This window comes from Synechococcus sp. CS-197, from assembly GCF_025128215.1.
Classification (GTDB): Bacteria; Cyanobacteriota; Cyanobacteriia; order PCC-6307; family Cyanobiaceae; genus Synechococcus_C.
Genome location: NZ_JAHLZC010000004.1, coordinates 1 through 54,697 on the forward strand (window position 1 = coordinate 1; position 54,697 = coordinate 54,697).

At 63.0% G+C, this 54,697-nt stretch carries 53 protein-coding genes, 4 tRNA genes, 1 other RNA gene and 1 pseudogene; 30 read left to right on the forward strand and 29 right to left on the reverse strand.

Annotated features, from left to right (window positions below; translation table 11 throughout):
- On the reverse strand, positions 1-231 hold a 231-nt coding region (locus KQ296_RS00095), incomplete at its 3' end, for an S-layer homology domain-containing protein (RefSeq protein WP_259726285.1).
- A gap of 103 nt (positions 232-334) precedes the next feature.
- Here KQ296_RS00095 and KQ296_RS00100 point away from each other — a divergent pair.
- Positions 335-1,678: a 16S rRNA (cytosine(967)-C(5))-methyltransferase gene (locus KQ296_RS00100; RefSeq protein WP_011933676.1), complete on the forward strand. Its 1,344-nt coding sequence runs from the start codon at positions 335-337 to the stop codon at positions 1,676-1,678.
- Here KQ296_RS00100 and KQ296_RS00105 read toward each other — a convergent pair.
- From KQ296_RS00105 to KQ296_RS00115, 3 genes are read right to left on the reverse strand one after another with little or no spacing between them, the layout of a single operon-like run.
- A complete protein-coding gene (locus tag KQ296_RS00105; protein WP_259726273.1) occupies positions 1,656-3,695 on the reverse strand; it encodes a transglycosylase domain-containing protein in 2,040 nt (679 codons plus the stop codon). The genes KQ296_RS00100 and KQ296_RS00105 overlap by 23 nt on opposite strands.
- Positions 3,692-4,645, reverse strand: a complete 954-nt coding sequence (gene chlG, locus KQ296_RS00110) for a chlorophyll synthase ChlG (RefSeq protein WP_011933674.1) — start codon at positions 4,643-4,645, stop codon at positions 3,692-3,694. Before chlG ends, KQ296_RS00105 begins: the two co-directional genes overlap by 4 nt.
- Positions 4,646-4,656: 11 nt before the next feature.
- Positions 4,657-4,875: a DUF2862 domain-containing protein gene (locus KQ296_RS00115; protein ID WP_011933673.1), complete on the reverse strand. Its 219-nt coding sequence runs from the start codon at positions 4,873-4,875 to the stop codon at positions 4,657-4,659.
- A gap of 54 nt (positions 4,876-4,929) precedes the next feature.
- On the opposite strand from KQ296_RS00115, the gene hisF reads away from it, so the two are divergent.
- The 7 genes from hisF (at position 4,930) to KQ296_RS00150 (ending at position 10,205) form a co-directional block, all read left to right on the forward strand.
- Complete coding sequence (gene hisF / locus KQ296_RS00120; protein WP_011933672.1) at positions 4,930-5,721, forward strand: imidazole glycerol phosphate synthase subunit HisF; 792 nt, start codon at positions 4,930-4,932, stop codon at positions 5,719-5,721.
- A gap of 138 nt (positions 5,722-5,859) precedes the next feature.
- On the forward strand, positions 5,860-6,012 hold the full coding sequence (locus KQ296_RS00125) for a hypothetical protein (RefSeq protein ID WP_259726274.1): 153 nt from the start codon (positions 5,860-5,862) through the stop codon (positions 6,010-6,012).
- On the forward strand, positions 6,009-6,710 hold the full coding sequence (gene ubiE, locus KQ296_RS00130) for a bifunctional demethylmenaquinone methyltransferase/2-methoxy-6-polyprenyl-1,4-benzoquinol methylase UbiE (RefSeq protein ID WP_011933670.1): 702 nt from the start codon (positions 6,009-6,011) through the stop codon (positions 6,708-6,710). Before KQ296_RS00125 ends, ubiE begins: the two co-directional genes overlap by 4 nt.
- 86 nt (positions 6,711-6,796) lie before the next feature.
- Positions 6,797-7,144 carry a hypothetical protein gene (locus tag KQ296_RS00135; protein WP_011933669.1) on the forward strand — a complete coding sequence of 116 codons (348 nt, stop codon included), beginning with the start codon at positions 6,797-6,799 and terminating at the stop codon, positions 7,142-7,144.
- Positions 7,145-7,193: 49 nt separating this feature from the next.
- The gene (gene glyQ / locus KQ296_RS00140) at positions 7,194-8,084 is read left to right on the forward strand and encodes a glycine--tRNA ligase subunit alpha (protein ID WP_011933668.1); all 891 of its coding nucleotides are present in this window, start codon (positions 7,194-7,196) and stop codon (positions 8,082-8,084) included.
- Between the two features lie 53 nt (positions 8,085-8,137).
- The gene (locus KQ296_RS00145; RefSeq protein WP_011933667.1) at positions 8,138-10,093 is read left to right on the forward strand and encodes a ComEC/Rec2 family competence protein; all 1,956 of its coding nucleotides are present in this window, start codon (positions 8,138-8,140) and stop codon (positions 10,091-10,093) included.
- Positions 10,094-10,118: 25 nt separating this feature from the next.
- A tRNA-Ser gene (locus KQ296_RS00150) sits at positions 10,119-10,205 on the forward strand.
- A gap of 27 nt (positions 10,206-10,232) precedes the next feature.
- Here KQ296_RS00150 and KQ296_RS00155 read toward each other — a convergent pair.
- Complete coding sequence (locus tag KQ296_RS00155) at positions 10,233-10,490, reverse strand: hypothetical protein (RefSeq protein ID WP_011933666.1); 258 nt, start codon at positions 10,488-10,490, stop codon at positions 10,233-10,235.
- A 196-nt stretch (positions 10,491-10,686) separates the two neighbouring features.
- On the opposite strand from KQ296_RS00155, the gene KQ296_RS00160 reads away from it, so the two are divergent.
- Positions 10,687-11,445: a sugar transferase gene (locus tag KQ296_RS00160; RefSeq protein ID WP_041428893.1), complete on the forward strand. Its 759-nt coding sequence runs from the start codon at positions 10,687-10,689 to the stop codon at positions 11,443-11,445.
- A 15-nt stretch (positions 11,446-11,460) separates the two neighbouring features.
- On the opposite strand, the gene cbiB is transcribed toward KQ296_RS00160, so the two are convergent.
- The 5 genes from cbiB to KQ296_RS00185 are packed head-to-tail and all read right to left on the reverse strand — an operon-like array spanning position 11,461 to position 16,041.
- A complete protein-coding gene (gene cbiB, locus KQ296_RS00165) occupies positions 11,461-12,456 on the reverse strand; it encodes an adenosylcobinamide-phosphate synthase CbiB (RefSeq protein WP_011933664.1) in 996 nt (331 codons plus the stop codon).
- A gap of 28 nt (positions 12,457-12,484) precedes the next feature.
- Positions 12,485-13,480 (reverse strand): ketol-acid reductoisomerase, encoded by a 996-nt coding sequence (gene ilvC, locus KQ296_RS00170; protein ID WP_011933663.1) that lies wholly within the window; start codon positions 13,478-13,480, stop codon positions 12,485-12,487.
- Positions 13,481-13,536: 56 nt separating this feature from the next.
- The gene (locus KQ296_RS00175; RefSeq protein WP_011933662.1) at positions 13,537-14,139 is read right to left on the reverse strand and encodes an ATP-dependent Clp protease proteolytic subunit; all 603 of its coding nucleotides are present in this window, start codon (positions 14,137-14,139) and stop codon (positions 13,537-13,539) included.
- Between the two features lie 45 nt (positions 14,140-14,184).
- Positions 14,185-14,856, reverse strand: a complete 672-nt coding sequence (locus KQ296_RS00180; protein WP_011933661.1) for an ATP-dependent Clp protease proteolytic subunit — start codon at positions 14,854-14,856, stop codon at positions 14,185-14,187.
- A gap of 30 nt (positions 14,857-14,886) precedes the next feature.
- Positions 14,887-16,041 (reverse strand): PIN/TRAM domain-containing protein, encoded by a 1,155-nt coding sequence (locus KQ296_RS00185; protein WP_041428892.1) that lies wholly within the window; start codon positions 16,039-16,041, stop codon positions 14,887-14,889.
- A 71-nt stretch (positions 16,042-16,112) separates the two neighbouring features.
- Between KQ296_RS00185 and KQ296_RS00190 the strand changes: the two are divergent.
- A pseudogene (locus KQ296_RS00190) lies at positions 16,113-17,405 on the forward strand (coproporphyrinogen-III oxidase family protein); the annotation flags it as partial.
- On the opposite strand, the gene panB reads toward KQ296_RS00190, so the two are convergent.
- A complete protein-coding gene (gene panB, locus KQ296_RS00195; protein ID WP_011933658.1) occupies positions 17,287-18,105 on the reverse strand; it encodes a 3-methyl-2-oxobutanoate hydroxymethyltransferase in 819 nt (272 codons plus the stop codon). The pseudogene KQ296_RS00190 and the gene panB overlap by 119 nt on opposite strands.
- A 44-nt stretch (positions 18,106-18,149) precedes the next feature.
- Between panB and ffs the strand changes: the two genes are divergently transcribed.
- Positions 18,150-18,246, forward strand: an RNA gene (gene ffs / locus KQ296_RS00200) — signal recognition particle sRNA small type.
- Positions 18,247-18,296: 50 nt separating this feature from the next.
- Here the strand turns inward: ffs and ftsZ are convergent.
- The 5 genes from ftsZ to miaB form a co-directional block, all read right to left on the reverse strand.
- Positions 18,297-19,451: a cell division protein FtsZ gene (gene ftsZ / locus KQ296_RS00205; RefSeq protein ID WP_041428635.1), complete on the reverse strand. Its 1,155-nt coding sequence runs from the start codon at positions 19,449-19,451 to the stop codon at positions 18,297-18,299.
- Between the two features lie 73 nt (positions 19,452-19,524).
- Complete coding sequence (locus KQ296_RS00210) at positions 19,525-20,376, reverse strand: cell division protein FtsQ/DivIB (RefSeq protein WP_011933656.1); 852 nt, start codon at positions 20,374-20,376, stop codon at positions 19,525-19,527.
- Positions 20,376-20,786 carry a hypothetical protein gene (locus KQ296_RS00215; RefSeq protein ID WP_041428633.1) on the reverse strand — a complete coding sequence of 137 codons (411 nt, stop codon included), beginning with the start codon at positions 20,784-20,786 and terminating at the stop codon, positions 20,376-20,378. The genes KQ296_RS00210 and KQ296_RS00215 overlap by 1 nt, the downstream gene beginning before the upstream one ends.
- A gap of 25 nt (positions 20,787-20,811) precedes the next feature.
- Positions 20,812-21,873, reverse strand: a complete 1,062-nt coding sequence (locus KQ296_RS00220; RefSeq protein WP_011933654.1) for a D-alanine--D-alanine ligase family protein — start codon at positions 21,871-21,873, stop codon at positions 20,812-20,814.
- Between the two features lie 38 nt (positions 21,874-21,911).
- On the reverse strand, positions 21,912-23,276 hold the full coding sequence (gene miaB, locus KQ296_RS00225; protein ID WP_011933653.1) for a tRNA (N6-isopentenyl adenosine(37)-C2)-methylthiotransferase MiaB: 1,365 nt from the start codon (positions 23,274-23,276) through the stop codon (positions 21,912-21,914).
- Positions 23,277-23,403: 127 nt separating this feature from the next.
- Between miaB and KQ296_RS00230 the strand changes: the two genes are divergently transcribed.
- On the forward strand, positions 23,404-24,486 hold the full coding sequence (locus tag KQ296_RS00230; RefSeq protein WP_011933652.1) for a dipeptide epimerase: 1,083 nt from the start codon (positions 23,404-23,406) through the stop codon (positions 24,484-24,486).
- Entirely contained in the window at positions 24,486-25,547 is a 1,062-nt protein-coding gene (locus KQ296_RS00235) for a DUF1611 domain-containing protein (protein WP_011933651.1), read from the forward strand. Before KQ296_RS00230 ends, KQ296_RS00235 begins: the two co-directional genes overlap by 1 nt.
- Positions 25,548-25,562: 15 nt before the next feature.
- Here the strand turns inward: KQ296_RS00235 and KQ296_RS00240 are convergent.
- Positions 25,563-25,635 (reverse strand) — tRNA-His (locus tag KQ296_RS00240).
- 88 nt (positions 25,636-25,723) lie between these two features.
- On the opposite strand from KQ296_RS00240, the gene KQ296_RS00245 reads away from it, so the two are divergent.
- Genes KQ296_RS00245 through KQ296_RS00255 form a run of 3 tightly spaced genes read left to right on the forward strand, consistent with a single transcriptional unit; the run spans position 25,724 to position 28,692 of the window.
- Entirely contained in the window at positions 25,724-26,107 is a 384-nt protein-coding gene (locus tag KQ296_RS00245; protein WP_041428631.1) for a DUF4359 domain-containing protein, read from the forward strand.
- A complete protein-coding gene (locus KQ296_RS00250) occupies positions 26,104-27,333 on the forward strand; it encodes an amidohydrolase family protein (protein ID WP_011933649.1) in 1,230 nt (409 codons plus the stop codon). Before KQ296_RS00245 ends, KQ296_RS00250 begins: the two co-directional genes overlap by 4 nt.
- Positions 27,334-27,360: 27 nt before the next feature.
- Positions 27,361-28,692 carry an FAD-binding oxidoreductase gene (locus KQ296_RS00255; protein WP_011933648.1) on the forward strand — a complete coding sequence of 444 codons (1,332 nt, stop codon included), beginning with the start codon at positions 27,361-27,363 and terminating at the stop codon, positions 28,690-28,692.
- Here KQ296_RS00255 and KQ296_RS00260 read toward each other — a convergent pair.
- The 5 genes from KQ296_RS00260 to murA form a co-directional block, all read right to left on the reverse strand.
- Positions 28,682-29,206: a pentapeptide repeat-containing protein gene (locus tag KQ296_RS00260; RefSeq protein ID WP_011933647.1), complete on the reverse strand. Its 525-nt coding sequence runs from the start codon at positions 29,204-29,206 to the stop codon at positions 28,682-28,684. The two genes, KQ296_RS00255 and KQ296_RS00260, sit on opposite strands and share 11 nt — an antisense overlap.
- 22 nt (positions 29,207-29,228) lie before the next feature.
- Complete coding sequence (locus KQ296_RS00265; RefSeq protein WP_011933646.1) at positions 29,229-30,473, reverse strand: folylpolyglutamate synthase/dihydrofolate synthase family protein; 1,245 nt, start codon at positions 30,471-30,473, stop codon at positions 29,229-29,231.
- Positions 30,470-31,690 (reverse strand): aspartate aminotransferase family protein, encoded by a 1,221-nt coding sequence (locus tag KQ296_RS00270; RefSeq protein WP_011933645.1) that lies wholly within the window; start codon positions 31,688-31,690, stop codon positions 30,470-30,472. Before KQ296_RS00270 ends, KQ296_RS00265 begins: the two co-directional genes overlap by 4 nt.
- 81 nt (positions 31,691-31,771) lie before the next feature.
- Positions 31,772-31,853, reverse strand: a tRNA-Leu gene (locus KQ296_RS00275).
- Positions 31,854-31,891: 38 nt separating this feature from the next.
- Positions 31,892-33,190, reverse strand: a complete 1,299-nt coding sequence (gene murA / locus KQ296_RS00280) for a UDP-N-acetylglucosamine 1-carboxyvinyltransferase (RefSeq protein WP_259726276.1) — start codon at positions 33,188-33,190, stop codon at positions 31,892-31,894.
- A 147-nt stretch (positions 33,191-33,337) separates the two neighbouring features.
- Between murA and KQ296_RS00285 the strand changes: the two genes are divergently transcribed.
- From KQ296_RS00285 to trpC, 5 genes are all read left to right on the forward strand, one after another.
- A tRNA-Leu gene (locus KQ296_RS00285) sits at positions 33,338-33,421 on the forward strand.
- A 36-nt stretch (positions 33,422-33,457) separates the two neighbouring features.
- Positions 33,458-33,706 (forward strand): hypothetical protein, encoded by a 249-nt coding sequence (locus KQ296_RS00290; RefSeq protein ID WP_186471558.1) that lies wholly within the window; start codon positions 33,458-33,460, stop codon positions 33,704-33,706.
- A gap of 1 nt (position 33,707) precedes the next feature.
- Positions 33,708-34,583: an RNA methyltransferase gene (locus KQ296_RS00295; RefSeq protein WP_259726277.1), complete on the forward strand. Its 876-nt coding sequence runs from the start codon at positions 33,708-33,710 to the stop codon at positions 34,581-34,583.
- Complete coding sequence (lpdA, locus tag KQ296_RS00300; protein WP_011933642.1) at positions 34,580-36,028, forward strand: dihydrolipoyl dehydrogenase; 1,449 nt, start codon at positions 34,580-34,582, stop codon at positions 36,026-36,028. Before KQ296_RS00295 ends, lpdA begins: the two co-directional genes overlap by 4 nt.
- A gap of 22 nt (positions 36,029-36,050) precedes the next feature.
- On the forward strand, positions 36,051-36,935 hold the full coding sequence (gene trpC, locus KQ296_RS00305; RefSeq protein ID WP_011933641.1) for an indole-3-glycerol phosphate synthase TrpC: 885 nt from the start codon (positions 36,051-36,053) through the stop codon (positions 36,933-36,935).
- A 45-nt stretch (positions 36,936-36,980) separates the two neighbouring features.
- Here trpC and KQ296_RS00310 read toward each other — a convergent pair whose 3' ends face one another.
- The 3 genes from KQ296_RS00310 to KQ296_RS00320 all read right to left on the reverse strand — a co-directional run bounded on the left by KQ296_RS00310 (position 36,981) and on the right by KQ296_RS00320 (position 38,621).
- A complete protein-coding gene (locus KQ296_RS00310) occupies positions 36,981-37,580 on the reverse strand; it encodes a superoxide dismutase (RefSeq protein WP_011933640.1) in 600 nt (199 codons plus the stop codon).
- A 70-nt stretch (positions 37,581-37,650) separates the two neighbouring features.
- Positions 37,651-38,256 carry an FKBP-type peptidyl-prolyl cis-trans isomerase gene (locus KQ296_RS00315; protein ID WP_011933639.1) on the reverse strand — a complete coding sequence of 202 codons (606 nt, stop codon included), beginning with the start codon at positions 38,254-38,256 and terminating at the stop codon, positions 37,651-37,653.
- A 35-nt stretch (positions 38,257-38,291) separates the two neighbouring features.
- A complete protein-coding gene (locus KQ296_RS00320; RefSeq protein WP_011933638.1) occupies positions 38,292-38,621 on the reverse strand; it encodes a phasin family protein in 330 nt (109 codons plus the stop codon).
- 53 nt (positions 38,622-38,674) lie between these two features.
- On the opposite strand from KQ296_RS00320, the gene KQ296_RS00325 reads away from it, so the two are divergent.
- On the forward strand, positions 38,675-40,186 hold the full coding sequence (locus KQ296_RS00325; RefSeq protein ID WP_011933637.1) for an apolipoprotein N-acyltransferase: 1,512 nt from the start codon (positions 38,675-38,677) through the stop codon (positions 40,184-40,186).
- Here the strand turns inward: KQ296_RS00325 and mnmA are convergent.
- Positions 40,110-41,279 carry a tRNA 2-thiouridine(34) synthase MnmA gene (gene mnmA / locus KQ296_RS00330; protein WP_011933636.1) on the reverse strand — a complete coding sequence of 390 codons (1,170 nt, stop codon included), beginning with the start codon at positions 41,277-41,279 and terminating at the stop codon, positions 40,110-40,112. The genes KQ296_RS00325 and mnmA overlap by 77 nt on opposite strands.
- 59 nt (positions 41,280-41,338) lie before the next feature.
- Between mnmA and KQ296_RS00335 the strand changes: the two genes are divergently transcribed.
- From KQ296_RS00335 to KQ296_RS00345, 3 genes are all read left to right on the forward strand, one after another.
- Positions 41,339-42,889: a bifunctional ADP-dependent NAD(P)H-hydrate dehydratase/NAD(P)H-hydrate epimerase gene (locus KQ296_RS00335; protein ID WP_011933635.1), complete on the forward strand. Its 1,551-nt coding sequence runs from the start codon at positions 41,339-41,341 to the stop codon at positions 42,887-42,889.
- A gap of 157 nt (positions 42,890-43,046) precedes the next feature.
- Positions 43,047-43,988 carry an RpoD/SigA family RNA polymerase sigma factor gene (locus tag KQ296_RS00340; protein ID WP_011933634.1) on the forward strand — a complete coding sequence of 314 codons (942 nt, stop codon included), beginning with the start codon at positions 43,047-43,049 and terminating at the stop codon, positions 43,986-43,988.
- A 37-nt stretch (positions 43,989-44,025) separates the two neighbouring features.
- Complete coding sequence (locus KQ296_RS00345) at positions 44,026-44,940, forward strand: histone deacetylase (RefSeq protein WP_011933633.1); 915 nt, start codon at positions 44,026-44,028, stop codon at positions 44,938-44,940.
- Between the two features lies 1 nt (position 44,941).
- On the opposite strand, the gene pdhA is transcribed toward KQ296_RS00345, so the two are convergent.
- Positions 44,942-46,036, reverse strand: a complete 1,095-nt coding sequence (pdhA, locus tag KQ296_RS00350) for a pyruvate dehydrogenase (acetyl-transferring) E1 component subunit alpha (RefSeq protein WP_011933632.1) — start codon at positions 46,034-46,036, stop codon at positions 44,942-44,944.
- Between the two features lie 85 nt (positions 46,037-46,121).
- On the opposite strand from pdhA, the gene KQ296_RS00355 reads away from it, so the two are divergent.
- Positions 46,122-48,218: an ARC6/PARC6 family protein gene (locus KQ296_RS00355; RefSeq protein WP_259726278.1), complete on the forward strand. Its 2,097-nt coding sequence runs from the start codon at positions 46,122-46,124 to the stop codon at positions 48,216-48,218.
- On the opposite strand, the gene KQ296_RS00360 is transcribed toward KQ296_RS00355, so the two are convergent.
- Positions 48,203-49,894 carry a SulP family inorganic anion transporter gene (locus tag KQ296_RS00360; protein ID WP_011933630.1) on the reverse strand — a complete coding sequence of 564 codons (1,692 nt, stop codon included), beginning with the start codon at positions 49,892-49,894 and terminating at the stop codon, positions 48,203-48,205. The genes KQ296_RS00355 and KQ296_RS00360 overlap by 16 nt on opposite strands.
- An 85-nt stretch (positions 49,895-49,979) precedes the next feature.
- Here KQ296_RS00360 and ffh point away from each other — a divergent pair, with 85 nt between their 5' ends.
- From ffh to KQ296_RS00380, 4 genes are all read left to right on the forward strand, one after another.
- Positions 49,980-51,464, forward strand: coding sequence for a signal recognition particle protein (gene ffh / locus KQ296_RS00365; RefSeq protein WP_041428626.1), 1,485 nt, complete (start codon positions 49,980-49,982; stop codon positions 51,462-51,464).
- Positions 51,465-51,539: 75 nt separating this feature from the next.
- Positions 51,540-51,956, forward strand: coding sequence for a 30S ribosomal protein S16 (gene rpsP, locus KQ296_RS00370; RefSeq protein WP_011933628.1), 417 nt, complete (start codon positions 51,540-51,542; stop codon positions 51,954-51,956).
- 8 nt (positions 51,957-51,964) lie between these two features.
- Positions 51,965-52,996: a PhoH family protein gene (locus KQ296_RS00375; protein ID WP_011933627.1), complete on the forward strand. Its 1,032-nt coding sequence runs from the start codon at positions 51,965-51,967 to the stop codon at positions 52,994-52,996.
- 52 nt (positions 52,997-53,048) lie between these two features.
- Positions 53,049-53,783 carry a Bax inhibitor-1 family protein gene (locus KQ296_RS00380; RefSeq protein WP_011933626.1) on the forward strand — a complete coding sequence of 245 codons (735 nt, stop codon included), beginning with the start codon at positions 53,049-53,051 and terminating at the stop codon, positions 53,781-53,783.
- Between the two features lie 385 nt (positions 53,784-54,168).
- Here KQ296_RS00380 and KQ296_RS00385 read toward each other — a convergent pair whose 3' ends face one another.
- Positions 54,169-54,690 (reverse strand): hypothetical protein, encoded by a 522-nt coding sequence (locus KQ296_RS00385; protein WP_011933625.1) that lies wholly within the window; start codon positions 54,688-54,690, stop codon positions 54,169-54,171.
- Positions 54,691-54,697: the final 7 nt, after the last annotated feature.

Consider the following 54,697-nt stretch of genomic DNA (forward strand, 5'->3'; position numbering starts at 1 on the left):
GCGGGTCATGGCCCGGTTGCCGCGGTAGGTGCCGTTGGGGTAGCCAGCGACGCAGCCGTAGCGCTCGATCAGGTTGCTCAGTGCCTGGTAAGCCCAGTCGGTGGGATACACATCAGAGAACTGAGTGATGCTGGTGACCTGTTCCAAGCTGTCGCCTATCACGTCCGTGGCTTCAACCGACACAGGAGCGAAAACCACGAGAGCCGTACTAGCCAAGATCATTCTCTGCATGGCAAACGCTGGCACGTTTGTATTCCAAAAAAACAGCTGCAACTTTGGAGTGGTTCCGTCAAGGGTGTGGCGCTAGCTCTTGAGAAGGTGTTGTTTGTCACGCGTGAGTGAGTCGCCGTCTCGATCCGAAACGCCCGGGCTGGCGTCGCGCCGTGTGGCCTTGGAGGTGCTGGAAGCTGTGGCGGCTGGGGCTTACGCCGATGTCGCCCTCGAGCGAGCGCTGCGTCAGCACCCCTTGCAGGCCGCGGACCGCGGCCTGGCCACCGAATTGGCCTATGGCGCCATTCGCTGGCGTCAGTGGCTGGATGCCTGGCTCGACAAGCTCGGCAAAGTGCCGGCACGCAAGCAGCCTCCACGCCTGCGCTGGTTGCTGCATCTCGGTTTGTACCAGGTGCTGCGCATGGAGCGGATCCCTGCCGCCGCTGCCGTGAATACGACGGTGGAACTGGCCAAACGGGGCAAGCTGGCGCGCCTGGCGCCTGTGGTGAATGGCCTGCTGCGCGCAGCGCTTCGGGCCCGTGAAGCGGGCGATGGTTTGGTTCAGCCGACCGATCCGGCGCTGGCGCTGGCGCAAAACCAGTCGCTGCCGCTCTGGTTCACCCAGGATTTGCTGCGCTGGTGCGGCCCGGCTCAGGCCGCTCAAGTGGCGCAGGCGTGCAATCAGGTGCCGCCGTTGGATCTACGCATCAACCGGCTGCGTTCATCGCCCGCAGAGATGGCTGCACGTCTGGCGGAATGCAGCATGCCCACGGCGGCGATCCCCGGCTGCCCGGATGGTTTGCAGGTGTTGCACTCAGCAGGGGATCTGCGCCAGTGGCCGGGGTACGAGGAAGGCCACTGGTGCGTGCAGGATCGTGCGGCTCAGTGGGTGGCGCCGTTGCTGGCCGTTGAGCCAGGGCAGCGGGTGCTGGATGCCTGCGCAGCGCCCGGCGGTAAGGCCACCCATCTGGCGGAATTAATGGGGGATCAAGGAGAGGTTTGGGCTGTGGACCGCTCGGGCGGGCGCCTGCAACGGGTGGCCGCCAACGCTGCTCGACTCGGCTGTGGCTGCATCAATGCCTTGGCGGCGGATGCCGCGCAATTGCTCGAAGAACGCCCGCAGTGGCGAGCTTCCTTTGATCGGATCCTGTTGGATGCCCCCTGCTCCGGTCTGGGAACGTTGGCCCGTCACCCGGATGCGCGCTGGCGCATCAGCGAAGCGTCGATTGCCGATTTGGTGAAGCTGCAGGCTGGCCTTCTTGATGCCCTGGTGCCATTGCTCAAGCCTGGCGGACGGATCGTGTATGCCACCTGCACCGTGCACCCTGCCGAGAACACCGAACAGATTCATGGCTGGTTGCAGCGTCATCCCCAGCTCGTGCTGGCGTCTGAACAGCAGCGCTGGCCAGACCCGCAGGGTGGGGATGGGTTTTATGCAGCCGTGATCACTGCACCGGCAGCGGCCTGAAATTTTCATCCACCGGCGGTCCTCCTGGTGGGGCGACGTAACGGGGTGGCGGTGCCGTTGGTGCAGCCGGCGGTTCTCCCCCGATGAAGGGCTCTTCGCCGGGAGCCCAGAGATCAGGCCCTGGGGTGTAGTCGTATCCCTGATAAGGGGCTTCCTCTCGTCTTCCGGAGGGTTTGGCTTTGCCGGGCGGCTGGAAGGTGCGCGTGAGCACGGGCTTGGGGGGGAAGTTCTGCACCGGGTAGGTGCCCTTCACCTCCTCCATGAACTGCTTCCAGGCCCAGGCAGCTTCTCCGCTGTTGCTGTTGGTTTCGTTGTTGTTGTCGTAGCCAAACCACACGGCCGTGGTGAGTTGGGGGATCGATCCGATAAACCACAGATCCCGGGCTCCCTCTGAGGTTCCGGTTTTGCCGGCCACCGGACGGTCTTCCAGGCGGGCCGCAGCGCCGGTTCCCCCACTCACCACCCGTTGGAACATCCAGTTCATGGCATCGGCCACGTCGCTGTCGAGGGCCCGCCGCCCTTTGTCGCCGTCCACGCGCCTGCTCCAGAGCACATTGCCGTTTGGGCCTCGGATCTCCTCGAAAGCCGTGGGTTTCACGTAGACCCCCCGATTGGCAACAGCGGCATAGGCGGCTGTCATCTCGAGAACGGTCTGCTCGTAGGCCCCGATGGCCATGGGGTAGTACTTGCCCAGTGGGCGCTGGTTGCCGATGCCCAGCTTGTTGGCGGTGCTGATGATCGCGTCGAACCCGACCTTGTCCTGCAGCTGCACCGCCACGGTGTTCAGCGAGTTCTTCAGGGCATCCGCCAGGGAAATGGTGCCGAAGTATTTGTTGCCGAAATTCTTGGGGCAGTAGCCCGCCCAGCAGCGGGGAGCGTCCACGAACTTGTCTTCCGGCTTCACCCCGGAATTGATCGCAGCGGCATAGGGAAACAGCTTGAAGGTGGAACCGGGCGAGCGCAGCGCCTGGGTGGCGCGATTGAACTGGCTGCTGCTGAAGTCTTTGCCACCCACCATCACGCGCACTAGGCCTGTGCCCGGTTCCATCGACACGATCGAGCCTTCGGTGTCGAAGGGTGCGAATTCACGCACCACGGATTGTGCTTTCTTCTGCCAGTTGAGATTCAGGCTGGTGCGGATTTTCAGGCCGCCCACTTCCAGTTGTTCCGGCGTCAGCAGGCGGGGAAGTTGCTGGGCGACCCAACTGGTGAAGAACGGCGCTGCACTGTTGAAGTATTTGGGAATCGCAGGTTTGAGCGCCAACGGGCTGTTGCGGGCTTGCTCGGCTTCGCTGGCTGTGATGAATCCCGACTGACGCATGCGGTCGAGCACCAGGCTGCGCCGTTCCAGGGCCAGTTTCGGATTCACCAGAGGCGAATACACCGAGGGCGCGGGGGGCAGGCCGGCGATCAATGCGGCCTCAGGAAGGTTGAGCTCGCTCGGTGTTTTGGAGAAGTACACCCAGGCCGCATCGGCCAGGCCGTAGGCGCTGGAGCCGAGGTACACATAGTTGAGGTATTGCTCGAGGATCTGCTCCTTGCTGAGTTGGCGTTCGAGCTTGTAGGCCAGGGCCGCTTCCTTGAGCTTGCGGGTCAGCGTGCGGTCCTGGCTCAGGAACACCGTGCGGGCCAGCTGCTGGGTGATCGTGCTGGCGCCTTCGCGCACGGCTCCCTGGCGGACGTTTCGCACCAAAGCACGGCCAATGCCCCAGAGATCCACGCCGTCGTGCTCATAGAAGCGGCGGTCTTCAGCGGCGATGAAGGCCTGCTTCACCAGCAGGGGCATTTGTCCAGGCTCGATTTTTTCCCGGGTGGCAGGGCCGAGCTTCTGAATCACGGCACCGTTGCTGGAGAGCAGGGTGATCGTGCCGGGGCGGTTAAAACGACTGATCCCGCGAGCATCCGGGAGGGTGGCGTCGAAAGCGCGGGTGACAGCGGCCTGGGCAAGGGCAACACCAACACCCACCACAACGGCAGATCCGCCGATCAGAACCCAATGACGACGGGTGCGGGTCACATCCCTGGAGTCAGGGAACTATGGCCAATTGCCAGGGCGGTCACGAGCATGCCGAGCACGAGGAAGGGCTGCGCGCTGGCTTGATATTTCACGTCGTAAGCCACTGGATCCCGCAGCAGCCAGATGTCTTGAAAGGTGATCTGAGGCACGATCAGCAGCACCAGAAGCACGGCAGCAAAATGCTGCCCGATGGCGATCAGCACCGCAACCATCAACAGCTGGAAGATATCGATCATCCCAGCGCTGATCCAGCTTGCCGGCCGAATTCCGAATGCAACCGGAAGTGACTGAAGGCCCAGGGCACGGTCACCTTCCACACTCTTGAAGTCGTTCACAACGGCGATGCCAAGTCCGGCGAGGCTGTAGGCCAGGGTGAGAATCGCTGTCGCCCAAGTGAGCTGTCCAAACAGTGCTTGGCCGGCCCACCAGGGAAGGGCGATGTAGCTCGCTCCCAGGGCGTAATTACCGAGCCAGCCGTTCTGTTTGAGCTTGAGCGGGGGCGCTGAATAGATGAAGCTCACAAACGACCCACCGAGCGCAAGCAGCAAGAGCACCGGGGTGGTGTGCCCGGCCCAGAGATCCAGGGCATAGGCCACGGCAAGACCTGCCAGCAGCAACACCCAGATCTGCAGTTTCACCTGGCCCAGAGGAATGGCCCCGGATGGAATCGGCCTGTAGGGCTCATTGATCGCGTCGATCTCGCGGTCGTAGTAATCGTTGATGGTCTGGGTGTAACCAGCCAGCAAAGGACCGCTCATCACCATGCAGCCGAGCGCCGCTGCGAAATGATCCAGGCGCCACTCGTAATGCCCACTGGCGGCTGCACCGCAAACCACGCCCCAGATCAGCGGGATCCAGGTCACGGGTTTCATGAGCTGCAGGCGCAGCTTCCAGATGTTGGTGGTGCCGCTGGCACCTTTCATGCCAAGCAGCTGACGGGCGTCACTCACGCGTTGAGTCCTCAGGCGGGAGCGATTTCATCTTCAAAGAACCAGTTGGTTGACCCATCGCTGAGTTCAACAACCACTCCGATTCCCTTGCCATCCACGGTCCGAAAATCCGTCACGGTGCCATTGGCGTCGGTTTTCAGCAGCTCAACCAGCGCTTTGGGGATGCGATCGCGAACGCGGGTGACACGCACCTTGGAGCCGATGTCGATGGTGACTGCCTGCTGTGACATGGCCTGCGAGGCTTGGAAAGTGGCAGCAACCCTAACAGCCGCAAATCAAACGTCATGGTCGCTCTCCGCCTGATTCCCTGCCTCGATGTGGCCGCTGGCCGGGTGGTGAAGGGCATCAATTTCGTTGGACTGCGCGATGCCGGAGACCCCGTTGAGCTTGCTTGCCGCTACAGCCAGGCCGGAGCTGATGAGCTGGTGTTTCTGGATATCGCAGCCAGCCACGAAGGACGCGCCACCCTTGTTGATCTGGTGAAGCGCACCTCGGAGCAGGTCACGATCCCCTTCACCGTTGGTGGAGGAATCGGCTCTGTGGAGGGAATCACGGAGTTGTTGAGGGCTGGAGCTGACAAAGTCAGCCTGAATTCCTCGGCTGTGCGGCGTCCTGAGCTGGTGCAAGAGGGCGCGCAGCGTTTTGGCTGTCAGTGCATCGTTGTGGCGATCGATGCCCGTCGCCGTGATGGCGGTGGATGGGATGTGTATGTGAAGGGTGGCCGCGAGAACACCGGCCTTGACGCTGTTGATTGGGCCCGTGAAGTGGCCAGGCTCGGAGCGGGAGAAATCCTGCTCACGTCCATGGACGGTGATGGCACCCAGGCGGGGTATGACCTGGACCTCACCCGTGCTGTCGCCCAAGCGGTGCCGGTTCCAGTGATTGCCTCCGGTGGAGCTGGAACGCTCGATCACATCGCCGAGGCTCTCGACCAGGGTCCCAGCGGTGGACACGCGTCGGCCGCGTTGCTGGCGTCCCTGCTTCACGACGGCGTTCTGACGGTGCAAGAGATCAAGAACGACCTGCTGCATCGTGGTCTGGCCATTCGCCCCCCCGAAGGCGCTGGTGATACTTAAAGTTTTGATACGTCGCTGCAAGCGCCAAGCGCCGTGTTGAACCAAGGGTCCAAATCGATGGTTTTGAGTGCACTTTCGGTGCCTCAGGTGAACGCATGGTCGCCGACTTTCTGGATTGGGCTTGCCCTGGTAAGCATCGTGATCGCACTGGTGGCCTGGGGGTTGCAGCTCATGCAATCCGCCGTTGATCAACAGGAGTTTTCCTTGATGCTGGCGGGGTGTCTGGTGTGTTCAGCTGCCGTTGGACTAGCCACGGTGATGGTGATGACCTTGAACGACTTCCTGCTTTGAAACCTGGAGATCCAGAGGCTGTTGAGCAGCTGTTCAATGACGCTGCGCCCACCTACGACCGGCTGAACGACCTGCTCAGCTTTGGGTTGCATCGCCAATGGAAACGCCAGATGCTTCTCGATCTGGCTCCGCGTTCTGGGGAGAGCTGGCTTGATCTCTGTTGCGGCACTGGCGATCTGGCCCTTGCACTGGCCAGGCGGGTTCGCCCTGGTGGCCAGGTGGTGGGAGTGGACACGGCCGAGGCGCCGCTTGCGCTTGCGCGCCAACGCGCAGCGCGCGAGCCCTGGCTAACGCTTGCTTTCCAGCAGGGCGACGCCCTGGCTCTCAACGCCGAGACCGCCTCGGTTGATGGGGTGGTGATGGCCTATGGGTTGCGCAATCTTGCTGATCCGGCAGCGGGTCTCCAGGAAATCAAACGGGTGTTGCGGCCTGGGGGCCGGGCAGGCCTCCTTGATTTCAATCGACTGCAGCCCACGTCCATGGCAGCGCGCTTTCAGCGGGCCTACCTGCGGCGTGTGGTGGTTCCCGTGGCCGATGGGCTTGGCCTCAAAGACCACTACGCCTATCTCGAGGCCAGTTTGCAGCGCTTTCCCGATGGTGCCTCCCAGGAACAGCTGGCCAGAGCCGTGGGATTTCCCCTGGCCCGTCATCGCCCTGTGGCTGGGGGGCTGATGGGGCTTTTAACCCTGCGCTCTTGAAGAGCTGCAACACACCCTTTGTATCGCTTGCGACAAATGAGACTGGTGACTTATGAAGGAATCATTAAGAACCGGAGGCATTCACGTTGGCCTTTCCGCTGCCGTCGCTGTTGGCGTCCATCGAAGATCTCCTCAGTGAAGTCCAGTGGCTGGACGGGATGATCCTGGTGACCGACTCGCAAAAAGCCACGTTTGTGTCGTTCTCGCAGGTGGATCCCATCCTGCGCCGATTGCGCTCTCGTCCCAGGGGAGCCGAAGTGGCCGAGCAGCTCTGCATGTCCCTGCTTGAGACCCATGGGAAAGGGGCGTCCAAGCCCGTGCTCGTGTTCCAGGGCGATGGCAGTTTCTGGCTGGGGATGATGGGACCAGGCCATGGCCATCCCCACCGTCATCACGCCATCGCCCATCTCCACCGTTGTCTGTCGTTGAGTTGAGCCGGGAGGGTCTTTGAGGAGAATGCCCTGCAACGGCCCCAACGCACGGATGCACTTCCAAGACATCATCAGCACCCTCAACCGGTTCTGGTCTGAGCAGGGATGTCTGTTGCTCCAGCCCTACGACACGGAAAAGGGGGCTGGAACCATGAGTCCGCACACCGTGCTGCGCGCCATTGGTCCTGAGCCCTGGGCTGTGGCCTACCCAGAACCCTGCCGCCGGCCCACCGATGGGCGTTATGGCGACAACCCCAACCGAGCTCAGCACTACTTCCAGTACCAGGTGCTGATCAAGCCATCCCCTGATGGCATTCAGGAGACCTATCTCGCCTCCCTGGAGGCTCTCGGCATCAAGGCAGCGGACCACGACATCCGCTTTGTGGAAGACAACTGGGAGTCCCCCACCCTTGGTGCCTGGGGTGTGGGCTGGGAAGTGTGGCTGGATGGCATGGAGGTCACCCAGTTCACCTATTTCCAGCAGTGCGGCGGTCTGGATTGCAAACCCGTGTCGATTGAGATCACCTACGGCCTCGAGCGCCTGGCGATGTATCTCCAGGATGTGGAGAGCATCTGGGATCTGAGTTGGAATGCCCAGCGCAGTTACGGCGACATCTGGCTGCCTTTTGAGAAGGGTCAGTGCCATTTCAACTTCGAGGCGTCCAACCCAGAGCGGCTGAAGCAGCTGTTCGCGATCTATGAGGCGGAGGCCACCGATCTGATCGCCCAGAACTTGCCCGCTCCGGCCCTGGATTTTGTGCTCAAGTGCTCGCACACCTTCAACCTCCTGGAGGCCCGTGGCGTGATCTCGGTGACCGAGCGCACGGCCACCATCGGCCGGATCCGCACGCTGGCCCGCAAGGTGGCCGAAGCCTGGCTGGCGGAGCGAGAGGCGCTCGGATTTCCCTTGCTGGAGCCGAGTGCGGCAACAGCAGCGGTCTGATCCCTTTGCGGCCAACCGGGGAACCCTCGCTGCATCACTGATGCGGGTGCCCCATGAATTCGGCCCTGGCCACGGCGTTGCTCCTGCTGCTGGGATCCCTGGGAGCGGCGCTGTCCCAGACCTGGCAGCACTGGTGCACGCTGCTGGTGGTGCTGGGTCTCGGTCTTGGCGTTCTGCGCCGGTGCTGCGGGCTTTCTAGGCCATCTCTGGGCCTGATCAGCCTGTTTCTGGCGCTCGTGATCGCCCGCTCCGGCCTGGCCGCTGAGCCGCGCCCCCATCCCTTGGATCCCAGTCATTGGATTCCGGTGAAGGGCCCGGCTGTGGAGGTGACCCTCCAGGGACGTCTGCTGAACGATGGACGGCTTCGCGATGGACGTTGCCGCGCTCTGCTGGAGGTGAATCATCTCGATGGTGCGCGGCGCCGGGGGAGGACGGAACTCACCGTCGATCCCTGTCAGCAGCCTCTGCATCGGGGCTATTGGCTTGAAGTCACAGGGGCGCTGCGACGGCCTCGGCCTGCTGCTCACCCCTTGCTTCGTGGCGGAGCGGAGCGCTTGCTCGCTCGAGGCAGTTGGAGCCAGATCCGCAGTGCGTCCGTTCGGGTCTTGCGCCAGTCCTGGACGCCTTTGGCCGATGGCCGCCGGCGCATTGCCGAGGCCTTCACCACGGCAGCCGGACCTGCGCGCGGGGGGCTGCTGGCCGCGCTTGTGCTGGGGAGTGCGCAGGTGGATCTGATGGCGGATCTGCGTGAGGCCTTCCGCGTGGCGGGTCTCTCTCATGCCCTCGCCGCTTCAGGGTTTCATCTGTCCGTGCTGCTGGGCACCACCCTGGCGGCCACCCGCTCAGGTCCGTCTGCGCTGCGCATCGGGGCCGGGGGAAGTGCCATGGGCTTGTTTCTGGCGTTGGCCGGTGCCCAGCCCTCGGTGGTGCGGGCCGTGCTGATGGGCGCCGCCGCTCTCCTGATCCGTGAAGGGGGTCAGCGCAGTCGCCCGCTCGGCGTGCTGGTGCTCACCCTGCTGCTCATGTTGCTGATGCATCCAGCTTGGGCCCGTTCGGTGGGCTTTCAACTCAGCGCTGCAGCAACCGCGGGTTTGGTGGTGTCGGCTGCTCCCTTGGAACAGTGGCTTTGCACCCATGGGCCGGGGTGGCTGCGTCCCCTCGCCCCTGCCCTGTCCGTCCCCATCGCTGCTCTGGCCTGGACCCTGCCCCTGCAGTTGCTGCATTTCGGTTCGACCCCCCTTTACGCCCTGGTCAGCAATCTGTTGGCGGCTCCCTTGCTCGCTCCGCTCACCCTGTCGGCGATGGCGTTGGCCCTGCTTGTGCTGGTCGCGCCGGCGCCGATCACCGCCTTCGTTCTTCCCTGGCTGATCTGGCCCGTTCAGCAGTTGGCAGGCGTGCTGATCGTTCTGGTGCACTGGATCAGTGGCTGGCCTTGGGCCCAGTTGCTCACCGGCCGTCCCCAACCGCTGGTGGTGCTCGCGCTTGCCCTTGCCTTGATTCCCTGGTGGTTACCCGCGCTGCGGCGTTGGCGTTGCCACGCCGTTCCCCTGGCTCTGTTGGCTGTGGTGGTGCAGGGGTGGGTGCAGTGCAGCGATGACCTGATCAGGGTGGAGCAGTGGGGACGCCAATGGCTGGTGCTGCGCCATCGCGGCCGTGCGGCTTTGTTGAGCAGCCATGGCGATGGTTTGAGTTGCCATGTGGCCAGGCAACTGGGCGCGGGGCTTGGCCATGCCCGTTTCGATTGGGTGGCGGTGATGGATCCTGTGGCCATGGACCAGTCCGGATGTTGGAGTCCCCTGGCGCACACTGTTTTGGCGGAGCAGCAGGGGCAGCTCCCCCTGCGCTCTGGGCAGACGTTGACAAGTGCAGGCCTGGGTTTGCGCGTGACCGGTGCCAGAGGTCGTCACCTGCAGGTTCAGGTGGGACAGCGGCTGCTTGCTCTGCGTCGCAGGGATCTGTTAATCCCACGCGGGGAGCTGGCTTGGGTGGGGCGTGGGGCGGAGCACTAAAGTGATTGAGCGCATGACTGCGCAGGGAGAGGTGGCAGAGTCCGGTTGATTGCGCACGACTCGAAATCGTGTAGGGGTCACACCCTCGTGGGTTCGAATCCCACCCTCTCCGTTTTCGATGCCATCAAATCGTCCTGAATCAGGAGTGAAACAGCAGGACCAGCCCGAGGCTGACCTGATGGAATTCTCGTTCTTCCCTGCTTAGGTCAAGCCCAACGTCAAGTCCTTCCTTCAAGGCGTCGTCGAAAGGAGGGGTCAGAGGCTGGTCGTCTGAATGCCACAAGGCAGCAATTCCCACTGGCGTGGCATGCCAGCGAAAGTGAACGGTCTCACCGATTGAGGCCTCTTTCAGGGATTCCTCAAGAAGGCTGTTGAGAGGGGTGCTGGTGATTGCCATGTCCCAAGCTTCGGGACAAGGCGAGTCGTCGGCAATTTCCTGAGAGACTTCGTGATGAACCTGTCGCGTTGTGAGACTGGATGGCGAAACGCTTGCAGCCTGGGCTTTGCTTCTGTGCCGTTGCAGCTACTGACCCTGAAGTGCTGACGGATCATTGGCGTTGCAGTTGATTGGGATGAGACAGGAGGGACAGGGATTGCTCAGCGCATCAGGGCGATCTGTGTTGAAGACTTCGGCTTCCGGGCTCAGGCGTCGTGCATCGCGTCGGCATCTGGAGCTGATTTCCGCGCCTCCCTCGAGCCTGACGGCGCTCACCCTCGTGCGCCGTCAAAGCCGCGTGGGGCGCACGCTCAAACGCAGCGGTGATGTGCTTTTCTCACTCGCGGTTCTTGCGGTGGGTGCCCCGCTGTTCGGTGTCTTGGCAGCGCTGGTGAAACTCAGCTCTCCGGGGCCGGTGTTTTATGTGCAGAAACGCGTTGGCCGCGGCTACCGGCGCTTCGGCTGCATCAAATTCCGCACCATGCGAGCCGATGCGGATGCCGTGCTGGCGCAGGTGCTGGAGCGATCGCCAGCCATGCGTGCTGAGTTCGAGCGTGACTTCAAGCTCCGGAACGATCCGCGGATTACACCGATTGGCCGGTTTCTCAGGCGGTCAAGTCTTGATGAACTTCCCCAGTTCCTCAATGTGTTGCGTGGGGAAATGAGCGTGGTGGGTCCAAGGCCGATCGTTGATAAGGAGATTGAGCGTTATTCCGATTACATGGATGAAGTGCTGGCTGTCCGTCCAGGCTTGACGGGGCTTTGGCAGGTGAGCGGGCGCAATAACCTCAGTTATGCCAAGAGGGTTCGATTGGATCTGGCCTATGCCCGAGGCCGTTCCTTCCTGCTTGATTGCGCCATCATCCTGCGCACGTTCGGTGTGCTGTTGCTGCCGATGGACCGCGGGGCGTATTGATCCCCATGCGCTGCGTTAGTGCTGCGTGAGCAGGCTCAGCCCTGCTGCTGCCGCCAGCCACATCCATTCCAGTCGTGATGAGAGCGACAGGATGGTTCGCACGCCGCGTGGGTCGGCCTGTGCTCCCCCAGCGCCGAGCAGGGGTTTCTCGATCCAGGTGTTTCCGTAGCGGTTCCAGCCCCCCAGCTCAACCCCGGCGCAATGGGCGTAGATCGCTTCCGATCGTCCGGCATTGGGTGAAGGATCTGCAGCGCCATCCCGTTCCGCTGCTCGCACCAATGAGGGCCAGAACCACCAGCTGCGGCTGATCAACGGCAGCGTCACCATCACCAGCCGGCAGGGCAGCCAGGTAAGGGCATCGTCCAAACGGGCGCCAGCGGTTCCCAGCCAGCGCAATCTCCCGCGCCTGTAGCCCAGCATGGAGTCGAGGGTGCTGCTGGCCTTGAACCCCCACGCCAGGGCGAGGGGGCCAGGACTTTGCAGCCAGCCTGCGCTCCACAGGGCCACGCCCACGAGCATCCAAAACAAGGGCGCGAAGACGCCATCCACGGCATTTTCACTGGCCGTCTCCGCAGCTGCTCGCAAAATCTCATTGCCGCTGAGCTGCTTCGTCTCACGGCCCACAATCCAGCTCAGCCGCTCCCGGGCCAGGGTCGGCTCTTCATCGCCCTTGGCTGGGAGGGCCTTGACCACGGCCATGACGCTGTCGTGAAGGCTTCGTGCCGCCAGCGCACTGGCGAGGGCCACGATCAGGATCACACCGGCAGCCCACTGCCACAGTCCGCTGGATTGCAGCCAAAGACGCTCGATCAGCCAACCAGCGCCCGCGCTGGTCAACACCAGGGCCGCCGTGATCAGACCACCACTCAAGCGCAGTGCCCTGGGACGGTCTCCCGCCCAGGGTTCCAGCCGTTGCCTGAGCCAGTGGATGGCCCTCCCCATCCAGACCACTGGATGGGGTGACCAATGGGGATCACCGATCAACCAGTCGAAACCGGCCGCGGCGATCACCAGATAAGCGGACTGAATGGTCCCCGTCTCAGGACGCTTTCAACCAGCTGAACATCGACCGCAGTCCCTTGCCCACTTCCTCGATCTTGTGGTGACGGTCCTGTTCGCGGATCTTGTTCATCTCTGGCTTGCCGGCTTCGCATTCCGCCACGAAGTTCTTGGCGAAGGTGCCGTCCTGGATGTCGCCGAGGATGCGCTTCATTTCCGCCTTGGTGTCGGCCGTGATCAGGCGCGGACCGCTGACGTAGTCGCCGTATTCGGCGGTGTTGGAGATGGAGTCACGCATGGCCGAAAGGCCGCCTTTCACCATCAGATCCACGATCAGCTTCACCTCATGCAGGCATTCGAAGTAAGCCAGCTCGGGCTGGTACCCGGCTTCCACCAGGGTTTCGAAACCTGCTTTCACCAGTTCGGAAAGACCGCCGCAGAGCACAGCCTGTTCACCGAACAGGTCGGTCTCGGTTTCCTCTTTGAAGTTGGTCTCCAGGATTCCGGCTCGGGTGCCACCGATTCCTTTGGCGTAGGCCATGGCCAGCCCACGGGCGTTGCCGGAGGCGTCTTGCTCGATCGCGAACAGGGCGGGCACGCCCTGGCCGTTCTGGTATTCCCAGCGCACGGTGTGGCCCGGACCTTTGGGGGCGATCATCACCACATCAACGTCGGCAGGCGGCTTGATGAGTCCGAAGCGGATGTTGAAGCCATGGGCGAAGCTCAGCACCTTGCCCGCTTTCAGATGCGGTGCGATTTCCTTGGCGTAAACGTCCTTCTGGAACTCATCAGGCAGCAGCACCATGATCCAGTCGGCTCGTTCTGCAGCCTCCGCCACAGAGAGCACCTCGAGGCCATCGGCCTTGGCTTTCTCAGCGGAGCGGCTGCCTTCATACAGACCCACCACCACGTCAACGCCGCTGTCCTTGAGGTTGAGGGCGTGGGCATGACCCTGGGAGCCATAGCCGACGATGGCCACCGTCTTGCCGCTGAGCAGCGAGAGATCGGCATCGGTGTCGTAGAAAAGCTGAGCCATCCGGACGGTGGTTGTGGAGCTTGGTAACGACTGAGCTTACGCAAGCGCCGGTTGGCTCAGGCCTCGTTCGGGTGGGCGATCACGCGGTCGATCAGGCCGTAGTCCATGGCTTCCTGGCTGCTCAGGAAGTAGTCACGGTCGGTGTCCTTCTCGATTTTCTCGAAGCTCTGGCCGCTCATGTCCGCCATGGAGCGGTTGAGCATTTCTTTCATGCGCAGGATCTCCTGGGCTTCAATCTCGATATCGCTGGCTTGACGTTGGGCGGTTCCGCCCAGGGGTTGGTGGATCATGATCCGGCTGTGGGGAAGCGCCAGGCGCTTGCCTTGGGTGCCGGCTGCGAGAAGAAAGGCACCCATCGAGGCGGCTAGGCCCACGCAAATCGTGACCACGTCACTCTTGACGTATTTCATGGTGTCGTAGATGGCCAGGCCTGCGGTTACCGAGCCACCAGGGGAATTGATGTAGAGGTAAATCGGCTTGCCGCTGTCTTCAGAGTCGAGGTACAGCATCTGAGCCACCAGGCTGTTGGCGACGGCGTCGTTCACTTCCGAGCCGAGAAACAGAATCCTCTCCACTCCCAAACGGGTGTAGATGTCGACCCAGCGCTCCATCTGGCTGCCGGGAAGACGGTAAGGGACGCTTGGAGTTCCGATGGGCATGGTTCCTGGGGGATGACGGGTGGAAAAAGTTGGTCGTGAACGAGGTCAGGCTGCGGGAACCGGCGCCGGCAGATCCTTGCGACTGGTGAGGACGCGGTCGATCAGCCCGTACTCCTTGGCTTGCTCAGGCGTGAGATAGCTCATGCGATCGGAATCCTTCGAGAGCTCTTCCACGGAGCGTCCCGTGTTGGTGGAGAGAATTTCCAGCATGGCGCGCTTGTTGTGGAGAACCTCTTGGGCGCGGATCTGGATGTCGGTGGCTTGGCCGCGGGCGCCGCTGCGAGGTTGGTGCAGCACGATCGAGGCATGGGGAAGAGCGGCGCGCTGCCCTTTGGTGCCGGCTGAAAGGATCACAGCGGCTGTTCCCATCGCCTGGCCAATGCAGATGGTGTGGACGGGAGGTTTCACGTAGCGAAGGGTGTCGCAGATCGCGAACGCTTCGGTTTCAAAACCGATGGCATCACCGGTGTACCAGCTCGTTCCCGTGGAGTTGATATAGAAGTAGATCGGTTTGTCGGGGTTGTCGAACTCCAGGTAAAGGAGTTGGGCGATGATCAATTCGGTGACATCGATCCCCACCTGACGCTTGGTGTCGTCGTCTGAAAACAGAGGAAGCCCGAGATAGACGATCCGTTCCTTGAGCAGCAAGGAGGGAAGATCCGGTGGCGGTGTTCTCATCACCGACGAATCGCCGTAATACGGGGCTGACGTGGTCATCCGCTTCTCATCTCCTGTCGTGGCAGGAGCCTAGCGGGATTCCGACGTTGGACGCTCGTTGCTTTTGAGCTTGCGCGGTGGTTTGGACGCCTTGCTTTCTTTGCCGACCACGGTTGGGGCCCGGTCCTGATCGAGACGGGCAAACACCATGCGCCCGCTCGGATTCTGGAGAGCGCCGGTGATCACCACAGGACGGCGTTCTCCAATCGCTGAACGGGCATTTTCGACCACCACCATCGTGCCGTCCTCCAGGTAGGCCACTCCCTGGTCATCGGCCTTGCCCTCCCGCACGATTTTGAGATTGAGTTCATCGCCTGGCTGTACTTCGGGACGCAGGGCGATCACGAGTTCACTGAGGTTCATCACCTTCAGCTCTTTTAAGCGGGCCACCTGGGCCAGGTTGAAATCAGCGGTCACCAGAGTGCCGCCGGTGTCTTCGGTGAGCTGGAGCAGCCGGTCATCGGTGCCGGCGCCGTCGTAGCGCGTGGTGTTGATCACGAGGCGACGCTCGTAGGCCTCGCGCAATTCATTGAGCAACTTGAGGCCGCGGCGACCTTTGCCGCGCTTCTCCAAGTTGTTGGAGTCGGCCAGCTGCTGCATCTCATCGATCACGGTCTGGGCCACGATCACTTTTCCCTCCAGCAGGCCGCAGCCGATCATTCCGCGGATGCGCCCATCGATGATCACGCTGGTGTCGAGGATCTTGGCCGTTGCCGGTGTGAGAACGCCATCGGCCACCAGCAGGGCTTCGGTGGACGTTGGGTTGAAGAACCGCAGCAGAGTGCGTCCATGCACCTCAGCCAGGTTGTACCCCAGCACACCGAAGAATCCGTTGCTGAGAATGGCGGCCAGGGGTTTGACCAGGGAGCTGGCCCCCGCCAGGGGCAACAACAGAATCGGTGCCAGCAGCAGGTTGGCCACCAGCAGCCCCAAGATCAGGCCCACGGCCCGGCTCACGAGCAGGTCGGTGGGCATGGTGCGCACTTGCCGCATCAGCTGCTGCCGCAGCCTCCGGAACACGAGCCCCGCCACGATGCCGATGCCCGCACCAGCAGCCGTCAGGCCAAGGCGAACCCCCTGGGCGTTCACGTCGTCGAGAAGCTCCTGGGGCAGCAGATGCACGCCCATCCAGCCCGTGGCTGAACCGGAGATCAGAAAGAGAAGGAGAATGAGCGCTTCAACCATCGTGTTGGATCCCGGCTGCTCACCCCGTTTGAAGGCAGCATGCATCATCGTCGACCGTTTGGCTCGGGATGATGTCCGCACCCGCGCCCCGAAGCGCCTATCTCCATATTCCTTTTTGCCATCGCCGCTGCTTCTACTGCGATTTCGCAGTCGTCCCGCTTGGTGATCGTGTGCAAGCGCTGGATGGTCCTGGCAGCGGATCCATTGCGCTCTACCTCGACAGCATTCTCCAAGAGATCCGCCTGTCGCCAGCGGGTCCCCCCCTGGCCACGGTGTACATCGGTGGCGGCACCCCGTCCCTGCTGACGGCGGATCAGGTGGGAGGCCTGCTCGCGGCCCTGACTGACCGTTTCGGCCTGCAACAAGGGGCGGAGGTCACGTTGGAGATGGATCCAGCCAGCTTCGCGCTCGACGACCTTTCGGCCCTGGTTCGCCACGGTGTGAACCGGGTGAGTCTTGGTGGGCAGAGTTTCGATGATGGTGTGCTCGCTGCTCTGGGGCGCCGACATCGCCGCAAGGATGTGCTGGAGGCCTGCCGCTGGATGCAGCGCTTTCTTCAGGATGGACGTCTACGCAGCTGGAGCCTGGATCTGATCCGCAATCTCCCCGACCAGGATGATGCGGCCTGGGCTGCAACCCTTTCGGAGGCCGTGGCGCTGCAGGCGCCCCACCTTTCGATCTACGACCTCAGCATTGAGCCTGGCACCGTGTTCGCCAGGCGCGAGCAGCAGGGCACGCTCAGGCTTCCCGATGAGGACGGTGCCGCCGATCGAATCGCGTTCACGACGCAGCGTCTTTTCGAGGCGGGGTACTGCCGCTACGAGATTTCCAATTACTCCTGGCCGGGGCATGCCTCGCGCCACAACCGCGTGTACTGGAGTGGTGCGGGGTGGTGGGCCTTTGGCCTTGGCGCCACCAGTGCCCCCTGGGGTGAGCGATTCGCCAGGCCGCGCATCCGCGAGGCCTATGCCCTGTGGCTCGAGCAGCAACAGCAGGAAGGGCCCCATACCTCGCTGCTGCGGGAGAGCGCACAGCCGCTCAGCCTCGAAGACCGGCTGTTGGTGGGGCTACGCCGCCGGGAGGGGGTGGATTTGCTGCAGCAGGCCTTGGCCAGTGGTTGGAGTGCCCAGCGCTGTGCCGTGCATCTTCCAGAGCTGGAACAGCGTTGGCAGGTGTTCCTCGCTCAGGGCTTGCTGGAGCAACAAGGGCGCCGTTGGCGACTCACAGACCCCCTTGGTATGGCCCTCAGCAATCAGATCCTGGTGGAGGTTGTGCAGTGGTGGGATCGGCTCCCGGCTGTCGCTGTTCCTCCAGCCAGCACCGAAGCGCCTCAATGCCCAGAGTCCTCCCCTCAAGGCGGGCAGGACTGAAGGGGGGTTGCCGGGGGGTGAGACCCAGCAGGTCAGCGGTCACGCTCACCTGACCATCGCAGTTCTGCCCGGCACCGATTCCGATCACAGGGATCGCCAGGTCTCGCCGCAGGTGACCAGCCAGGGCTTCGGGCACGTGCTCCAGAACCATTGCAAAGCAACCGGCCTTCTCCAGTTCCGAAGCCTGGAGCCGTAACCGTTCCTGGCTCACGGGATCCTTCGCCTGGCGGCGGTACCCCAGTTGATGCACCGATTGGGGGGTCAGTCCGAGGTGGCCCATCACAGGAATCCCCATGCGCACCAGCCGCTCGATCACCTGCACCACTTCCGGCTCGGCGCCTTCCAGTTTCACGCCGCCTGCGCATGAATGCTTGAGCAGGTGTCCTGCAGCGGCCACGGCACGGTCGAGACCGCACTGGTAGCTGAGAAAAGGCAGATCGGTGATCACCAATGGCTGCTCAGAGGGGGGCTTGCTCAAGCCACGGCAGACCGCCTGGGTGTGGAGCAGCATCTGCTCAAGAGTCACGGGCAAGGTGGTGGCGTGCCCAAGGCTCACCATGGCCAGAGAGTCCCCCACCAGCACGATGTCAGCACCGGCTTCTTCAACGACAGAAGCGCTCAGGGCATCCCAGGCCGTGAGCATCGTGATGGTGCGGCCGGATTGTTTGAACCGGATCAGATCCGAGGCTCTCAACCTCTTCCTCTAGGCAGCGGGAGTCCATTGCTAACATCCGAAGTGACTCGGACCCATGCGGTTCAGACGCCCAAACCTGGTCAGATCCGGAAGGCAGCAGCCACACGGGATGCTCGGGACAGGCGTGGATTCCGGGTCACCCCTTTTCAAACACTGCAGAGCCGTTGTGCGAGCTCTGCAGTGGCTCAACGTCAGTCCGTTGGATCCTGACGGGATTGGCGCTGCCGCAGAAACTCGGGAATCCTGGCCCCAGCGTCCGAGGGTTCAGGGGATGCATATGCAGAGGGTGCGGCCTGAGGAATGCTGCGTTCGCTGCGATAGGGCTGACCGTTTTCGAACCCCGTGGCAATCACAGTCACGTGAATCTCCCCTTCGAGAGCCTCATCCACCACAGCACCCACGATGATGTTGGCTTCGGGATCCACCACGTCGTAGATCACTTCGGACGCACTGGTCATGTCCTCGAGGGTCATGTCACGACCGCCGCTGATGTTGATCACGCATCCCTTGGCGCCATCGATCCGAGCTGCCTCAAGCAGTGGGCTGTTGATCGCGGTCTGGGCCGCTTCGATGGCCCGGGAGCGTCCTGATCCAACGCCGATGCCAAGCAGGGCTGTGCCGGCTTCGGTCATCACCGAACGCACGTCGGCGAAATCCACATTCACAAGGCCTGGGCAGGTGATGATGTCGCTGATTCCCTTCACGCCCATCCGCAGCACATCGTCCGCGCTGCGAAACGCTTCCTGAAGAGGAGCACCTGCGATCGCATCCCTGAGCCTGTCATTGGGGATCACAATCAGGGTGTCCACGTGCTCTGCCAGGCGAGCGATGCCCTCATCAGCCTGACGCATGCGCCGGCGACCTTCGAAACCAAACGGTTTGGTGACAATGCCAACGGTGAGAGCGCCACTTTCCTTGGCGACCTCGGCAACAACGGGAGCCGCTCCGGTGCCGGTTCCTCCGCCCATTCCGGCAGCGATGAACACCAGGTCAGCACCCTGGATGGCTTGCTGGAGATCGGCGCGGGATTCCTCAGCCGCTTTCTGGCCGATGTTGGGATTGCCACCAGCGCCCAGGCCCCTGGTGAGGGTTTGACCAAGTTGAACCCGGTGTTCCGCGGATGACTGGATCAGGGCTTGGGCATCCGTGTTCAGCACGCGATAGGCGACACCCTCGAGGTCACTCATGATCATGCGATTGACGGCATTGCTGCCACCACCGCCCACGCCGATCACCTCAATCCGGGCTGACTGACTGGGAAGAATCCCTTCAACCGCTGGAGACGACGACATCTGACCGTTCACCATCTCCATGGTTCGTGCTGACCCGTTGAGCTGCGAGTGCATTATGTCCCTGCGAGTGACGATCGCTGAAGGTCTGGACACACTCGGTTTCCTTGGGCGAGAGCGCAACCGGTGGTCAGGATTCGCTCGCTTTCTTGGCTGCTTTGGCCGGCAATTGCAGCTCGGGCTTGCTTGGATCTGAAAGATCAATGCTGGTGTCGTTCTGACCACGCAGCTGGGCCGGAAGGCTGCGCGTCAATTGCACCACGGTGTTGAGCTGTTGGTCCAGCAAGGCTCCGTTGGAGCCGAGTTTCACGAGGCCGAGGGAGGTTGTGCGCAGGCTGAGATCACCATCGGGAGCGATGTGGATCACCTGCAAGGGGCTGCCGAGCTGATCCCTTTGCTCGAGCAGCTTGGCGATGGTTGAGCGCCGGCTTGGGATCCAGCCCAGCACGCGTACAGCACTGGTCGGTGCCTCGCCCTGGCGCGCCACGGTCAGGGGCATCCAGCGCCCGTCGCGATCCACCATGCCCTGCTCCGTTCCCCCCGCTCCCCGTCGCGTGGCGGCGGCGATCGGGCGTCGATCTTGCAGTTCCACCTCCAAGCCTGGCGGCAGCAACCGCCGATGCACGGTCACCGACTGCACGGGCAGTTCAGCCATCAGGCGACGTTCGAGCGTGCTCGGTTTCAACGACAGCAGCGGAAGTGGAAACCGCAGCCCTGCGGCTTTGGCGACGTTGCCAGGGCCTAGGCGATCACTGCCAACGACTTGGAGTTGGTCGATGGAGCGCAGCGTCCAGCCAGCACTGAGGAGAATCCAGGCCAAAGCAGAGGCAGATCCGCTGAAAACAATGATTCTCCAGGCCTGAATCAACTGGTCTCGCCGTCGCTCTTGCCGCAGGCGCCTGCGGCGTTCAACGCTTGGAGGCAGCGGTCCTGCGGCCTTCGATACCCGACGCTGGCTGGATTGGGTCTGACTGCGGGGCATCAGAGGTCACAGCGGGCCTTGGCCATCAGCTGTTCCATCCAGCGACGGGCCCGTTCCGCATCCGAGAAAGGAACGTCCATCTGTTGCCCTTCTCCGATCAAACGCAGACGGCATTGGCCCTGGGATTCATCCGAGAGCGGTGTGTCTCCCGAGGCCAGCGACATCAGCTCAACCAGTTCCAGGGTCTTGATCACAAACCGACCCTCTTCTCGGAAACTTCCGGCGTGAAAACTGCTCCAGCTGAGTTCACCCTCCTTGAGGCGGGCTGCTCCGCAACCATCGAGTTTGGCCAGCTCCGACGACTGACTCCATTGCCTGAACAGGGACTGCCTGCGACGTTCGAGCCAACCCAAGGCGGCCAGCAACACGAACACCAGCAGCAGTGGAAGCCAGAGCAGTCCGTGCATCATCGCCGCGTCACCAGCATCAATCGACTCATTCTTGCGCCGTATCGACCAGCTCTGCCACCAATTGCGGCAATGGGATACCTGAGGCGGCCCAGAGCGTGGGATACATGCTCTGGGAGGTGAAGCCCGGCAGGGTGTTGATTTCATTGAGCCAGATCTCGCCCGAGGTTTCGTCGTAGAACACGTCCACGCGGGCCTGGCCAAAGGCATGCACGGCATGGCAAGCCCGGATGGCCATGGCCTGGATCTGCTGGCTCACCAAGGCTGGGAGAGGCGCGGGAATCAGCGTGTGACTGCGCCCCTCGGTGTACTTGGTCTCATAGTCGTACCAATCGGCGTCAAAGCGAATCTCCCCCACCACGGAGGCCCGCAGATGCCGACGCCCCAACACGGCACATTCCAGTTCTCTGGCGTTCACGCCCTGTTCAACGAGCAGCCTGGGGTCGAGTGCGGCCGCCTGGTGCAAGCCCGCCAGCAGCTCATCTCTGTTGTTCGCTTTGGTGATGCCCACCGATGAACCCAGGTTGGCGGGTTTGACGAAACAGGGGTAACCCAGCTCCTGCTCCACGCGGGTCAGCAGCTGCTCCAGTCGCTCCGGATCCTCCAGGTCGGCGGCAGTCAGGCCCATGTAGGGAACCTGGGACAGACCAGCGGCAGCAAAGGCGGCCTTCATCGCCAGTTTGTCCATTCCCACTGCCGACCCGAGCACCCCGGAGCCCACGAAGGGTTTGTTCATCAGCGTGAACAGACCCTGCACCGTTCCGTCTTCCCCGTTGGGACCGTGCAGCACTGGGTACCAGAGGTCCACGCTGTCGGGATCCACCGGCCAGTGACGCAGTCCCGGAGCAGGCAGAGGCTGGGGGAGCTCATGGGCGTCGAGGGCCTTGTTCTGCTCCAGTGCACGTTCGGCCACCGCCGGGCCCCACCAGCGACCCTCGCGATCGATGTAATGCGGAATCACGGCGAACCGCTCCTGATTCTCCGGGGCGCTGAACGCCTCGATCACCGTGCGGGCCGATCGAATCGACACGGCATGTTCGCCGGATGCTCCTCCGAACACCACGCCAACGCGGAGAAGGGATGTCGGCATGGGAGCGGTGTCGGTGCGTCGGGTTGCCCCGCAACGTATCAGCAGTTCAGAGGAGTGCCACTGAGGGAGAAGGAACGCACGGCATCGATGTGCACGTTCACCAGATCACCGGCCTGATACCGCCGGTCGTCAGCTCCGGTTGCACTGAAGAAGGTAAGTCTGTTGGTGCGGGTGCGACCCATCAACTGGGAGGGATCTTTGGGGTTGATGCCTTCAGCCAGCACCTCTTCCACGCGGCCGGCGTAGCGCCCGTTGCGTTCCCGCGCGCAGCGTTCCACCAGGGCATTGATTTCCCTGAGACGCTCCACTTTGATGTCTTCAGGCAGCTGGTTGTCCCAATCGGCGGCAGGGGTGTTGGGCCGCGGTGAATAGGCGGCCGTGTTCACCTGGTCGAAGCCGATCTCTTCGATCAGGGCCAGGGTGCGCCTGTATTGGGCATCGGTTTCACCCGGGAAGGCCACGATCACATCGGCGCTCAACGAGGCATCGGGCATGCGCTCGCGGATTCTGTCGATGATGCGCCTGTAGCGCTCCACGGTGTAGCCCCGGGCCATGGCTCTCAGCACATCGTTATCACCGCTTTGAAAGGGGATGTGGAAGTGCTCGCAGAGTTTGGGCAGGTCGGCGCAGGCATCGATCAGTCGATCGGTGAAATAGCGGGGATGACTGGTGGCAAAGCGGATCCGCTCCAGGCCCTCCACGTCGTGGACGTGATGGAGCAGATCGGTGAGGGTGTGCTGGCGGCGTCCTTCGGGGGTGATGCCTGGCAGATCGCGCCCATAGGCGTCGATGTTCTGCCCCAACAGGGTGATCTCCTTGAAGCCCTGGGCCGCGAGCCCCTCCATCTCAAGCTTGATGGCGTCTGGAAGCCGTGACTGCTCCTTGCCGCGAACAGAAGGAACCACGCAGTAGGTGCAGCGCTCGTTGCAGCCGTAAATCACATTCACCCAGCCGCAGATGCTGCTGTCGCGCCGGGCGGTGGTGATGTCTTCAAGAATGTGGTGCTCTTCGGTGGCCACCACTTGCTGGCCGCTGTCCACTTGCTGCAGAAGCGTTTCGAGGCGGTTGGCGTGCTGGGGCCCCATCACCAGGTCGAGCTCCGGCACCCGCCTGAGCAGCGATTCACCTTCCTGCTGCGCCACACAGCCTGCCACCACCAAAGTGAGATTCGGATTCGTGCGTTTGCGTTGCGCCTGGCGTCCCAGGTAGCTGTACACCTTCTGCTCCGCGTTATCGCGGATGGTGCACGTGTTGTAGAGCACCAGATCGGCATCCAGCTCGGCACTCGCCTCTCGGTAGCCCATGGATTCAAGAATCCCAGCCATGCGCTCGGAATCGGCCTTGTTCATCTGGCAGCCGAAGGTGGTGATCCAGTAGCTGCCACGCTCCCGGCTCGGCAGCATTGCGGTGGTGGGCGAGGCGGTCACGGTCAAGGCAGAGAGCCGTCCGAAGGATCGGCGGTGTCGAACGCTGCTTTCAGTGTCGGATACGGCGGTGCTGTGCCAGCTTGTGGATTGGTGCTCGCGGGCCATGGGCTGGAGTCTGCGTCGATTTCCGCTCACCAAGGCGGTCCCTCTGGCGATCAGCAGGGGAACCACGTCTGTCGTGGAACGCCTGGAACTTCGCCTAAACCATGGCGGAACTGTGGGGTTCGGCGAAACCGGCGGGCTGGATACGGGCCATCGCGCCTATGCGCTGGAGGCCATCGAGGCTGAACTCCAGGCTCTGTTGCCCACCTTGGAGTCCTTGAACCCTGAGGACCGTCATTCCATCGAACCTTGGCTGGCCCCCCTGTCTCCGCCGGCACGGTGTGCTGTGGATCTGGCCCTCTGGGACTGGTGGGGTCGGCAGCTGGGGCAACCGATCTGGAAACTGTTTGCGTTGGATGGCACCAGGGGGGTGGCCACGAGCGTCACCCTTGGTCTGGCCTCTGTTGAGAAGGTTCTGGAGCGCCTTCAGCGCTGGTGGCGTCAGATGCCGGCCACCCGAATCAAGCTCAAGCTCGGCAGTCCGGAGGGGCTCGAGCATGACCGCGCCCTGTTGCAGGCCGTGGCCATCGCCCTGGACGAGCGCTCTCAGCGGATGGCCGTGGCCCACGAACTTCAGGTGGATGCCAACGGAGGCTGGACGCTGGAGCAGGCCAAGGCGATGCAGGTGGACCTGGAGCAGGCGGGGGTGGTGTTGCTCGAGCAACCTCTGCCCGCTCGTCTTGATCCAGAGGAGGATCTGCAGGGATTTGCAGCGCTGCGTCCGTTCTGCAATCTGCCCTTGGTGGCCGATGAAAGCTGTTGGGATCTCAAGGATCTGCTGCGCTTGGCTCCCCATGTGGATGGCGTCAATCTCAAGCTGCTCAAGACCGGTGGTCTCACGGAGGCCTGGCTGATGGCCCAGGTGGCGGAGCGGCTTGATCTGGATCTGATGGTGGGCTGCTATTCCGACAGCACGTTGCTGAATGCCGCTGCAGCGCAGTTGCTGGCCTGCATCCGCTGGCCTGATCTCGACAGTCACCTCAATCTGGTGGATGACCCTTACAGCGGATTGCCGCTCAAGGGGGATCAACTTCTGCCTCCGCACGGATCCGGATTGGGCGTTGCACCGCTGGAGGCCTCCTGATGCTTGCTGATCAGGATCCCGTGGTGCTGCTTCAGCACGCCGGTCTCAACAGCCTCACCGGCAAAACCGGATTGGCGATGTTGCGGCATCGACGCGGACCGATCGTTGCGGTGATTGATCCAGACCATGCTGGCCAGTGCTTGGAGACGGTGACCGGGATTTCCAGGTCTGTTCCTGTGGTGAAGGATCTGGCTGAGGCTCTCCCCTTTCGACCGTCTGTGGCCGTGGTGGGCCTCGCTCCCTCCGGTGGGGTGCTGCCGGAGGCGCTGAGGTCGGATGTGTTGCAGGCTCTCAAGGCGGGACTGTCGGTGGCCAGTGGGTTGCATACCCACCTGGCGGATGATCCGGAGCTCAGTGCGGCGATTCGGCCTGGACGCTGGATCTGGGATCTCCGCTGTGAGCCCAAGGGACTGAGGGTTGCGCAGGCCAGGGCTGCCGCGTTGCCCTGCAAGCGCGTGCTGGCCGTTGGCACCGACATGGCCGTGGGCAAGATGAGTGCTTGCCTGGCGGTGCATGAGGCGGCGCTCCGCGCCGGCGTGTGCTCAGCTTTTGTGGGCACCGGCCAGGCCGGGATCCTGATCAGCGGCAGCGGTGTTCCCTTGGATGCGATACGGGTGGATTACGCCGCTGGAGCGGTGGAAGCCGCGGTGATGGATGCCGCCTCAACGCTGCCTGACACGGGGCTGGTGCTGGTGGAAGGGCAGGGATCGCTCTGCCATCCCGGGTCGACGGCCACCCTGCCCCTTCTGCGCGGTAGCCAGCCCACAGCCCTTTTGCTGGTGCATCGCGCCCAGCAGAGCTGCATTCATCGTCTGCCGGAGATTGCCCTTCCTCCCTTGGGGGATCTCATTCAGCTTTGTGAGGGGCTTGCGTCGATCGGTCGTCCGCAAGACGCAGGACCTCCACCCAGGGTGCGAGCGGTGGCCCTGAACACCGCACACCTGAGCGATGCGGAGTGTGAGCGTTCCAGCGCAGAACTCAGCGAAACGTTGTCGCTGCCTTGCGTTGATCCGATCCGACAGGGAGCTGATGCTCTGCTCAAAGCCCTGTTGGCTTCATGAATCATGGAATGAAAGGGCGAGCGAGGGGATTCGAACCCCCGAATAGCGGCGCCACAAGCCGCTGCCTTAACCACTTGGCGACGCCCGCCGCGTCGGTAAGAATCTACCAATCCGCCCCCCAGGCCCTGCGTACGTCCTCCGTCCATCGGCGCTGGTCTCCGGCCACTGCGATTGCCATGGCGCTTTTGCTTGGTGGAAGCGTGACCGCCTTGGCTGTCACCAACCCCACCAAGGAGGAGTACGGCGCTCATGCCGGCACCCAGCTGGTCGGTCTGGCGACCGACGAGCTTTGCTCGCAGCGCACGCTCCCCTTGGTGCTGCAGCTCTGGATTAAAGACTGCCCCCGCTTGATCGCCGACCAGGAGGCTGCGCTGGCGTCGCTGGCCAACCAGTTCACACGGCGCTGGAATCTGGGCGTGGCCAGTGTCTTTGTGACCACGGTGGGGGGACAGGACCTGCTGCCCACCTTGCGTCTTCCCCGTTACTCCGTCACGACCTTGGGGGTCGCGGGTCGGTTTTTGGTCCTGCAGACCCAGTCGGATTCTGGAGACTTGGAATGAGCGGGCAAGCCGCTGGATCTCTGCGCAGCCGCTGCCCGGTCAGCCTTGTTGATTGGCCTGCTGGCGTAGCAGCAGAGCGGCCTGCCGACGGCCTGCTGTCCGTAGAGCTGCGTTGGCTGGAGGGCCGAATCACCTCCGTCTTGCCTGTCGCCGACGCCCAGGGCCTGGTGCTGCCCCGCCTGGTCGAGCCCCATGGCCATCTCGATAAGGCCTTCTCCTGGTCCGACTTCCCAAATCCAACAGGGACGTACGCCGGAGCGATGGACGCCAACATGCGCGAACATCGCACGCGCACGGCTGAGCGGGTTCATGAGCGCAGTGAGCGAGCGCTGGCCTTGGCCTGGCGCCATGGCCTGCGGGCCATTCGCTCGCATATCGACAGTTTGGGGCCAGGGGCCGCCTGCAGCTGGGAGGTGCTGACAAGCGCGCGTCAGCGCTGGAAGGGGCGCATTGAGCTCCAGCTGGTGGCGCTCGTACCCATCGCCCATTGGTCCACTCCGGAGGGAGAGCATCTGGCCTCCCAGGTTGCAGCGGCCGGAGGCGTGATCGGTGGTGTGATCGAACCACCTTGTCGGGGCAGGGCCCCCCGCCAGGCGCTGCGACGGCTTCTGGCACTGGCGGAGCGCCATGGCTGCCCCGTTGATCTGCACATCGATGAGGCGTCGGAGCATCCTGCGGCCGGGGTTCGGCAACTGCTGCGGGTCCTGCGCACGATGACGGTGTCGGTGCCGATCACCTGCAGCCATGCCAGCAGCCTTTCGCTGCTGAATCCAGCCTCCCTGCAGCGTTTGGGGGTGCGGATGGCAGAGCATCAGTTACGGGTGGTGGCTCTGCCACTCACCAATGGATGGCTGCTCGGGCGTCGCGGGCAGGCCACACCACTGCAAAGGCCCCTCGCTCCGATTCGCCAGTTGCGTGATTGCGGTGTGTGTGTGGCCGTGGGGGGAGACAACGTGCAGGATCCCTGGTTTCCAGGCGGGAACCTGGACCCCCTGGCCTTGATGGCCATGGGTGTTCCCCTGGCTCAGCTGGCTCCCTGGGATGACGAGGGGATGGCTCCGTTCAGCACGGATGCCGCCCGTTTGCTGGACTTGGCTTGGGATGGAGTCTTTCGCCCAGGTGCTCCTGCGGATCTGATCCATGTGCCCACCGGTGGCTGGCCCGAACTGCTCTCGGCTCCTCCCCAGCGCCAGGTGCTGGCGGGTGGCGTCTGGGTCCAGGATTGAACGTGCGTTCCCTTGATCGTGACGTCCATGGTTCCTGAGATGTTGCGTGCGGAACTGGCGGCGGTGCCAGATCTCACCCTGCTTGAGCGGCCCGAAGATCTGGATCGCTACTCCAAAGACGCTTACGACTACTCACCGGTGTTGCGGGAGCGGCTGGCGTCCTGTCGGGCTGCGCTGGTGGTGCGCCCAGACACGGTGGAGGCTGTGGCCGCTGTGGCTGCGGCGTGCTGTCGTCATGGCATTGCGCTCACCCTCAGGGGCGCCGGCACCGGCAACTACGGACAGAGCGTCCCCCTCGAGGGAGGGGTGGTGATGCTGATGGGACGTCTGCGTGCGGTTCGCAGGATTGAGGCGACCACCGGCGTCGTCACGGTGGAATGCGGCTGTCTCCTCAAAGATCTCGATCAGATGCTGCGAGGGCATGGCCGTCAGCTGCGCCTGTTGCCCAGTACATGGCGCAGTGCCACGATCGGTGGCTTCATCGCCGGCGGCTCCGGCGGAATCGGTTCGGTGCGCTGGGGGTTTCTGCGCGATCCAGGTCACCTGCTCGGTCTTGAGGTGGTGACGATGGAGCCGGAGCCCAAACGCCTCCAGTTGGAGGCCGCCGAGGCGGAGGCGTTGAATCACGCCTACGGGACCAACGGGATCATCACCGCACTCACGCTCGCCACCGCCCCTGCGGTTGCTTGGCAGGAAATGGTGATCGACTGCGTTGACTGGCCATCCGCTGTGGAGCTGGCGCAACGCTGCTGCGGATCAGCGTTGGATCTCCACCTCTGCACCGTGCTGGAGGCTGACGTGGTGGCTCAGTTACCGGCCTGGGATGTCCCGGAGACAAAAGCGGATCGTGTGCTCCTGCTGGTGGCTCCTGATGCGGTGAGCACGGTGGAGCAGTTGGCGGCCGACTGTGGTGCGGCCGTGGTGTTTTCCGAGGCGGAACAGCACCATGCCGGCCATGGCCTGCGGGAGCTGACCTGGAACCACACCACCCTGCATCTGCGCCAGCACGACCCCGACTGGACTTACCTGCAGATGCTGCTTCCCCAACCGGAACTGGACTGCCTGCATGCGCTGAAGCAAACCTGGGGCGGGGATGTGCTCATTCACCTGGAAGCTGTGCGACAGCAGGGTGTTCAGCGGCTTGCGGCCCTGCCACTCGTGCGCTGGCGCGGGGCGGATGCGTTGGAGCGTTTGATGCAACAGTGCCGCGACCTTGGGGCGCTGATTTTCAACCCGCACGTGCTCACCGTGGAGGGCGGAGGGCTCGGCGTTGTGGATGGCGATCAGGTGGCCGCAAAGCAACGCTTGGATCCAGCAGGTCTGCTCAACCCCGGGAAGCTCGGCGGATTCAGCAGCTGAGGCTGTCGCGGGTGAGCACGCCGGTGGTGGGGTTCACACCTTCGGCCTCCTGGCAGAGCCTGCGCTGGTCATCCCGGTCCAGCAGGGCGTCGCTGAAATCAGCTCCATCCACCTGAGCGCCGGCAAAGCTGCTTCCGGAAGCGATCACCCCGATCAAGACGGCATCTCGCAGGTCCGTTCCGGTGAAATCCGCACGATCCATGAGGGCATCACTGAGGTCGGCGCCATGGAAGTTGGCATCGGCAAAGGCACCCTGGGTGAAGATGGCCCCCTGCAGATTGGCCCCGCTGAAATCAGCGCCCTTGCCCGCCGCGCCGGCAAAAGAGGTGTTGCTGAGGGCCTGATTATGAAAATCAACGCCGTTTTGATTGGTCAAGGTGTAGTCCACCCGTTCCTGAAACAAGGCTCTGTCCTGAAGGCCAACCCCGGCTGAGGTGTCCAGCGCCATGGCGGGATCGCACAGGACGGCGATCACCAGGGTGATGGCGGTGATGAGTTTCAGCAGCGAGGGCATGAACGACGGGCTCGGCATCGGTTCACTCTGCCTGCAGCTGATGCGTCTCCAGCAGATGACCGATCAGGTACAACGAACCAGCCACCACCGGGGCTGCCTGGGGCCAGCCGTCGTGTTCGAGTTGGTGGAAGGCCTCTGTGGCATTGGCGGCGCCCCTGAGCTGGTGGGCGAGCTCCGGAGCGGCATGCTGCAGCTGCTCCAAGCTCCAGCTGCGGTGCTCGGGAACGGGAATGATCCAGGCCTGATCCTTGGGCTGAAGCAGGTGCTTGAGCATGGCCGGGGCCTGTTTGTGGGCCTGGATCGCCAGCACCCAGCTCTGCGCTTGATCGGCAGCTCTCCAGCGGCAACGCTCCTTGGCCAAGGCGGCGGCAGCGGGCGGATTGTGGGCTCCATCAACGCGCAGGCGCCGGCCCTGCCATTGCATCCACTGAAGTCGGCCCGGCCAGCGCGCTGCCGCAAAGCCCTTGCGCATGGCAGCGACGCTGATGCTCTCGCTGGCATCGCCACCGATCCATTCCAGAGCAGCTCTGGCCACGGCGGCATTGCTCCGCTGCAGTTCTCCGGGCAGCCCGAGCGTCCAATCGTTGGCCAGCGGTTCCACCCAGCGCAAACTGGCGTTCACAGCTGCAGCCGTGCGCTCCAGCACGCGCTGCACCTCCGGGAGCTGTGCCGCACTCACCACATGGCTTCCTGGAGGAATGGCCGCGGCTTTCTCGGTTGCGATCGCCTCCAGGGTGGTTCCGAGATGTTCCCTGTGGTCCAGGCCGATGGCACCGATCGCGATCAGGGGGCGATGGGGATGGGCTGTGGTGGCATCCAGCCGGCCTCCCAGACCGGCCTCCAGCACCAACCAGTCGGGGCGTTGGGCTTCAAAGTGCACCAGGGCTGCACAGATCAGCTGTTCGAAGGGGGTGAGCCGGCAGGTGGTCACCACCGGCTGCAGTCCCTGCAGCAGGCTGCGCAGCTCCTCGATGGTGATCAGTTGGTCGTTCACGCGGATGCGTTCGCACCAGCTCAGCAGGTGGGGCGAGACGGTGAGGCCTGAGCGCAGTCCCGCGGCGATCAGGCCGTGATGAATGAAGCAGGCGATGGATCCCTTGCCATTGGTCCCCACCACTTGCACTGCGGGGACCGCCGCTGCCGGATGCTGCAGTTCCTTCAGGGCCTCCTGCATGCGCTGGAGGGAGAGGTCCATCCCCCGGAGATCGAAGCGCGGCAGCAGATCATCCAGATCATCTCGGCTGGATCCAGGCTGGAGTGGATTCACATCAGATGCTGGAGAGCCCGATCCAGTCGGGTCAGCAAGCTCTGGATTTCCCTCGGTCCAATCACCAGCGGGGGCACCATGCGCACCACCGCGGCGCCGGCAGGCACCAGCAGCAGTTGCTCTTCAAGGGCGGCCTTCACCACATCGGCGGCTGAATATCCGCAGGTGTCGCGAAGAACCAAACCCTGCAGCAGTCCCCAGCCACGGCATCCCGCCAGGTGGTCGGGATAGCGCTCCACGAGGTGATTCAGACCGTCCTGCAATTGCTGTCCCCGCATCTGGACGTTCTTCAGTAGGTCGCGGCGCTGCAGTTCGCTGGCCACCGTGAGACCCGCACGGCAGGCGAAGGGATTGCCTCCAAAGGTGCTGGCGTGATCACCGGGTTCGAACACATCAGCGTGCTCACTCACCAGCAGGGCGCCGATCACGTGTCCACCGCCAAGCCCTTTGGCCAGGGTGAGAGCATCCGGTGTGACACCGAGTTGTTGGTAGCCCCAGAGCGTGCCGGTGCGGCCCATGCCCACCTGCACCTCATCGAAGATCAGCAGGATGTCGCGCTCGCTGCAGAGTTTGCGGATGCGCTGCATCACAGCGGGATCGCCTGGATTCACACCGCCTTCGCCTTGAAGTGGCTCGATCAGAACAGCCGCCACCTTCGGGCCGTTGTGCTCCAGCTGCATCAGCAGCTGCTCAAAGGCGTCGCCGTCGTTGTAGGGGAAGAATTCGAATCCTTCCACCATGGGTTCGAACCCTTGGTGATACCGCGGTTGACCGGTGGCACTCACGGCAGCCAGCGTTCGGCCATGAAAACTGGCCGATGCCGTGATGATGACGGGCCGGTCGATTCCGCGGCGCTGGTGGCCGTGCTTGCGGGCCAGTTTGATGGCGGCTTCGTTGGCTTCGGCACCTGAATTGCAGAAGAACACGCTGTCCGCGCAGCTGTTGGCCACCAGCCACTGCGCCAGTTGTTCCTGTTCGGGAATTTGGTAAAGATTGGAAACGTGCTGCAGCGTGCGCAGCTGACGGGTGAGGGCACGCCGCAGGACTCGATCGCTGTGGCCGAGGGTGCAGGTGGCAATTCCTGCAACGGCATCGAGGTGGCGACGGTTCTGGTCATCCCACACCCAGCAACCCCGCCCCTTCACGAGGGACAAGGGAAAGCGGTTGTAGGTGCCCATCACCGCTGTGGACTTCGAATCAGCCTTGGGCTCCACCATGACGCTGTGCGATCGGTTCTCCGTTCGGGAGATTGAGCAGATCAGTCTCTCAGCGCCCGGTGCGATTCGCTGGAGGTGAAGTAGGAGCGGTGGGACTTGAACCCACATGCCCGAAGGCGCTCGATTTTGAGTCGAGTCCGTCTACCAATTCCGGCACGCTCCCCCGTTCATGACCTTAAGCGACCACCCCGTGCCCTCTGGTCAGGGCAGGTGCCGTTCGAGCACCGCACCGCAGGCACGCAGTTTGGCTTCGATTCCGGCATAACCCCGATCGAGATGGTTAAGGCCACTCACCTGGCTGCTGCCTCGAGCCACGAGGCCTGCAAGAACCATGGCAGCCGCTGCCCTGAGATCCGTGCCGTTCACTGGGGCAGCACTGAGGCTCGGGACACCCTCAACAATGGCGGTGCTCCCCTGGATGCGGATGGCTGCGCCCATCCTCTGCAGCTCGGCCACGTGTTGCATCCTGTTTTCGTAGATCTTCTCGGTGATCACGCTCGTGCCAGAAGCCGTGGCCAGCAGCGCCATGAAGGGAGCCTGTAGATCCGTGGGAAAACCGGGGAAGGGCTGGGTGGTGATGTCCACGCCCTTGATCGTTCCAGGGGTGATCGTGATGCCGTCCCCGTCGATCTCAAGCTCACAGCCACAGTCCCGCAGTTTCTGCAGCACAGCATTCAGATGCTCGGGCACAACCGGTGCAACCCGCAGCCGGGAACGGGTGATGGCCGCTGCGAGCAGAAAGGTTCCAGCCTCGATGCGATCAGGAATCACGGAGTACTCACACCCGTGCAAGGCCTCCACCCCGTGAATCGTGATTGTGGGACCACCCGCGCCGGTGATGCGCGCCCCCATGGCATTGAGGAGGTTGGCAAGATCCTGAACCTCAGGCTCCTGAGCAGCGTTTTCAATCACGCTGGTGCCTTCAGCCAGAGTCGCGGCCATCAGGATTGTTTCCGTGGCGCCCACGCTCGGGCAGTCCAACACGATGGACGCCCCTTTGAGCCGCTTGCCCTCGCCGGGAACGGCCGCTGTGACGACACCGTGCTCCACGGAGACCGATGCGCCCAAGGCTTTCAAACCGCGGATGTGCTCCACTACAGGCCGTGCGCCGATGCGGCAGCCGCCAGGGAGGGGCACCTTGGCGTACCCCATCCGGGCGAGGATGGAACCAATCGCAAAAAAGCTGGCCCTCAGCCCATTCACTAGGTCGTAGGGGGGTTCGGCGCTTGTGAGATGGGACGCCTCGAGTTCGACAGTTTCTGAGCGGCGATGAACCTTCACTCCAAGGGACACCAGGATGTTTTCCATCCCGTCGATGTCGGTGAGGGGTGGAACGTTGTGAAGAGTGAGACGTTCAGCCGTGAGCAGGGAGGCCGTCATCAACACCAGGGCTGAGTTCTTGGCTCCACTGACCTTCAGTTCTCCCTGAAGACTGTGTCCACCATCGATTGCGAGGTGCGGCTTGAGAATGTCCTGAGACGGAGGCGCCGCGGTCGTCATTCCTCGCTTTCTTGCGGAAGTCGCCCCATCTTGACGAGATCGCCTGAGACCGTCTAGACGGCCGGCGCTCAAACTGGCTTGATCACGCCTGGAGAGGTGGCCCTTCGATGACCTATGGTCATTTGGTCGCCTACGCGACACACGCCAGCGGATGTGGCGGAATTGGTAGACGCGCTAGTTTCAGGTACTAGTGGCAGCAATGTCGTGGGAGTTCAAGTCTCCCCATCCGCACTATGTTGTTAGAGCTAGAGCCTCTAACTGCTGACCATGATCGTACTGAAGATTTCCAACTCTTCTGAGGTGGTGGCGGCGAAGGTTGGCAAGTTCCTTGAGTTTTTAACTCCCGATTCCGTTGATGTGTCTGCGGTTGAGGATCAGGTGATCAAAAAAATGGTTGAGAATCTCGCCGCCGAAGGACTGAAAGGTGAGATCGCTGCTGTCAATGGTTTGGATATTGATGGATCAGATCTGGCGATTCACGAAGGCATGAAGGTGCGGAAGCACACCAGCTTCTGACGTGCCAGTGATTGCAGGGGCTGAGGGTGAGCCGATTTCGAGTCGGCGCAATCCCCTGATCAAACGCATTCGCTCGTTGCAGAGCAAGGCCGGTCGGGAGAGTGAGCAGTGCGTGTTGCTCGAGGGAACGCATCAGGTGCAGGAGCTGCTCGCCCAGGGCGAGGCGTGGACCGACCCCCTGTCTGTTTTGGTCACGCCGCTCTGGCTTCAGCGCCATCGGGACTTGCTGGCCCAGTTGCCAGGACCGGTTCAGGTGCAGTTGATGACGCCCGAAGCGCTCGGAGCTGCTCTGACCACCGTGCACCCCGACGGAGTCGCCTGTCTCTGGCCGCTCAAGTCTTTGCCGGCCGCAGGTCCCCACCCAAACTTTGTTCTTGCCCTCGATCGCCTGCAGGATCCTGGCAATGTGGGAACCCTGCTGAGAACAGCTCTGGCAGCCGATGTTGAGCAGGTCTGGATGGGGGCCGGAGCTGATCCACTGGGCTCGAAAGTGGTGCGGTCCGCTGCCGGAGCACTCCTCTCAATGCCCTACCGACGCTTCGGCCCTACCGACGCCCAGGGTGTTGAACAACTGGCCACTGCCCTGAAGGATGCGAGAACCAGGGGACTGCAGGTGGTGGCCACCCTTGTGCCGGATGCAGCAGCCGGTCTTCCGGTTCAGCCCTATTGGCAATTGGACTGGTGTCGCCCCACCGTGCTGGTGCTCGGTAATGAGGGGGCTGGCTTGCATCCCCAGCTGCTGGGCTGTTGCAGCCATGGCGTCACCCTTCCTCATGGCCGCAAAGTGGAGTCATTGAATGTGGCAGCTGCCGCCGTACCCCTGCTCTTGGAACGACGACGGGCGACAATGACGGCTCCCATGCAGCAGTCCGGGTGAGCGACGCCAGTTTCGACTTCGATGTGATCGTGATCGGTGCCGGTTACGGCGGTTTCGATGCAGCGAAGCATGCTGCCGAGCATGGCCTGAAGGTGGCGATCATCGAGTCGCGCGACATGGGCGGAACCTGTGTGAACCGCGGCTGTGTTCCTTCCAAGGCTCTGCTCGCCGCTTCAGGCCGTGTGCGCGAGCTGGCCGATGCCGACCATCTGGCCGGTTTCGGGATCCATGCCGCCCCGGTGCGTTTCGAGCGCCAGAAAATTGCGGATCACGCCAATCAACTGGTCGCCACGATTCGCGGCAACCTCACCAAAACCCTGGAAAGGGCTGGGGTGACGATCATTCGCGGTCAGGGGCGTTTGGAGTCGGCTCAGGCCGTGGGCGTGAGGGAAATCAGCGGCGTGGACCGTGTGATCACCGGCAAGGACGTGATCCTGGCCACAGGATCGGATCCGTTCGTTCCGCCCGGGATCGAGACCGATGGTCGCAGCGTGTTCACCAGTGATGAGGCCGTCAGCCTGGAGTGGCTGCCGCGCTGGCTCGCCATCATCGGCAGTGGCTATATCGGCCTGGAATTCGCCGACGTCTATACGGCTCTCGGCTGCGAGGTCACGATGATCGAGGCATTGGATCGGGTGATGCCGACCTTTGATCCCGACATCACCCGCATCGCGGCACGTCATTTGATTGACGGACGGGACATTGATGCGCGATCCGGGGTGCTGGCCCAATCGATCAAACCCGGAGCTCCGGTCCAGATCGATCTGGTCGACATGAAGACCCGTGAGCCTGTGGAGACCCTCGAGGTGGATGCCGTGCTGGTGGCCACTGGCCGGGTTCCGAGCAGCCGCAACCTCAACCTGGACAAGCTCGGTGTGGAAACCCAACGCGGCTTTGTGCCGATCAATGACCGCATGCAGGTGCTGGCCAACGGGCAGCCGGTCCCCCACCTTTGGGCCGTTGGTGATGTCACCGGCAAACTGATGCTGGCGCACACGGCTGCGGCGCAGGGGACGGTGGCGATCGACAACATTCTTGGCCACAGCCGCGAGATCGATTACCGCAGCATTCCTGCTGCCACCTTCACCCATCCAGAGATCAGTTCGGTGGGCCTCAGTGAGGCCGATGCCAAGCAGTTGGCGGCTGATCAGGGATTTGAGCTGGGGGTGGTGCGCAGTTACTTCAAGGCCAATTCCAAAGCGCTCGCTGAACTCGACAGCGACGGTCTGATGAAGCTTCTGTTCAACAAGGCCTCTGGAGAGGTGCTGGGAGCCCACATCTATGGCCTGCATGCCGCCGATCTGATCCAAGAGGTGGCGAATGCCGTGGCCCGTCGCCAGAGCGTGCGTCAGCTCTCCACCGAAGTGCATACCCATCCCACCCTCAGTGAGGTTGTGGAGGTGGCTTACAAGCAGGCGGCAGCCTCCCTTCTCACACCTGCCTGATTCCTTTCGTTCCGCATCTGCTATGGAGATCCGTCGTCGACCGCCCAACCCCAAGGTTCAGGTGGCCCATCTCGAATACGCCATCCCCCACCAGGATGGTGAACCGCGCAACATTCTCGAGAAGATTGTCTGGGAAAAGGATCGCGAGATCGAAACCGCCCGCCAGCGCATGCCACTGGTGCAGTTGAAGGCACGGGTTGCTGAACTGCCACCGGCGCTGGACTTTCTGGGAGCGTTGCGTCAGGCCCCTGTGGCTCCTGCAGTGATTGCTGAAGTTAAGAAGGCCAGTCCCAGCAAAGGGGTGATTCGTGAGGATTTCGATCCCGTTGCCATCGCCAAGGCCTATGCCGCTGGTGGGGCCAGTTGTCTGTCCGTGCTCACGGATCGCACCTTTTTTCAGGGTGGCTTCGATGTGCTGGTTGCTGTGCGCGAAGCCGTGGACCTGCCGTTGCTCTGCAAGGACTTCATCCTCAGTCCCCATCAGCTTTACCAGGCGCGTGCGGCTGGTGCCGATGCGGCTCTGCTGATTGCTGCCATCCTCACGGACCAGGATCTCGCCTATCTCCAGAAGGTGGCCGCCACCCTGGGTCTCACCGTGCTGGTGGAAGTGCACGATGCCGCGGAGATGGAGCGCATTCTCACCCTTGGAGGCTTTCCTCTCATCGGCATCAATAACCGCGACCTCACCAGCTTTGAGACGGATCTGGCAACCACAGAAGCGCTCACGCAACAGTTTGCGGATCGCCTGCGCGCGCAGGACGCCTTCCTCGTCAGTGAATCGGGTTTGTTTGCGCGTGCCGACTTGAATCGTGTGCAACGCAGTGGTGCCGGTGCGGTGCTCGTGGGCGAAGCCTTGATGCGTCAAGACAATGTGGAGCAGGGGCTGCGCGATTTGATCGCGCCATAAAAAAGCCCCCGCTTTGCGGGGGCTCACGGTTCGCTCAGCGCCGGATCAGGCGGCAGCCAGGTTGGCGGCCACGAAATCCCAATTCACCAGCTTCTCGAGGTAGGTGGTGATGTAATCGGGGCGGCGGTTCTGATAGTCGAGGTAGTAGGCGTGCTCCCACACGTCCATGGTGAGCAGAGCCTTCTGACCGTGGGCCAGAGGAAGATCAGCGTTGGCGGTTTTGGTGATCTTGAGCGTGCCGTTCTCGACGATCAACCAGGCCCAGCCGCTGCCGAACTGGGTGGCACCAGCAGCCTTGAACTGCTCAACGAAGGCGTCGTAGCTGCCGAAGTCAGCGTTGATCTTGTCGAGGAGGGCTCCACTGGGCTGACCACCACCACCGGGCTTCATGCACTGCCAGTAGAAGCTGTGGTTCCAAACCTGGGCAGCGTTGTTGAACACGCCGGCCTTGCTGGCGTCACCGGACACAGCGGAGATCACTTCTTCGAGGCTTTTGCCGTCGAGATCCGTGCCCTCGATCGCCTTATTCAGGTTGGTGACGTAACCGTTGTGGTGCTTGCCGTGGTGGAACTCGAGCGTGGAGCGGGAGATGTGGGGCTCCAGCGCATCGAGGGCGTAGGGCAGCGCAGGGAGGGTATGGGCCATGGGAAGGGCAACCGAGCGACGGGATCCTAACGACAGTGCGTGACCTTCAGCTGTTGCCCGCTTGGCGGGCTCAGCCCTTCACTTCCAGCAACTCCACCTCAAAGATCAGCGTGGCGTTGGGGGGAATCACGCCACCGGCACCACGGGTTCCGTAGCCCAGATCGGGGGGGATCACCAGCTTGCGCTTGCCGCCCACCTTCATGCCCTGGACCCCTTCGTCCCAACCCTTGATCACACGGCCGGCACCGAGGGGGAAACTGAACGGCGTGCCACGGTCATAGCTGGCGTCGAATTGGCGGCCGTCTTCGAGCGTGCCGCGGTAGTGCACCACCACGGTTTGCCCGGAGGTTGCTTCGGCGCCGGTGCCCTCCACAAGGTCGGTGATCCGCAGACCGCTGGCTGTGATTTCAGGCTTTTCAGCACTCATCGGGCCTCCGAGAGCGGACGCATCAGCCTGATTGGAGTCGGGTGCCATGGCAAAGAGGGTTGGATTGGTCTCGTCAGGGTCGAGCTCCATCGCCGTGGAGGCTTGCACGTCCGCCGTCTGAGCGGCAGACGCCTGCACGGTGGAGGTGGGTGGTGCTGCAATCACGGTGGACGGGGCGACCACCTGACTCACCAGCGCCACCATGAGGCACGCCACGCAAACAGCAGAACTGATCAGAATGTCGCGCACTGGAGCTTCCTTGATTCCGGGAGAGTCTGGCAGGTTCAGTCCTGGCGTTCGCGCTGACGGAGTTGCTGCTCCAAGCGATCGATGCGGCCGCGCAGTTCATCCAGCTCTTTCTGGCTGGCAACGCCGAGATCCTGCAGAAGGTGGTCGCGGTTGCGTTCCAGGTTGCGCCCCATCTGTTGCTCAAGTTCGGGGGTTTCGCCCCGCAGAGCTTTGAGCACGTCGTCCACCAGAGCCGAGGCTTGGCTGGCGTCGAGGCGGCCACTGCTCACCCAGTCCTGAGTTACGCCGCGCAGGCGTTCGGCCACCAGGGTGGTGGTGCCGAGGCCTCGTAGCAGTATCTGTTGGAGAGGGTTGGCGGTCTCCATCGCGGAACTCGAGCGTTGTGACTTCAGGATGGCGTCAACCTCTGGGGGGCACCATGGGCAATGACCGATCCCAGATCCTGGTTCGGGCTCTGCTGGGAGGTGTGCTGGCGGGCATTGGTCTGAGCCTGTCGGGGATTTGGTGGATGGTTCCCGCGCTGGCCTTGCTGTGGTCGGTGGCGTTGCATCCGTTGGCCGCAGCACTTTGGGGGGGGCTGGCCGTGGCCATCAGTCATCGCTGGCTGCTGGCCTTGCACCCACTCACCTGGTTAGGGGTGCCAGAGCTTCTCAGTCGTCCTGTGGCAACAGCGATTTGGCTCAGCTGTGGGCTGGCTGCCGCCTTGTTGTTGAGTGCCTGGAGTCTGGTGGTTCGGCTGCTGCCAGGGCGTGCAGGTGCGTTGCAGGCGCTGGTGTTGTCCCTGCTCTGGGGCCTTGGAGAAACCTTGCTGTCGCGTGGCCCACTGTTCTGGATCGGTGTGGGGGGAAGCGTGTTTCCTTCGGATCCTGCTTTCGGTGGATTGGCGCGTTGGTGTGGTGCCGGAGGCCTGGCGGCCTTGCAGCTGTTTCTGGGCTGGTGGTTGTGGACGCTATGGGTCAGCACTGATCGTGAGCGCAGGCGTTACCGCCTGCTCGGGATCGGCGTGGTCGGCTTGGCGCTCCTGCACGGTCTTGGTGCTGCGGCCCTGGTCGGCACCGACCGTGGGGCTCTCCCTGCAGACCCCCTGAACCTGGCGCTGTGGCAGCCCGCGATTCCCACCCGGGAGAAATTCAGCGAGGAGCGCCAGAGCCAGTTCCCGCGACGACTGCACGCTGCCTTGACCCGAGCGGATGCTGATGGGGCTGAACTGCTGATTGCCCCTGAGGGAACCTTGCCCCTGCAGCGAGGGAACCTGCTGGTTGAGCCCATTCCTCTCGTCAGCGGTGGTTTTCGTTGGGTCGCAGGCCGTCAGCGCAGTGCTCTGCTGCTCGTGCAAGGGGAGGGCGGTGCTCCTGGCGCCGTGATCGATAAGCATCGACTCGTCCCCCTCGGGGAATGGACTCCGGCCTTGCCAGGCCTGGCGGGGTTGTCCGCCGTGGGTGGCCTCGAACCGGGGGAGGCCTCCAGGCTCTGGCGTTGGGGCGGGCCCCCTGCCCAGGTCGCCATTTGTTACGAAATTGCCAACGGCACGGCCCTCGCCCGAGCGGCTGCTGAGGGTGGGCAATGGATCCTCGCAGCGGCCAATCTGGATCCCTATCCCTTGCTGCTGCAGCAACAGTTCTTGGCTCTGGCGCAACTGCGCAGTGTGGAGACGGCCCGCCCGCTGGTGTCTGTTGCCAATACAGGCCCCACGGCCGCGATCAACGCTGAGGGACAGCTTCTGTCCCGGTTGCCAGCGATGCGCTCTGGCCTGCTGAACGTGCGGGTGCAACCCAGCGCTGTTGTGACTCCTTACGCGCGACTGCGCGAGTGGCCCCTGGTGGGAGTTTTGTTGATCGTCGCCGCAATGCTCTTCAGGCTGAGGTCTGGATCAGACCACCCCCCAGAACCGCGTCACCGTCGTAGAACACCGCCGCCTGCCCAGGAGTGATCGAGAACTGGGGTTCGTCAAAGTCAAGCCTGCAGCGGTGGGGGCGTTCGGCTGCTGCATCCGAAGCTTCCGCAGTCATGGTGGTGAGTCGCGCGGGAACAGGAGCACTGCGGTAGCGCACCTGCACCTGCACCATCTGCGAGTGCTCAGGAGCCGGTGGCGCCATGGAGACCCAGTTGATCGCGCCCACAACACAGTGGCTGCGACCGGCCTGATCGCGCGTCGCGACGACGACCCGGTTCATTGCGGCATCGAGGCGAACCACGTGCAGGGGCTCGCTCCAGGCGACGCCCAGTCCCTTGCGCTGCCCGATGGTGAAGTGCTCGATGCCGTCGTGTTCTCCCACGACCGTTCCATCTTGAAGAACGATTTCCCCTTGCCGCGGAGGCAGGTAAGCATCCAGAAAGGCGCGCATCGATCCATGGTGATCGGCAAGACAGAGGTCCTGGCTTTCCGGCTTGGCCGCCGTGCGCAGTCCATGGCGAGCGGCCTCCAACCGGGTGTCGGGCTTGGTGAGTTCTCCAAGGGGGAACACCACGCGGGCCAGCACCTCCTGGGTGAGGTCGTAGAGGAAGTAGCTCTGGTCTTTGCGGGCATCAAGGCCGCGCAACAAGCGCCATCGGCCCGTGGTCTCGTCAAAACGGAGTCGGGCGTAATGGCCGGTGGCAATCCGAGCGAGACCGCGTTTCTCCTGGGCCCACTGCAGCATGGGCGAGAACTTCACAGCCCGGTTGCAACGCGAACAGGGCAAGGGTGTGATGCCGGCCTGGTAGCCCTCAATCAGGCCATTCACGATCTCGCGCTGGAAGGTGTCACGTGAATCCACAACGTGATGAGGAATCTCGAGTTGCTCGCAGATCCCAGCGGCGTCCACCAATCCCTCCGCGCAGCAGGCTCCCTTCCCGCTCATCAACCAAAGGGTGAGGCCTTCCACCTCCCAGCCGGCCTCAACCAGCAAGGCTGCGGTGAGAGAGCTGTCCACACCACCGGAAAGCCCCACGGCAACACGATGCTCTCCGGGCCAGTGGCGCAAGCGATCCAGGGCTTCGGCTCCGGCGGGTGTGGCGGCGGTAACTGGAAACGCGGCCGGCATGGGCTGACGGACAGAAATGGGCTTCTCTCTCCATAGTGAGGTCCCATGGGCCCCCCTCCATGCCTTGGCCAGCTGTCGATGCTGATCATCTGCTGGTTCGCAGTGATCAGATGCTGGAGCTGGAGCAGCAGTGGCTGGCCAGCGGCCTGCCCGTCGCTGCCTTGATGGAAACGGTCGGCCAGAGGATGGCGGAGTGGTGTCTGCAGCGTCCAGCGCGTCTGGCCCAAGGGGTCTTGGTGCTTGTGGGGCCTGGCCATAACGGAGGCGACGGGCTGGTTCTGGGCCGAAAGTTGCTGGAGAGGGGCATCACCGTGCGTGTTTGGGCCCCGTTGCCTCTGCGGCAGTCCCTCACCCGCGATCACTGGCGGCACCTGCTGTGGCTGGGGGTGTCGGTGCAGGAGTCCGAGCCTGACCCCGCAGATCCAGCCCTGTGGATCGATGCGCTCTTTGGTCTCGGCCAGACGCGACCCCTGCCCGATCCGGTGGCGCACCTGTTGCAGCAGCGTCAGCTCTGCGCACCCGGACAGTTGATCAGCCTGGATTGCCCAGCTGGTTTGGACAGTGATTCAGGCGCTTCGTTGGGAGCCGCGGTCGCCGTTGCCTCCGACACCCTCACTGTGGCTTTCATCAAGCAAGGACTGGTTCAGGACGCGGCTTTGCCCCTGGCCGGCACCGTGCATCGCATCGATCCAGGGGTCCCGCCAGGGCTGATGGCTTCCCTGGTGTCTCCCCCCGTGCTTCAGGTGGGGGGCCGAGACCTCGAGACCCTTCCGGTTCCTGCTGAGAGCAGCACGGCGATGAAATACGAGCGTGGACGTTTGTTGCTCATTGCCGGCAGCGACGCCTACCGCGGCGCAGCGCACCTTGCGCTGCGAGGGGCTTTGGCCAGTGGTGCCGGCAGTGTGCGGGCGGCTCTGCCAAGGGCTGTGGATCAACAGCTCTGGCAATGGGCTCCGGAAGTGATCTCGGAGCCCGCACTCGAGTCGGATGGCCATGGATCACTGCTGTGGGGGCCTGCTTTGGAACGCAGCGATCTCAATCGGCTGGATGCCGTGCTTGTGGGACCGGGTCTGGGATCCGTCGAGGGGGTCTGGCGAGGCTGGGCCGAACCTTTGCTGGCCTTCCCAGGCCTTCTGGTGCTTGATGCCGATGCACTCAATCAACTCTCCGGGGAGGTTGAGGGCTGGCGCTGGTTCTTGAAGCGGAGGGGACCCACCTGGATCACCCCCCACCCTCAGGAATTTGCACGACTGTTCCCCTGCTGCGATCAGGGCACTCCGCTGGAACGCGCCGTCGCCGCTGCCGAACGCAGCGGTGTGGTGGTGTTGCGCAAAGGGGCACACAGTGTGATCGCAGACCCCTCCGGATCGGTGCATCAGCTGGTGGGGACGGATCGCCAGGTTGCACGCACCGGGCTCGGGGATCTGTTGGCGGGCTTGGCCGGGGGGTGGGGAGCACGGCTGCAGGCCGCCGCTGGCCCGGTGGATGGGGCCGCTCTGGCCGCGGTGGGGCTGATGCATGCCCAGGCCGCTGGCCGCTGCAGCCGCGGCAGCGGGGCCCTGGTGATCGCTGATGAACTGGCGCAGTTGGTGCGATCAGTGACGAAATGACGTGAGGTGTGAAGTATTTCTTGAGGTTTCCACACGGGATGAAGCGAACTTCATTGGTTTGTGTCGTTTTCAACGTACGAATCTGAAGGGTTGCTGAAAACACATCCGGTCAGGGGGATTTCATAGGACAGTCGCATCACGCCATTAGTTCATCCCCATGCCCTCAGCCGCAGCCGGGGTTTCTGAAACCCAGAGACGACGAAGCAGTGATCCAATCAGTTGGTATCTCGCAACGATTGGAAGAATTCCTTTGCTGACGCCTGCCGAGGAAATCGAGCTTGGAAACCAAGTGCAGCAGCTGATGCAGCTCACTGAAGATGGGTCGATTGCAGCGGACAGTGATCAGTTTGATGGCAAGCAGCGCCGTTTGATTCGGGTGGGTCAGCGTGCCAAACAACGCATGATGAAAGCCAACCTGCGTTTGGTTGTCAGCGTCGCGAAGAAATATCAGGGCAAGGGTCTAGAGCTTCTCGATTTGATACAAGAAGGTTCTCTCGGTCTTGAACGTGCCGTTGAGAAATTTGACCCCACCCGTGGTTATAAATTTTCCACTTATGCGTTCTGGTGGATCCGCCAGAGCATGACCCGGGCGATTGCCTGTCAGTCGCGCACGATCCGTTTGCCCGTTCACCTCAGCGAACGTCTCACCACCATCCGCAAGGTGAGTTTGGATCTCGCGCACAAGCTGGGAGCCATGCCCAGCCGCCTTGAAATCGCCGAGGCGATGGATATGCCAGTGGAGGAGCTTGACTCCCTGCTCAGACAGGCACTGACCACCAGCAGCCTGGATGCACCGGTGAACGGAGAGGAAGGGCGCAGTTTTCTTGGCGATCTGATCGCTGATTCCTCCCTCGAGGAGCCTCTCGACCGGGTGGAGCAGCGGATGCATCACGAGCAGCTCGGTCGCTGGATGAGCCACCTCAGTGATCAGGAGCAGCATGTGCTCACCCTGCGTTTCGGCCTGAACGGCAACGAACGCCACACCCTGGCCGAAATCGGCCGGCTCCTCGACGTGTCCCGCGAGCGCGTCCGTCAGGTGGAGCTCAAGGCCTTGCGCAAGCTTCGCAATCTCACCCGTCGGGTGGCACCCACGTTCTGAGTTCCGTCTTGCAGACTTCACGGATCGAACCGATCCGTTGAAGCCACCGCTCGTCTATCACGAGGCCTACAGCGCACCCCTTCCCAGCAGCCATCGCTTTCCGATGGCGAAGTTTCGGGAGCTTGAGCGCTGCCTCTTCGAGTGTGGACTGGCGCACGCCGGGCAGATGCATCGCCCCCTACCTGTGCCGCGACGCTGGCTCGAGCTGGTGCATCAGAGGAGTTACCACGAAGCCTTTGCGCGCGACCGCCTCGACCGGCAGGCGCAGCGCCGCATTGGCTTGCCTGCCACGACGCCCCTGGTGCAACGCACCTGGCTCGCTGTGGGTGGCACTGTGCTCACGGCCAGGCTTGCTCTGCGCCATGGCTTGGCCTGTCACCTTGCGGGTGGCACCCACCATGCCTTTCCCAATTTCGGCAGTGGATTTTGCATCTTCAACGATCTCGCGGTCTGCGCGCGCGTGCTGATCGAGCAGGAAGGCCTTCAGCGGGTGCTTGTGGTTGATCTGGATGTGCACCAGGGGGATGCCACCGCCCTGATCTTCAGCGGCGATGCGCGCGTGTTCACCTTGTCCGCCCATGCCGCATCAAACTTCCCGTCCCGCAAGCAGGTCAGCGATCTCGACCTGCCTCTCAGCGACGGTCTGGAGGACAGGGCCTACCTGCAGACCGTCGGCGACCATCTTCCCGACGTTTTGGATCGCCTGCGTCCTCAATTGGTCTTGTACAACGCAGGCGTTGATCCCCATCGGGATGATCGGCTCGGCCGTCTCGCCCTCACGGATCTAGGGCTTCTGCAGAGGGATCATCTGGTTCTTGATGCCTGCCTCCGCCGCGGGGTTCCCGTAGCCACCGTGATCGGCGGCGGCTACGACGCCATGATTCCACTGGTGAAACGACACGCCTTGGTGTTCCGCGCTGCGGCGGATCAGGCGCGGCTGCACGGGTTGTGATTCAGTCGTCAGCCCAGATGTAACGGGTGAGTTCGGAGCCATCGGGCTCAGGAGCGTTCAGGGCGAAATCAACGCAGTCTTGAACCTCGGCGTCGATCTCTTTCTCGATCGCCCGGAGCTCATCCGCGCTCACCAGATTGGCGGCCAGGAGATCCCGCTCCAGGGCTTTCAGAGGGTCGCGTTTCGCCCAGAACTGCTTTTCTTCCTCGGCTCTCAACTCGTCCGGGTCGGCGAGGGAGTGGCCTCTGAAGCGGTAGGTGAGGCATTCCAGAACGGTCGGGCCTTCTCCAGCTCGGGCGCGTTCCACGGCTCTCTGGGCTGCGGCGCGGACAGCTAGCACGTCCATGCCATCCACCTCTTCACCCGCCATGCCGAAGGCGCCGGCCTTGCGCCAGATTTCAGGATCGCTCGTGGCGCGATCGTGAGCCATGCCGATGGCCCACTTGTTGTTTTCCACCACGAACAGGATGGGCAGCTTCCAGAGTTGCGCCATGTTCAGGCACTCGAAGAACTGGCCGTTGTTGCACGTGCCATCGCCGAAGAACGCCGCCGTGACGGCATTGCTGCTGGAATCACCAAGGGCATCGCGCTTGTAGCGGCTGGTGAAGGCTGCCCCCAGCGCAACGGGAATCCCTTCGCCGATGAAGGCGAAACCTCCAAGGAGATGGTGTTCCTTGGAGAAGAGGTGCATCGAGCCACCGCGACCCTTGCTGCAACCTGTTTCCTTCCCGAACAGCTCACTCATGACCTCACGGGCCGGGACGCCGGCACTCAGGGCATGCACGTGGTCGCGGTAGGTGCTGCAGAACCAGTCGTGCTGGCGCTTCATGGCGCCGATGACCCCCGTACTCACAGCCTCCTGGCCGTTGTAGAGGTGCACGAAACCGAACATCTTGCCGCGGTAGTACATCTCCGCGCACTTGTCCTCGAAGCGTCGTCCGAGCGTCATGTCCCGGTAGAGCTCCAAACCGGTCGCGCGATCCACCGTGGCTCTCTGGGCGGTGACCAGGCTGGATAAACGCTCGGCATGGGCCCCGACGAGACCGCCCTGGGATGACGTGCGTGATTCGGTGCCCACTGCGATGTCCTGGCTCATGGCACTGCGTGATCGACCACCGACTTTAAGGGGCGATGGTGAATCAATGGGCAAAACCCCAGACACTGTCTACAGTCTGCAGCCAATGGTGAATTTGCTGGTGGACCTGCCCATCGACCATTTCCGGCTGCTGGGCGTCAGTCCCACCGCCGAAGCCGAAATGGTTCTCAGGACCCTTCAGCTGCGTCTGGATCGCGCTCCAGACCAGGGCTTCACCCATGATGCGCTCAGCCAACGTGCTGAGCTTCTGCGCCTCTCAGCCGATCTTCTCAGCGATCCCCTCCGCCGACGGGAGTATGAGGCGACGCTGTTGGAACTGGGACGCGACCGCCCCGGCGAAACGGCTGGCTTGGAGCTTGCCTTCAACCGGGAAGTGGCCGGATTGATCTTGCTCTGGGAGGCCCATGCCCCCCACGAAACCTTTCAAATGGCCCGCCAGGCGCTGCAGCCCCCGCAGGCACCGGCTCTGGGCAGTGGCCGTGAGTCGGATCTGTCCTTGCTGGCGGCGCTTGCCTGCAGGGATGCCGCCGGCCAGGACCGAGACCAGCGTCGCTACGAATCGGCAGCGACATTGCTGCAGGAGGGCATTCAGCTGCTTCAGCGCATGGGCAAGTTGCCGGATCAGCGCCAACTGCTGGAGAGCGAACTCCTTCAGCTCAGGCCCTATCGCATCCTGGATCTGCTCAGCCGCGATCTCGCCGAGCAATCCGCTCGGCGCGAGGGCCTGGCGATGCTGGAAACCTTCATCCTTGAGCGTGGGGGCCTTGAGGGAACGGCAGCGGCTGCTCAAGAGCCCGCCGCGGTGCCCGGCGCCATGGATCAGGGTGCCTTCGAGCTGTTTTTTCAGCAGATCCGCCGCTTTCTGACGGTTCAGGAGCAAGTGGATCTTTTCGGCCAACTGCAGCAAGCCGGCTCGATCGATGCGTCCTTTCTCGGGGTGATGGCGCTCGCGGCGGCGGGTTTCTCCCAGCGCAAGCCCGAACGGGTTCAGGATGCCCGTACCAAGCTCGAGGGCTTGGTGCTTGAGGGCTTCGACACCCAGCCCCTGCTGGGTTGCCTTGATCTGCTTCTCGGGGATGTCGACCGTGCCGAACGTCGCTTTTCCACAAGTGCAGACCCGGCACTGAAAGCCTGGATGGACGATCATCCAGGTGATGGTCTGGCGTCACTCTGCGAGTACTGCCGCACCTGGCTCGGGCGAGATGTGCTGCCGGGTTATCGGGATGTGGATGCGGATGCTGTTGATCTCGAGACCTGGTTCGCTGATCGCGACGTGCAGGCTTACGTGGAGAGCCTGGAACGCAAGCAGGCGAGGCAGGCATCGGTCCCACAGCCCCAAGCGGACGCGTTTCCGCCATTCGGCCTCGATCCCGATGGCACCCTGCCGATGACCATGCCAGCGCCAGCGGTGGTTGACGACAGCAGCGCCTCCCCTGAGGACGAGGACGAGGGTGTTGCGGCGCCTCCGTTCGCCGGGTTGCGCATGCCCCAGCTGCGCTGGCCAGCTTGGCCCTCACTCTCTGTTCCTGAAATTCCGCGTCCCAGCCGTTCGCTGCTGATTGGCTCGGGTGTGTTCGCTGCGCTGGTGGCAGTGGTCGCGGCCGGCAGTTTGATCGGCCTGCGCCGGGACGCCGATTCCGGTGCCGCCGGTTCAGGCTCTGCCAGTGGTGAGGCGACGGCTCCAGCCAAGGCACCCTCGTCGCCGCAAGACAATGCTGCGTCTCCCACCGCCACGCTCAAGCCGGAGCCCAAAGCATCTGGCTCCGCCGTGCCAGCGGTGGTGGCTCCCCTGACGGCGGAGCAGCCAACGGCAGCGCAACTGCAGCGCCTGCTGCAAAGCTGGTTGGATGGCAAAGCTGTCGTCCTGCAAGGTGACGGAACGGCCCAGTCGCGGTTGCAGTCGATCGCCAGGCCCGGATTGATCAGCCAGGTGCGCCAGGAGCGGGCGGCCGATCAGGCCGTCGGTCTGAAGAAAACGATTGAGGCTTCGATCACGTCGGTGCAGCTCGTGAGCGAAACGCCGCAGCGGATCGAATTGCTGGCTGAGGTCGACTACCGCGACCAAACCGCCACCCCAGCGGGTCGCGTCGTGGCGACGACGGAACCATCGATGATTCGCGTGACCTACATCCTGGGCCGGGATGCCGATGGCTGGCGCCTGCAGGCTTACATCCCAGGTTGACCAGGCGTCATCCGGAAGGCTCTGACGGCTTGATGCAACGTGGGAAACAGCTTTTGCTCAAGGGTCGGGCTGTCCATGCCCATGGCTTTCAACCCCTGAATGAACTCGCTGCGGCGTCCGGCGAGCACCAGGCGGATGCCTTCGGATTCCAGGAATTGGTTGAGTTGTTGCAGGGCGTTCACGCCACTGATATCGATGCGATCCATCGGGATGGCATCGACCACGAACCACTGCGGTTTTGGAGTCGCTTCGGCAACGGCTCGGCGGGATTGCTCCAGGAAGTGGTCGGCATTGAAGAACACCAGGGGAGCGTTGAAGCGGAACAGCATCAGGCCAGGAACTGCTTTGCCATCGGGATGGGTCTGCAGGGAATGGAATCCCTGAAGCCCTTTCACCCGTCCGAGCAGCTCCACGCGGGGGCGGGCCGTGTGTTTCACAAATCGGATCACCGCCAGCGCCACGGCGATCAGAATTCCGTTGATCGCCCCCAGGGTCACCACCCCCAGGGATGTGATCAACGACAGAGCAAATTCCTTGCGATCGAGCGTCCAGAGACGCTTCAGGCTGGCCAGATCAAACAGGGAGTAAGCCGCCAACATCAGCACCGCCCCGAGGGCCGCCAGCGGTACAAATTGCATCGGCGCGGTGAACCAAAGCAGGATTGAGGCCAACGCTGCTGCCGCCACCAGACCGGTGACCTGGCTTCGCCCTCCACTGGTCACCGCCATGGCCGTGCGTGAATCGGCACCGGTCACGGCGAAACCGCCGGATAGGGCTGAGGCCATGTTGGCTACCCCATAGGCCACCAGTTCCCGGTCAACATCGATGCGGTAGCCGCCGCGGGAGGCGAAGCTTCGGCAGGTGATCGTGCCGCTGGTGAACAACACGAGGGCCACGCCAGCCGAGGATCCAGCCAGAGACGGCAGCGCACTCAGAGGGGCGGAGGGCAGCTTCAGCGGCGGCAGGCCTGCTTGCACCGGGGCGAGCACCGCCACGTTGATGCTGGTGAGATCGAGCAACCAGACGGCGAGCGCGCCCAGCACCAGCACCAGCAGGGCTGCGGGGATGCGCGGGAGCAGACGCTGGCTCAGCAGCAGAACGGCAAAGCTGAACAGGCCCAGCAAGAGCGTGGGTGTATGGGTCTGCGGCAGTTTCTGGATGATCTCCAGCAGCCTGGGAATGATTCCACCGCTGTGCACCGAGAAGCCCAGCAGCTTGCCGATCTGGCCCAGCACAATGCTGAAGGAGATGCCGTTGAGAAATCCGATCAGGATCGGGCGGGAAAGGAAGTCGGCCAGCACGCCGAGGCGGAACAGGCTGGCCAGGATGCAGAACAGGCCGGTGAACAGGGTGAGCACCATCACCATGGCGGCATAGAGCCCCGGATCTCCACCTGCCAGAGGGGTCACCGCTGCCGCGAGCATGGCGCAGGTGGCGGCGTCAGGATTGACCATCAGCTGCCTGGATGTGCCGAACAGGGCATAGGCCAACAAGGGGAGAATGCTGGCGTAGAGACCGGTCACCGGAGGGAGCCCGGCCAGTTCGGCATAGGCGATCGACACGGGAAGCGCCACAGCGGCCACCGACAGGCCTGCGAACACGTCGCGGAACAGATCTTGAGAGGGGCGATAGCCCCGCAGGGCCACCAGGCCTGGAGCCAAAGAGGCGAGTCGCATGGCATCACGCTCTGCTGCAACCCTAGAAATCACCGCCGAGCCCGGCCACTTTTACGATCAGTGGTCTGCAACCGCCGCGTCAACGATGTTCGATGAGCTGTCAGCCCGCTTTGAAGATGCGGTCAAGGGGCTGAGAGGTCAGGACAAGATCTCCGACACCAACGTGGAGGGAGCGCTCAAGGATGTGCGCCGCGCCCTCCTGGAAGCGGACGTGAGCCTTCCTGTGGTGAAGGCGTTTGTGGCCGATGTGCGCGAGAAGGCCGTTGGCTCTGATGTGGTGCGAGGCGTTAGCCCGGATCAGAAGTTCATCCAGGTTGTGCACGAGCAGCTGGTTGAGGTGATGGGTGGGGGGAACGCCCCGCTGGCCCAGGCCGAGACGGCGCCCACCGTTGTGTTGATGGCCGGTTTGCAGGGCGCTGGTAAAACCACCGCCACGGCCAAGCTCGGCCTGCACCTCAAGGACCAGGGGCGCCGCGCTCTGATGGTGGGCGCCGACGTGTACCGCCCGGCGGCCATCGAGCAGCTCAAGACCCTGGGTGGGCAGATCGGCGTGGAGGTGTTCAGCCTTGGCGCTGATGCCAAACCCGAAGCCATTGCGGCTGCCGGTTTGGCCAAGGCGAAGGAGGAGGGCTTCGACACCCTGCTGGTCGATACCGCGGGTCGCCTCCAGATCGACAGCGAGATGATGGAGGAGATGGTGCGGATCCGCACCGCCGTGCAGCCGGATGAAGTGCTGCTGGTGGTGGATTCGATGATCGGCCAGGAAGCGGCCGAGCTCACCCGTGCTTTCCACGAACAGGTGGGGATCACCGGTGCCGTGCTCACCAAGCTGGATGGCGACTCCCGCGGTGGAGCGGCGCTGTCGATCCGCAAGGTGAGCGGCCAGCCGATCAAGTTCATCGGAACCGGCGAGAAGGTGGAGGCTCTGCAGCCCTTCCACCCGGAGCGGATGGCCAGCCGCATCCTCGGCATGGGTGATGTGCTGACGCTGGTGGAGAAGGCTCAGAAGGAGGTGGAGCTGGCTGATGTCGAAAAGATGCAGAAGAAGCTGCAGGAAGCCACGTTCGACTTTTCCGATTTCGTGCAGCAAATGCGTCTGATCAAGCGCATGGGTTCGCTGGGGGGCTTGATGAAGATGATCCCGGGGATGAACAAGATCGACGACGGCATGCTCAAGCAGGGCGAGCAGCAGCTGAAGAAGATCGAAGCGATGATCGGCTCCATGACGCAGCAGGAGCGGGAGAATCCCGACCTGCTGGCGGGTCAGCCCTCCCGGCGACGCCGGATTGCCCGGGGAAGTGGTCACCAGCCTGCGGATGTGGACAAGGTGCTGGCGGATTTCCAGAAGATGCGTGGCTTCATGCAGCAGATGACCCAAGGCGGAGGCATGCCCGGCATGGGTGGCTTCCCTGGAATGGGTGGCGGTATGCCTGGAATGGGCGGATTCCCAGGGATGGGAGGTGGCATGCCCGGGATGCCCGGCATGCCGGCGGGACGGGCTGGGCGCGGCGGCGGGACCCCTCGCCGGCAGCGTCCGGCCAAGAAGAAGAAAGGCTTCGGGCAGCTCTGATCCCCCGGCAAGGTAAGTTGGTTGTTTGGCGCACGTTTCACCTGCGCCGATGTTTCCACCTCAGCAAGCGCCACGATGATCAAGCTCCGCCTGAAGCGGTTCGGTAAGAAGCGGGAAGCGAGCTTCCGCCTCGTGGCGTGCAACAGCACTTCCCGCCGCGACGGACGTCCCCTGCAGGAGCTCGGGTTCTACAACCCCCGCACCAAGGAGACCCGTCTGGATGCCGAAGCGCTGCGTCAGCGTTTGAGCCAGGGTGCTCAGCCCACCGATGCGGTTCGCACCCTGCTTGAAAAGGGTGGCTTGATCGAGAAAACCGTTCGCCCCGCTGAGATCGTCGGCAAGCTCAAGCAGGCGGCGAAGCGCGAAGCGGATGCCAAGCAGGCGGCCAAAGAGGCTGCCGAAGCCAAAGCTGCAGCGGAAGCCGAGGCCAAGGCTGCTGCTGAGGCCGAATCCGCTGACGCGGGTGCAGAAGAAGCACCTGCTGAAGCCTGATCAGCAGCATGTCCGAGGCTGCCTCAGACGGTTGCTTCGTCTTTGACCTTCCCCATACAGAAGCCGTCCTTGCTCTCACGGGAGGCCCTGCCGGTCAGACCCTCCGTCAACTGGAGGCTCTGACCGGTGCCTCTCTGGTGATCCGTGGATTGCAGCTTGTGATCCAAGGCCGTCCAAGCCAGTTGGAGCGCACGGCGGCAACGGTGGAACTGCTGCGCAAATTTTGGCAGGAGGGTGAGTCGATTTCCCAGGTGGATCTGCAATCGGCTTTGCAGGCTCTGGACACAGGACGGGATCGCGAGCACGACGCCATGGGCCAGCAAGTGCTGGCCAAAAATCAACGGGGGGCTCTTTTGCGTCCACGCACGTTGCGTCAGAAGACCTACGTGGAAGCGATGGAGCGCAACGATCTCACGTTTGCTCTTGGACCAGCAGGCACAGGAAAGACGTTTCTGGCCACGGTTTTGGCCGTGCGCATGCTTACCGAGCGCAAAGTGGAGCGCTTGGTGCTCACCCGACCCGCGGTGGAAGCAGGGGAGCGCTTGGGTTTTCTGCCCGGAGACCTTCAGCAGAAGGTGGATCCCTATCTAAGGCCTTTGTACGACGCCTTGCACATGCTGCTGGGCCCTGAAAAAACGGCCGCCATGCTTGAGAAAGGCGTGATTGAAGTGGCCCCGCTCGCTTACATGCGCGGTCGCACGCTGGCGGAGTCGTTCGTGATTCTCGATGAGGCTCAGAACACAACGCCGGCGCAGATGCGCATGGTGCTGACCCGGTTGGGGGAGCGCTCGCGCATGGTGGTGACCGGTGACATCACCCAGGTGGATCTGCCGCCAGGTCAGCTGAGTGGTTTGGTGGAAGCCTCCGAGGTGCTCGATGGCGTGGAGGGGGTGGCTGTTTGCCGCCTCACCGCCGCCGATGTGGTGCGCCATCCCCTGGTTCAGCGAGTGGTGGAGGCCTATGCCCGTCGCGACAAAACCCATCCCCGCCGGGATGGGGCCCCTGCGCGCCGTTCGATGGGGAGATCCGCACCGAGATAAAGCCCACAACTCTGTTGTCGCTGGCAAGATATTTTCAGTGATCTGGGGCGGTATGCCAGCCAGCAGCAATTTCCAAAACGCCATTCGCGAGGCGCAATCCAGCGCCCTCGTTGGGCCCAACGTGGTGAACAAAGCCCTCCCCTATGTGGGAGGCGGCATGGCTCTGACGGCAGCGGGCGTTGTGGGCGGTATGGCCACCATGGCCTCTATCGGCTTTCAAGCCTTCAACGGGCTGTCGCTTGTCGCGATCATTCCCTGGTTCATTCTGTTTTTTGTGGCCCAGAACGCGGCCAGCAAAGCGAACAACGGCACAGCCTTGCCCTTGATGGCAGCGTTCAGCCTTCTCACGGGCTTCACGCTCACGGGCCTCGTTGTGCAAGCGATCGCAGTGGCGGGTGTGGCCTCCATCGGCATTGCAGCACTGGCCACTGGCCTCACCTTTGTGGTCGCCTCTGTGGTGGGCCGGCGCATGAGCGACAGCGTCGGTCAGGCGCTCACGGCTGTGGTGGGCCTCGGTTTGATGGGGCTGATCATCGCCATGGTCGGCATTTTCGTGGCCGGCTTCTTCATTCCCGGCATCTACGCCGCCACCAACCTGGCGATTGCAGGCCTGGGCACGGTGATCTTCGTGGGCATGGCCTTTGTGGACTTCTACACCATGCCTCGCACGTACCGGGATGATCAGTACCTGTCCGGTGCTCTGGGGATGTATCTCACCTACATCAACCTGTTCATCTTCATTCTTCGCTTGGTGATCGCCCTCCAGGGGGGTGGTCGCCGCGACTGACGCCAAGGTGCTGAACGCGAGCTTCAGAGTGTTGAGCCCCGGCCCTGTGCCGGGGCTTTTTTTTGGCAAACGTTGGCCGGAGTGTCCCGGCGATTGGCCATAAAAAACCCGGGACAACTCCCGGGAACTGAGCCGACTGATCCCCATCACCCGGCCGTTGAGCCATCACGATAAGGGGCCGATCACAGGATGCGTCTCACCTTCAGATTGCTCTAATAGTGCTGCATCACGTTCCTTCATGTTCGCAGCCACCAGATGTGGTGCTGGATTTTGGTCAGATCTCTGGCTATGGTCAGGTTTCCCCATCACCCGGCCCAAAGCTTCACGCTTTGGGCTTTTTTGTTGCTGACTCACACCAGATCTGGTGTGGACGGTTTGGTGGTTGTCATGATTCTGCGACGGCCTGAACGGCGTCGCCGATCGCCGCTTTCTGATCGTCGTCGTACCCCCAGCGCTCGAGGAAGCTGAGGTCGTCGCCACGGCTGTGGCTGGCTGCATCGAGCAAGGTTTCCAGTCGCTCCTTCACCCGGTGGCTGTCGAGCTGACGGAGCAGTTCGGTGCAGCGCTGATTCACCCGCTCGGATCCCAGGGCTTGGGCCTCATCGCCGTTGTTGCGGTGGTGCACCACCATCGCCGCGCTCATGGCCAGATTGCGTGCGGTGAGATCCACCACCCCATCGCCCGCTTCACGCAACTTGATCACGAGAGGGTCCGGCAGTCGGTCCATCAAGCTGCTCTCGCCGGCGAGGCTCACCACAAAGAAGCCCCTGGCACCGTCGCGGCTGGCGACCAGTTCGGCCGCGCGATCCGCCATCACCTCATCGCTGATCTCCTCGTCATCCCACTGTTTCAACCAGGTGGCGGCGATCTCCATTGCCTCCTGGAAGCTGGGGGTTCGGTCTGTCATGGCCAAG

Coding starts and splice junctions, on each gene's coding strand:
- KQ296_RS00115 (WP_011933673.1), bottom strand. CDS start 4,875: ATGTCACAGCAGGCAGTCACCATCGACATCGGCTCCAAGGTGCGTGTC.
- hisF (WP_011933672.1), top strand. CDS start 4,930: ATGGTCGCTCTCCGCCTGATTCCCTGCCTCGATGTGGCCGCTGGCCGG.
- glyQ (WP_011933668.1), top strand. CDS start 7,194: ATGCACTTCCAAGACATCATCAGCACCCTCAACCGGTTCTGGTCTGAG.
- KQ296_RS00145 (WP_011933667.1), top strand. CDS start 8,138: ATGAATTCGGCCCTGGCCACGGCGTTGCTCCTGCTGCTGGGATCCCTG.
- KQ296_RS00155 (WP_011933666.1), bottom strand. CDS start 10,490: ATGGCAATCACCAGCACCCCTCTCAACAGCCTTCTTGAGGAATCCCTG.
- ilvC (WP_011933663.1), bottom strand. CDS start 13,480: ATGGCTCAGCTTTTCTACGACACCGATGCCGATCTCTCGCTGCTCAGC.
- KQ296_RS00175 (WP_011933662.1), bottom strand. CDS start 14,139: ATGCCCATCGGAACTCCAAGCGTCCCTTACCGTCTTCCCGGCAGCCAG.
- KQ296_RS00180 (WP_011933661.1), bottom strand. CDS start 14,856: ATGACCACGTCAGCCCCGTATTACGGCGATTCGTCGGTGATGAGAACA.
- KQ296_RS00185 (WP_041428892.1), bottom strand. CDS start 16,041: ATGGTTGAAGCGCTCATTCTCCTTCTCTTTCTGATCTCCGGTTCAGCC.
- ftsZ (WP_041428635.1), bottom strand. CDS start 19,451: ATGCACTCGCAGCTCAACGGGTCAGCACGAACCATGGAGATGGTGAAC.
- KQ296_RS00210 (WP_011933656.1), bottom strand. CDS start 20,376: ATGCCCCGCAGTCAGACCCAATCCAGCCAGCGTCGGGTATCGAAGGCC.
- KQ296_RS00215 (WP_041428633.1), bottom strand. CDS start 20,786: ATGATGCACGGACTGCTCTGGCTTCCACTGCTGCTGGTGTTCGTGTTG.
- KQ296_RS00220 (WP_011933654.1), bottom strand. CDS start 21,873: ATGCCGACATCCCTTCTCCGCGTTGGCGTGGTGTTCGGAGGAGCATCC.
- miaB (WP_011933653.1), bottom strand. CDS start 23,276: ATGCTGCCGAGCCGGGAGCGTGGCAGCTACTGGATCACCACCTTCGGC.
- KQ296_RS00230 (WP_011933652.1), top strand. CDS start 23,404: ATGGGCTGGAGTCTGCGTCGATTTCCGCTCACCAAGGCGGTCCCTCTG.
- KQ296_RS00235 (WP_011933651.1), top strand. CDS start 24,486: ATGCTTGCTGATCAGGATCCCGTGGTGCTGCTTCAGCACGCCGGTCTC.
- KQ296_RS00245 (WP_041428631.1), top strand. CDS start 25,724: ATGGCGCTTTTGCTTGGTGGAAGCGTGACCGCCTTGGCTGTCACCAAC.
- KQ296_RS00250 (WP_011933649.1), top strand. CDS start 26,104: ATGAGCGGGCAAGCCGCTGGATCTCTGCGCAGCCGCTGCCCGGTCAGC.
- KQ296_RS00255 (WP_011933648.1), top strand. CDS start 27,361: ATGGTTCCTGAGATGTTGCGTGCGGAACTGGCGGCGGTGCCAGATCTC.
- KQ296_RS00260 (WP_011933647.1), bottom strand. CDS start 29,206: ATGCCCTCGCTGCTGAAACTCATCACCGCCATCACCCTGGTGATCGCC.
- KQ296_RS00270 (WP_011933645.1), bottom strand. CDS start 31,690: ATGGTGGAGCCCAAGGCTGATTCGAAGTCCACAGCGGTGATGGGCACC.
- murA (WP_259726276.1), bottom strand. CDS start 33,190: ATGACGACCGCGGCGCCTCCGTCTCAGGACATTCTCAAGCCGCACCTC.
- KQ296_RS00290 (WP_186471558.1), top strand. CDS start 33,458: ATGATCGTACTGAAGATTTCCAACTCTTCTGAGGTGGTGGCGGCGAAG.
- trpC (WP_011933641.1), top strand. CDS start 36,051: ATGGAGATCCGTCGTCGACCGCCCAACCCCAAGGTTCAGGTGGCCCAT.
- KQ296_RS00310 (WP_011933640.1), bottom strand. CDS start 37,580: ATGGCCCATACCCTCCCTGCGCTGCCCTACGCCCTCGATGCGCTGGAG.
- KQ296_RS00320 (WP_011933638.1), bottom strand. CDS start 38,621: ATGGAGACCGCCAACCCTCTCCAACAGATACTGCTACGAGGCCTCGGC.
- KQ296_RS00325 (WP_011933637.1), top strand. CDS start 38,675: ATGGGCAATGACCGATCCCAGATCCTGGTTCGGGCTCTGCTGGGAGGT.
- mnmA (WP_011933636.1), bottom strand. CDS start 41,279: ATGCCGGCCGCGTTTCCAGTTACCGCCGCCACACCCGCCGGAGCCGAA.
- KQ296_RS00335 (WP_011933635.1), top strand. CDS start 41,339: ATGCCTTGGCCAGCTGTCGATGCTGATCATCTGCTGGTTCGCAGTGAT.
- KQ296_RS00340 (WP_011933634.1), top strand. CDS start 43,047: ATGCCCTCAGCCGCAGCCGGGGTTTCTGAAACCCAGAGACGACGAAGC.
- pdhA (WP_011933632.1), bottom strand. CDS start 46,036: ATGAGCCAGGACATCGCAGTGGGCACCGAATCACGCACGTCATCCCAG.
- KQ296_RS00355 (WP_259726278.1), top strand. CDS start 46,122: ATGGTGAATTTGCTGGTGGACCTGCCCATCGACCATTTCCGGCTGCTG.
- KQ296_RS00360 (WP_011933630.1), bottom strand. CDS start 49,894: ATGCGACTCGCCTCTTTGGCTCCAGGCCTGGTGGCCCTGCGGGGCTAT.
- ffh (WP_041428626.1), top strand. CDS start 49,980: ATGTTCGATGAGCTGTCAGCCCGCTTTGAAGATGCGGTCAAGGGGCTG.
- rpsP (WP_011933628.1), top strand. CDS start 51,540: ATGATCAAGCTCCGCCTGAAGCGGTTCGGTAAGAAGCGGGAAGCGAGC.
- KQ296_RS00375 (WP_011933627.1), top strand. CDS start 51,965: ATGTCCGAGGCTGCCTCAGACGGTTGCTTCGTCTTTGACCTTCCCCAT.
- KQ296_RS00380 (WP_011933626.1), top strand. CDS start 53,049: ATGCCAGCCAGCAGCAATTTCCAAAACGCCATTCGCGAGGCGCAATCC.
- KQ296_RS00385 (WP_011933625.1), bottom strand. CDS start 54,690: ATGACAGACCGAACCCCCAGCTTCCAGGAGGCAATGGAGATCGCCGCC.